The organism is Micromonospora sp. DT231 (genome assembly GCF_049847025.1).
Classification (GTDB): Bacteria; Actinomycetota; Actinomycetes; order Mycobacteriales; family Micromonosporaceae; genus Micromonospora.
Genome location: NZ_JBNCNO010000017.1, coordinates 110,808 through 154,786, shown reverse-complemented (window position 1 = coordinate 154,786; position 43,979 = coordinate 110,808). Strand labels below are relative to the sequence as shown.

Below are 43,979 nucleotides of genomic sequence, written 5' to 3'. Positions count from 1 at the left end.
CGTCGCGCAACGCCTCCTCGCGATGACCGCCGCGATCTGGCACAACCGGACCACCGGCCAACCCGTGACCAGGTCCCAGATCGCCTACGACCACTGACCAGACTTCGGACTTACTCGTCTAGGCGCCGCGAGCCTCGCCGGTGTCAGGCAGATCGAGGTACGCCAGCAGCCGCAAGAGCCCACTCAGGTGGCCGATGTCGTGCCACAGCGATACGACGTCCTCCGGATCTCGCTGAAGGAGACCGGACAACTCGGCGAGATCGTCGCTGCTCTGCCCACAGTCGATCGCCAGTTCCGGCTGCGCGGCCATCGTGTATGCCGCGCGAAGATCGACGTTCCAGTAGTAGTCGACGTCGAGCTGTGACAGCTGGATCTCAGGGCCGTACCGGCTCTCCGCCGCGTCCAACAGCATCGCGCACGCTCGGCGCACGTCCGCGATCCTCAGCACCTCGTCCGCACCGGTCACGCCTCATGATCCCCCGGGCGGTGTGACCTGACCAGTCGATTCAAGATCGACAGACAATCCTGGAGTCTCGGCGTAGGGCACACCTGCACGGACGGCCCGGCCGGGGAGCCCGCCCTCGCGCGGCTGGAGCCAGCCGAGCGGCAGCTCGGTGACGTGACGGGGCACCGTCGCGGCGACAGGTGTCTTGGAACCCGACGGGCCGTACCCGGTGCCGCACTGACCCCCGTTTACCGACAAGTGACAACGGGTGCGAACAACGCCGCTCTTGCGCGATCCGTTCGACCAGCTCAGCCCCGCCGCATGAGCGGCTCGCCGATGGATGGCGTTCTTCGGACGAGGTGTCAATCTCCGGCGCCCGACCGAGCTTGACACCCATCGGAGCATCGGGATGGCGACCGAGTTGCGGTGGCATGCTTCGATCGAGGGGCCCAATCGATCCGGCTTCCGCATGGGGTGCTTGTGGACAGTTCCAGGTACGAGAAGAGAATCGAAGAATTTTTGAACAACGAGGATGTCGATCGGGAAGACATGCGGATGTTCATCGGTCGACTTCTCGACATCGCCAACGGAATCGGTCGAAAAGCTTCTCGCTCTATTGGTCTTTCTGTGGCGCTTGTGGCCGCGTTCTTTCTCCTCTCGAACGCAAAGCTGACCGAAGCGGAGCTACTTGGGGTCAAAGTACAGGACTTCACGTTCTTCAGACTGGCCCTTCCTGTGGCAAGCCTATTCTTTCTCCTGCGCTACCTAAGCCTTATGAAAGCGTTCAACATCTATGAAAAACTGTATGATTTGATAATGGAGCGCTACTGGCCGCAGTGCAGCACGTCTGCCCTCGACACGCTCCTTCTCGACTGGGATGGCCCGGTGTCCGTGATGAGACGAGATGATTTTTACTTTGACGGGCAGTCCACCAAGTTAAGAACGGTAATAGGATCAGCTGAGGTGGCCAGCGGATTAGTGCTGCCATTGCTATTCGCAGTTTACGCTTACTGGACGCTCTTCTCCGATCCCGAGGTTCCCGGAGTCGCGACAAGCATCTCCCTCACACTGTCGGCAATCCTTTGCGTGATCAGCGCATTGCATCTACTGATCATAAACGGCTCGGATTGACTATCGACCCAGCGCCGGATCTGTTGCGCCGGCTTGTTTCGACGGCGATCCGGTGAGCGCCGTCTTGTCGCCGGTACGAGTTCCCGACACGACAGCCGGGCGGATTCCCCTGACTATGGAGCGGCCGCCTGCCACGCCGCGGTGACACACAACTCGTCGACAGTCCAACGGCCGGCGCGTTCGCCGTCGCGTAGGAGCCGCCACACCCGGGGCAGATCCACTGTCGGTGGAACATCGAGGACGACAAGCCCGAACATGCCCGCCCCACTCACCTGCAGCGGGGCGAAGTCAGCCAGGACACCCTTCTCGAACCGTTCGGGATCATTGTCGTCAGGGGCCCAGATGCGGATCGCGCAGTAACCCGATGCCGTGACCTTTTCCTTGACCCACCACTGGCCCTCGTGGTCGCGCTCGACCCGAAAGACGTCGTGCATCGCGGCGTCGAACGCTGCCCACGGCGCACTCGGCAGCCGTACCCGATCCGGCGCCACCGGTATCGCGCCCATCCCCATGCTCGTCGCATTGCTGCCGGGCGGCATGAGAAACCACACCTGAACCCACTCGTCCGGCAGTTCGGGCATCACGTTCCTCCTCTCTGGACGATCAGCGTTCTGCCGACGGACACCCTGAGCACGCGGGGGCCAACCGTCGCGAGGACCAGGACGCCGGGCGAACTTATTAATCATGGACGCTGCGCGCCTGCGACGATCGCAGCGTGAACAGTCATGACGGTGAGCCCTGTCCCGAGTGCGGGCACGCGCCGCAGGCGCACCCGAGGCCGGACTATCGCAACCTCTCTATCTGCGCGGCCTGCATCTGGGGGGAGGACGAGGGGCTACGTGATGTCGAGGCCATGTGCAGCAGGGCCTTCCCAGCGGTGCGGGCGGGTGACTAACCGGATGACGACGAGCGCGGGCAACGTGGACGGCCACGGACGCTGGGGCCCGATGGCTGGGTGCTACTCGTACCCGCTCGCCATGACGAGCACTTCGGCGAGGAGCTTCCAGGTGGCTTGCAACCGAGCCGCTGCGGGTCTAGCCGCCGAAGGCCTCGGCCAGCAGGGCAAGGCGGTCAGCCGGCGCTTCCAGGTGACGAGGGCCATGGTGGCCGAGGCAGACGGGCAGCCCCTTCTGCTCTGTCCAATCGCTGTCGCCCCAGAATCGACTGCTCCCGGCCAGCAGCTCTCCGGCAACCTCGTTCTGTCGCCGTTGAGCGCCTACAGCGGTGACGGCCGCCGCTACCATCTGGTTGGCTCCGCGCGGGATGGCGGCATCGCCCACAGCAGGAAGGAGCAGGAGGAGACGTTCCGCCTGACTGTGCTTCGGGTCCGGTTGACTCGCTGTCCTGACCAGCTCGGGCCAGGAGAGTGCCGGCCCGTGGAAACCGCCCTCCAGCGACGCGGCGGTGATCACGTCGTCAGATCCCGCTTGCTGAAGCAGGTAGTCCCATCCCGAATCGTCCTCGTAGTTGCGGAAGAGGATGTGTATGCGGTGGCCTTGGGCGAGGTTCAGAGAGATGACGGGCCAGATGCCGTGCTGGTGCATCTCCTCCGCGTAGACCTCGACATCTGCCGGATCGAGGTCGAAGGCCACCGCAGCCGTGTAGGAGCCGCCCACGGAGAGCAGGAACGCCGGCCAGAACAAGGGGTGAGTAAGCCACGGCGTCGCGTCGACAAGCACGGATGCATCAACCGGTGGGCGGAAGCGGTTGAGATAGCCGAGGAGGGGCATCTGCCGATCCTCGCAGACCCGTAGCCGCTTGCGCTGGTGCGGCTGACTGACCTTGGCTGGTGACGCCGGTTACGTTGGTGCGTTCTCCCTAGCTCTGATCTGGTGGGCGACGGACGAGTCGACCTGTACGCCGGATTCTGTGCGCGGCGCGTACCCCGAAGGGTTTGCGCCGGCGGCGGCCATCCATCTCGGCCTGCCGTTGCCGGCAGGCTCCAGCGGCCTACCCGCAGACATCGGGCGGGCAGCCCTCAAGCGTCTGCGCCGGGTCGTCATCTAGCGGTGACGGCCCTTGCTTGGCCTTGCTCCGGGTGGGGTTTACCGAGCCACCCCGGTCACCCGGGGTGCTGGTGGGCTCTTACCCCACCGTTTCACCCTTACCGTCCCCGTTGGGGTCGGCGGTCTGTTTTCTGTGGCACTGTCCCGCGGGTCGCCCCGGGTTGCCGTTAACAACCACCCTGCCCTGTGGAGTCCGGACGTTCCTCGGCGGCGGGCCGGAGCCCGCCGACGCGACCGCCCGGTCGACTCGTCCGTCGCGCCCTCATCCTAACGGCGTGGTGGGGACGCCCCGTTCCGCCCCGGCTCGGCTCGGCCGATGGCGATGGCGATGGCGATGGCGGGGCCGGCGGGCCGTGGGGATTACCCGAGGGCGCTCAGGCCCCCAGGTGCGCTGTCCACGACACCACGTCGGCGACCGTGGAGTTGCCGCCGCAGAGCACGAGACCCAACCGGGCATCGTCACCCACCCGCTCCCGTACCAGGCGGGCGGCCGGCAGCAGGCATCCGGCGGCCGGCTCGGCCCAGACCTTCCCATGCTCGGCCAACTCCACAGTCCCCCGCACCGCCTCGGCGTCGGAGACCACGAGCACGTCGCTGACCAGGGCAGTCACATGGTCGTAGGTGAGCCGCGAGACGGTCGGCGCGCTGAGCGTGGTGACGATCGACGACAGCGGCACCTCGACCGGCCCACCCTTGGCCAGGGCCTGCGACATCGCCTGCGCGCCCTCGGTCTCCACGCCCCAGACCCGTACCCCCGGCCGGCGTGCCCGCAGCGCGGCGGCCACCCCGGCGATCAGCGCCCCGCCGCCGACGCTGACCAGCACGTCGGTCACCTCACCGGCGTCGTCGGCGAACTCCAATCCGACAGTGCCCTGCCCGGCGAGCACCACCGGGTCGTCGAACGGGTGCAGCAGGGTCAGGCCGTCCTCCCGCAGCCGGGACATGAGCGCGAACGCGGCGGCCATGCCGTCGGTCAGATGGACGTCGGCACCGGCCGCGCGGGCCACCTCGATGGCACGCGCCGGCGCCGTCCGGGGCATCACCACGGTCGCCGCCACGCCCAGGGCGCCGGCCATCACCGCGACCGCGATGCCGTGGTTGCCGCCACTGACCGCCAGCACGCCCGCCGCCCGCTCGGCGTCGTCCAGGACGAGCAGCTTCGCCGCCGCGCCACGCGCCTTGAACGACCCGGTACGTTGCAGCAGCTCCAGCTTGGCGGTGACGGGCACGCCGAGCAGCTCGGACAGGCCGGGGCTGGGCACGGTTGGTGTGTGGACCACATGGTCGGCGATCCGGTCGGCGGCCGCCTCGATGTCCGCGAGCTCGATCATCACCGAAGCGTGCCACAGCAGCGGCAGAGGCCAGCCCGTGGATCAGGAGCAGACGACGTGATGCCCCATCAGCGGTAGCGGGTCAGCAGCTCCGCCCGAAGGTCGACGCCGGTGACGGTGGACACCGAATCGACGTCCCCGAGCCGCAACGCGGGGAAGTCTTCCAGCTGGTATTCGGAGATCAACCAGAACATGACCTTGCAATCCGGTATCCAATAATTCTCGAGGGAAGCCATATGCACCCGCCGGACGTGATAGATCTCCACGCCCGCGCTGACGAGCCGCTCGGCCACCTCCTCGAACGGCACCCGGGGCGGGAAGCTCCCGTACCGGCTGCCGATCGCATTGGGGACCATGTCGTCGAACTTGTGTAACTTCCAGGCGTGGACGACGACGGAATCACAGACCCACTCGCCCGACCCGTCCTGGAAGTTGGCGTTGACGAACCCGAACTGCCGCACCAGGTGGCGATCGTTCCACGATCCCTCATCGAAGTCTGACCCCAGTACGCCCGGCCAGTCGTCCGGTCGGGAGCCGAGACCGACGCCGAGGACCATGCCGCTGACCGCGAAGTCGGCGAAGAAATCCAGATGCGAGGACATTCCCCGACTCCACACTCAGCTTCCGGAGTGCGCCACCGCAAAACCTGGAGGAGACACCGGCATCGGCGAGGGTTCCACGCCGGGCTCCTCCGCCGTCGTGCTGGGGCTTCGCGTGACCTGGTCAGCGAGCCGGGGTCCGACGTGCTGTTACCAAAATGGTGCGGGGCACACCCAGGTCCGATGGCGCGTCCACTGCCCGAAGATGGGCGGATGAACGACCATGAGCTTGTTCGGTACCTCCGTCGATGCAACGAGGCGGACAACCACGCGTATGCCGTTATCGCCAAGCGTTTCGGCGAGGACGCGCTGATGGACAGCCACCTGCCGCTGTTGGATCTGGTCGACAAGCTCGCACGGGACTGGCAGGCCATGGACCCCGCCGACGATCGCTACGCCGGTCTCACGTACGCGCTGCGAACGATGGTCGAGGCCTATCTGCGTCACCCCGGCGACACCTGACCCAGCAGTCGTGCGGCGCGCGGAGGCAATCCGGCCGACTCCGCTCCGCCGGTATTGCCGCCCCGCCTGAGCAAGATCACGCAGCTCAACGTCGCTGGTCCGGCGGATCCGCTCCGGCGGGCAGACGCTAGCCTCGTGGGGCTATGGATCTCTCCCACGCCGCGCTGCTGCTCGCCGCGGGTCTCGCCGCGGGCACGGTGAACGCGGTGGCCGGCGGTGGTTCGTTGATCACCTTTCCGGCGATGATCGCGGTCGGGTTGCCCCCGGTCGCGGCGAACGTCAGCAACTCGATCGCGGTGTTCCCCGGTTACCTGGCCAGCGTGGCGGGCAGCCGGATGGACCTTCCGCGTACCCGTGCTCTGGCCACGCTGCTACCCACCACGATCGTCGGCACGATTCTCGGCGCGTTGCTGCTGCTGGCCACCCCGGCTCGTACGTTCGAGCTTGTCGTACCGTTCCTCGTCCTCGGCGCGACAGCGGTCCTGGCCTTCCAGGACCCGCTGCGCCGGCTGGTCGGTCACCCCCGGGACCTGTCGCCACGCCGGCGGACGGTCGCCGTACAGACGATGGTCGCGCTGGGTGCGGTGTACGGCGGGTACTTCGGGGCGGCCCTCGGGGTGATGCTTGTCGCCGGGTTGGCCCTGGTGCTGGACGCGACCCTGGCGCGGGTCAGCGCGATCAAGAATCTGCTCTCCGCGCTCGTGGGGTTGACCACGCTCGTGGTGTTCGCCGTGTTCGGCCCGGTGAACTGGACGGCCGTCGCGGTGGTCGCGCCGGCCACCCTGGTCGGTGGGTACGCGGGCGCCCGGCTGGTGCGCCGACTGCCGCCGGTGCTGCTCAAGACGCTGATCGTGGTGTTCGGCACGACGATCGGCCTGTACCTGCTCTGGCGCGCTCTGACCTGACCGGCCCGACCGGCGGGCTGTCCCGCCGCGCCGGGCGCCGGGTCAGTAGGCCTCGCCCACCGGCTCCTCGGCCGCGTGTTCGGCGTCGGCGGCGGCGCGGTTCCAGCGGGACCAGAGCACCCGTTCGCCGTAGCCGGCCGCCATCAGGTGCGCGAACGCCAGGTAGACGAGCACGCCCACGGCGAGGACCCCGAAGCCGACCCAGAACGGCAACGACAGCGAGTGTTCGGCGAGCTTGCCGGAGATAATCGGCGCGGGCGCGGCGGCACCCCAGCGGACCAGGTTGAACGCGCCGGTGGCGACCCGCCGGTCGCTGGAGCCCAGGCCGAGCGCCAGATCGGTGAGGTTGGCGTTGGCCAGGCCCATGCAGAGTCCGGCGAGCACCAGCACCACGAGCGCCTCGGCGGTGCTGCCGGAGGTGGCGAAGAGGACCATGCAGACCAGTAGCCCGGCGATGGCCACGCCGACGGTCTGCACGGCGCCGACGCGGTGGGCCAGCCGGTGGCCGATCACCATGATGCCGGCGGCCAGGCCCAGCCCCCAGCCGGTGAAGGCGAGCCCCAGCGGGATGACGTCCAGGCCGAGGAAGAGCGGCGTGTAGCCGAGCACCACGAAGAACACGAAGTTGTACGCGGCGGTCACCGCACAGAGGGCGATGAACGCCGGCCGGCGGTAGGTGGCGAAGATCTGGCCGACGCGTACCGGGGCCTGCCGGTTGGTGGGCTCGCGGAGTTTGCGGGAGGCCACGCCGAGGGCGAGGACCATGAAGACGCCGCAGACGAAGAACGGCAGCCGCCAGCTGACCTCGCCGAGCAGGCCGCCGATCAGTGGGCCGACGGCGAAGCCGAGGCCCAGGGCGGTTTCGAAGAGGCCGACCACCCATTCCCGGTCGACGGCCAGGTTGACGAGCACCACCATGGCGGTGGCGAAGAACATCGCGTTGCCCAGCCCCCAGACACCGCGCAGCACGGAGAGTTGCACGATGTTGTCGCTGAACGAGGCGAGGATCGCGGCGAGGCCGACCACGGAGACGCCGGTGATGAGCACCGGTTTGAAGCCGAACCGGCCGCTGGCCAGCGTCGCCGGGATCATGCCAAGAGCCATGACCGCGATGTACGCGGTGAACAGCAACTCGACCTGCCAGGCGCTGACTCCGATCGCCTCGCCGATGGCCGGCAGGATCGGGTCGACGACGGCGATGCCGGCGATGGCGAGGAAGGCCACCAGTGTGGTGGCGTAGATGGCACTGCGGTTCGGTTCGGTACGCCGATCCACTCCGACTCCTCAACTAGCTGTATCATACAGGTACTTATCCTGTATCATACAGCTATGAGTGACGACGACGAGAGCACCCTCGGCCAGATCGAGACCGAGGTGGCCCTGCTGATGCGCTTCGGCGAGGCCACCCGGCGGGCCACCGGCACCGCCGAGCACCGGGTGCTGGACCGCGCGGCGTACGTCATCCTGCGTCACCTGGCCGACGCCGGCCCGCAGAACGTCTCCGCGCTCGCCGCCCGACTCAACCTGGACGGCTCGACGGTGACCCGGCAGGTCTCCGCCCTGCAACGCGACGGCCTGATCACGCGGACCCCGGACCCGTCCGACGGCCGGGGCACGGTCATCTCCCCCACTACCGCCGGCCTGCAACGGATGGCCGCCGTGCAGGCCGCCCGCACTCGGCTCTACGGCGACATGCTGGCCGACTGGACGACCGAGGACCGCTCCGCCCTCGCAGTCCTCCTAGGCCGCCTCAACCAGGCCCTGATAAACCGCAACCGCCCCTAACCCCGAGCCCTGACCCCCACCCCACCCCACGCCGAATTCGCCGATCTTGCACTTTCTGTCGATACCTATGCCACAAATCCTGACTTTTCTACGACACAAAGTGCAAGATCGGCGCGGGAGGGGGCGGGAGGCGCGGGAGGGGGCGGGGGAGCGCGTACGTGCCTCGGATCAGGCGACTGGTTCGCGGGCCGAGTCGGCGTCGCGGTCGGTGCCCGGGGTGACCCGGGGGTCGCCCTCGTCGGCGAAGTAGTCGTCGGGCGTGGTGCCGTCGGCTCCTTCCTCGACCTTCGCGGCCCGCAGCGCCAGCGTCACGAGTGCCGCGACAGCCAGGTTGACCAGGACCGCCACGATGCCGACGTAGATCGTCTTGGTGGTGTCGAACCCGAACTCGGACAGCGGGAACGCCGAGCCGCCGAAGTGCTTCCGGGTCGGGCTGGCCACCTGGTAGAGCATCCACATGCCCAACCCCATGCCGACCGCCCAGCCGACGATCAGTCCGGTGCGGTGGAACCATCGGGTGTAGAGACCGAGCGCCACCGCCGGCAGCGTCTGCAGGATGATCACGCCGCCGATGAGCTGGAGGTCGATGGAGAACTGCGGGTCGAGGAAGACGATGCAGGCCACCGCACCGACCTTCACCACCAGCGAGGTGATCTTCGAGACGTTTGCCTCCTGGGCCGGGGAGGCGTCCCGCTTCAGGTACTCCTTGTAGATGTTGCGGGTGAACAGGTTCGCCGCCGCGATCGACATGATCGCCGCGGGCACCAGCGCGCCGATGCCGATGGCCGCGTACGCCACACCGGCGAACCAGTCCGGGAACTGCTGGTCGAACAGCACCGGCACGACCGTGTTCGCGTCCGCGGTGCCGGGCTTCGACCCCGGCAGCGGCTTCACCCCGGACGCGATGGCCATGTAGCCGAGCAGCGCGATCAATCCGAGGATCAGGCTGTACGCCGGCAGCGCCGACATGTTCCGCTTGATCACGTCGCGGTTCCGGCTGGCCAGCACACCGGTGATGCTGTGCGGGTAGAGGAAGAGCGCCAACGCCGAACCGAGTGCCAGCGTCACGTACTGAAGCTGGTTGTTGCCGTTGAGCAGGATCCCGTCGTTCGGGTTCTGTGCCGTGGCCTGGAACTTCGCCTCGGCGGCGTCGAAGATGCTGCCCCAGCCGCCCAGCTTCTGCGGCAGCCAGATCACCGCGACCAGGATCACCACGTAGATCAGGGCGTCCTTGACGAACGCGATCAGCGCCGGTGCGCGCAGCCCCGACTGGTACGTGTACGCGGCCAGGATCGCGAACGCGATGATGATCGGGAGGTGTCGGGCCAGCGCGCTCTCGCCGGTCACCCCCATCGTCTTGAGCACCGCCTCGATGCCGACCAGTTGCAGGGCGATGTACGGCATGGTGGCGACAATGCCGGTGATCGCGACGAGCAGGGCCAGCACCGGTGAGTCGAAGCGGCTGCGGACGAAGTCCGCCGGGGTGACGAAGCCGTGCCGGTGCGAGACCGACCAGAGCCGGCAGAGCACCAGGAACACCAATGGATAGATGACGATCGTGTACGGCACCGCGAAGAAGCCCATCGCGCCCGCGCCGAACACCAGCGCCGGCACCGCCACGAAGGTGTACGCGGTGTAGAGGTCACCGCCGACCAGGAACCAGGTGATCCAGCCGCCGAAGCTGCGCCCGCCCAATCCCCACTCGTCCAGGTGCGCCATGTCCTTCGGCGCCCGCCACCGGGCGGCCACGAAGCCCATCACGCTCACCAGCAGGAAGAGGAACGAGAAGACGATGATCTCGGTGAGATGGTCGCGCCACATCAGCGGCCTCCCCGCTTCTTCGTCATCTGGTACACGAGCGTCGTGGTGGAGACGCCGAGCAGGATGTACGCCAGTTGCAGCCAGTAGAAGCGCGGGAAGCCGAAGACCCGAGGCGAGTCGCCGTTGAAGAAGACCGGGATCAGCGGCACCACGATCGGGATGAAGAGCAACCAGTTCCAGGGGCTGTGGTCCTTCGCCCTGGTTGGCGCCGTGGTGGGCGCCTCCGGTTCCGGTGTAGCCATCTGACAGACCTCCGGGGAGTCGAGGCTCTCGATGTAACGGCCGGAGGCTACGACTCTGTGACGGCGGTCACCCGACCCTCGCGGAGGGTGCTGCGCCGAACGGCCGACCGGCTGCGCCGAACGGCGCGACCGGCCGGCTGGCCAGATCAGGTGGGGTGTGCCGGCTCAGAGGGCGGCGAGGTGGGCGGTGTCGTTGACCGTGCGGACGGCGACGCCGCCGTCCGGCCACATGTCGAGCAGCGAGATGCCGGCCGCGTCCAGGAAGAGCCGGTGCAGGAAGCCGTCGCCGGCCGCGAGGGCGTCGCGCAGCACCAGCTTGATCGGCGAGACGTGCGAGACGACCACCACGGTCTCCCCGGGGTACGCGGTGAGCAGCCCGGAGATGACACGGTGCGCGCGTTCGGCGACGTGGGTGAACGACTCCCCGCCCGGCGGGGCGATCCGGGGTGAGGCGAGCCAGGCGTCCATCTCCCCCGGCCACTGCTGGCGTACCTCGGCGAAGGTCCGCCCCTCCCACTGGCCGAAGTCGCACTCGATCAGGTCGTCCTCGGTACGCACCGGCACGTCGCCGTCGAGCGCCTCGGCGATCGCCGCCGCGGTGGCCGTACACCGGGAGAGCGGTGAGCTGAGCACGGCCGCGGCGGACGGGGCCAGCGCGGCCACCCGGGCGCCGGTGGCCAGGGCCTGGGCCCGGCCCTTCGCGGACAGCGGCACGTCGCCGCGGCCGGAGTAGCGCCGCTGCTCGGTGTACTCGGTCTCGCCGTGCCGGACCAGGATCAGCCGGGTGGCGGTGAAGGTCGGCCGCGGCTCCCAGGAGGCCGGGGCGGTCGCCGGGTCGCTGCCCGTCGTGGGCGTCGCCGGGGGTTGGCCCGTCGTCGGGGTCCGCGCCGGTCGACCGGCGGCGGCGTCCATGGCGGCGTTGGCGAGCGCGTCGGCGTGCCGGTTCTGCTCGCGGGGGATCCAGGCGAAGCGCACCGCGGTGAACCCGCCCACCAACCCGGCGGCCTCGGCCGCGAGGGGACGCAGGCCGGGGTGCTTGATCTGCCACCGGCCGCACATCTGCTCGACCACCAGCTTGGAGTCCATCCGGACGTCCACCTCGGCGGCGCCCAGCTCGGCGGCGGCGGTCAGGCCGGCGATCAACCCCTGGTACTCGGCGACGTTGTTCGTCGCCGTGCCGAGCGACTCGGAGCGCTCGGCGAGCACCTCGCCGGTTTCCGCGTCACGCACCACCGCGCCGTAGCCGGCGGGGCCGGGATTGCCCCGGGAACCGCCGTCGGCCTCGACGCTCACCACCCGCGGCGCCACGACCTACAGACCCGACTCGTTGGTGCGGACCATGATCCGCCGGCAGTCCTCGCAGCGGACCACGTCGTCCGGGGCGGCCTTGCGGATCCGGGCCAGGTCGGCACCGGACAGGTCCAGCCGGCAGCCGCCGCAGCGGCCCGCGGTGAGCAGCGCGGCGCCCAACCCGGTGTCCGCCCGGATCTTGTCGTAGAGGGTGACCAGGTCGGCCGGGAGGTCGGCGGCGAGCGGCTGACGGGCTCCCCGCTTGAACTCCTCCTCCTTGGTGATCTCGGCCAGCGCGTCGTCGCGGCGCTGCTCGGTCGCGGCCCGCTTGTCCCGGGTGTCGGCCAGCCGCTGCTCCACGCCGTCCAGGACGCCCTGCGCGGTTTCGCGCTGCTCCATCAGCTCCAGCTCGGCGTCCTCCAGGTCGCCCTGGCGCCGGTTCAGCGAGACCAGCTCGTGCTGGAGCGCCTCCAGCTCGCGGGCCGGGCCGGTGCCGGCGGCGAGCCGGTTCTCGTCCTTCTCCTTGCGGGCGCGGACCTGCTCGACGTCCTTCTCCAACCGGGCGATGTCCCGGTCCAGGTCGTCGACCGCCACCTGGGCGCGGACCCGCTCATCCTCCAACGACGACAACTCCCGGGCCAGCGACTCCAGCTCGGCCCGCTCCGCAAGCGTTCGCCTGCGGTGCGCGAGCTGGGCGAGGTTGGTGTCGATCGCCTGGAGGTCGAGCAGGCGGCGCTGCACCTGAGGGTCAGCCTTCACGGTCGGGCTCCTTGTCGTCCACAGCGGGTGCGGCGGCGTGCACGGTCCACGGGTCGGTGTCCAGGTCGGACACCAGCGTCTCGACGCCCAGCGCCTCCCGCAGGAGGGCGGCCAGGTCGTCCAGCCACGGTCGTTCGGTCGCCCAGTGGGCGGCGTCGATCAGGGCGGGACCATCGGCGGCGAGGTGCTCGCCGGCCGGGTGGTGCCGCAGGTCGGCGGTGAGGAACGCGTCCACCCCGGCGGCGGTCGCGGCGCCGAGGAAGCTGTCCCCCGACCCGCCGCTGACGGCGAGGGTACGAACCATACGCCCGGGATCCCCCGCCGCGCGAACTCCCCAGGACGTGACGGGGAGCACGGCGGCCGCGTGCCGGGTCAACTCGGCGAGAGTCATCGGCCGGGGCAGCTCCCCGACCCGGCCGAAGCCCCGGTCGTCGCCGTGGGCGGGCGAGCCGGGCGCGGGTCGCTGAAGCGGTCGCAGCCCGGTCAGCCCGAATCGGGCGGCGAGGGCGTCGGAGACGCCCGGGGCGGCCACGTCGGCGTTCGTGTGCGCCGCATAGAGCGCCACCCCGGCCCGGATGAGCTGGTGGATGATCCGGCCCTTGAAGGTCGTCGGCGCCACCGACGAGACCCCGCGCAGCAGCAGCGGGTGATGCGCGACGATCATGTCCACGTCGGCGGCGAGCGCCTCGGCGACCGTCTCGGGCACCACGTCGACCACGCAGAGCACCCGGCGGACCGGGGCGGCCGGCTCACCGAGCACCAGGCCCACCCGGTCCCATTCCTCGGCCCAGGCCGGTGGATAGCGCCGTTCCAGCTCGGCCACCACGTCGGTCACCGTGGGGGCGGATCTGCTAGTGCTCACGGCGGGCCAGCTTACCGGCGCGGAGGCGGTCCAGCGGTGACACCCGGCCCGGCCGCGTCGCGGGCGGGCTGCGCGGGTGAACGCGCTAGACGGCGCCCACGGAGACGGCGTGCAGCGCGGTCAGCGGCATCGCCCACGGGAAGGCGTGCAGGTGCTGCTCCCCCATGCCGGGCGGATGCAGGGCGATCACGTGGTCACCGAAGAGCACGGTGACGCCCCACTCGGCCAGCCGGGCCACCCCGGCGCGGAACGCGGGGTGGGCGGCCATCGCGGCGTTCGTGAACGGCACCGCGACGACGGGGACGCCCTTGCCCTGCGCCTCGACCAGCAGCCCGAGCGCCAGGGTGTCGGTGATCCCGGCCGCCCACTTGTTGACCGTGTTGACGGTGGCCGGGCAGACGATCATGGCGTCGGCGGGCGGCAGGACGTCCGGGTCACCGGGATTCTTGTAGTGCGTCCGCACCGGGTGGCCGGTCTGCCGGGCCAGTGCGGCCTGGTCGACGAACTTCGCCCCGTCGGGCGTGGCGACCACGCAGACGTCCCAACCATCCTGCTGGGCAAGGTCGACCAGACGGCCGACGTGCCGGGCCAGCGGTGAACCGCAGGCGATGACGTAGAGCACCTGACGGTGCCCGCTGTGACGTGGTGAACCGGCCATCACACCGGCTCCGCGCTCATACCCCTACTCCCATGTGCTCAGCCAACTCCGCTACCGGAGAAGGCGGCGCACCACGTGTGCGACGAAGGATGTCCGACATCACCTCGTGGGCGATCGGACGGCAGCGGACCTCCGACGGGGCGAGTCGGTCACCGAGCAACAGCATCTCGCCGGCGTTCGCCACGTCGCCCAGTTGGGCGTACCCGCGGGCGATGTCGAGCAGGTGATGGGCGCGGCGTTCGGGCAGCAGCGCGTTGAAGTCGGGCTCCGAGATGCGCAGTTGGTGCACCTCCACGGCCCGGCCCCCGTCGCCCAGCTCCACCGCGGCGGCGGCCCGGTGCAGCTCGACGTTCGTCGGGCCGAACGACGTCCAGTAGTGGTTGTGGTCGCCGCCGAGCAGTGTGGCGGCCTCCTGCGCGCAGTTGATCAGGTCGTCGACGCTTGCCGTGTCACCGATGCGCGACGCGGCCATCGCACCCTGGAGCAGCAGCATCCCGTAGACGGAGAGGCGGGCCGGGGTGACCTCGTTGCTCCCGCCCGGGGCCAGCCGGTTGGCGATCTGGACGTTCAGCTCCAGCGCGGGCCGGGCCCGGCCCATCGCGACGAGCGCGTTGCAGACCCGGGTGGTGGCGATGCCGGCCAGCAGAGGGTCGTCGGCCCGCTGGGCCACCGCCATCGACCGGTCCGCGGCCAACCAGGCGAGCTCGCACTCGCCGAGCTTGCGCAGCACCGAGGAGGCGATCTGGTAGACCTGCCCGAGCAGGTGGGCCGCCTCGGGGGCCCGGTCACCGCCGTAGGCGGCGTCGGCGGCCTGGGCGTCGCGCAGCAGCTTGGGCAGCGCCCGGATGAGCATGCCGTAGCGGCTGTACTGGTAGGTCAGCCAGGCGTGGTTGACGGCCTTGCGCAGGTCATCCAGCGGCGGCGGACACGGCACCGCGTCGAAGTACGCGCTCATCGAGTCGTAGCGTTCAAGTGCCGCCCGGATCTCCTGCACCTCGACCTGGTCGATGCAGTTCAGCGCGTCGGTGCGACGCTCCGGGTCCTTGCCCAGGAGGAGTTGCACGTCGACCTGGAGGATGTCGGCGATCTCGTAGAGGACGGAGAACTTGTCCAGTCGGCGGACGCCGCGTTCGACCTTGTCCACCCAACTCTTGGACTTTCCCAGCCGGTCGGCGAAGACCTGCTGCGACATCTTGCGGCGCCCCCGCCAGTAAGCCACTCGCCGTCCTATGGGTAGCTCGTCCATCTGCCCATCCTCCCCTGCCGCCGCCGACCGATCGAGCCGGGGCGATGTCCGCGGGTGCGGTGACTGTCGTTCGCTTTCAGGTTTTCGCTGGTCGCACACGATGTACGTCAGCCGTACAGCCAGTCCTCGTACTTTTCGTGCAAGTTGCACGAGCCGTTCGTCAACCTCAACGATCGTGGGTTACGGCAGTGACGGTGCTCGACATGCGACCTGGCGAACGCCGGGCCCGACGAGGGGAGATAGCACACATGTGGGGGAACGTCGGACCGCGCGTCGCCGAACTGTCGCCGCTGGAACGAGTCCGGCTGCGCCGGGTCGCCATGCGGTACGCCACACACGGGTGGGAGGTAACGCCGGGGGCCTGTCTCGCCCGCAGTCGCTTCGTCTGCGGCCGGGCCGGCTGTCCCACGGTGGGCTGTCACCCCGCGCTGGAGAACTGGGAGTTGGCCGCCAGCGCCGACCCGGCCCGGGTGGCCACCTGGTGGCGGAACCGTCCACACGGGGTGCTGCTGCCCACCGGCCGGGCCTTCGACGTGTTGGAGGTGCCCGCCCACCTGGGCCGGCACGTGCTCGACGCGGTGCGGATCCACCCGGCCGGCACCGGCGTACGCGGGCCGGTGCTTGTCACCCCGACCGGGCGGTGGATGTTCCTGGTCCGCCCCGGCGACCCGCTCCGGCCGGAGTTGGAACACTGTTTCCACGTGGTCCGGCACGGGCCGGGCTCGTGGGTGCCCGCCCCGCCCACCAGGCTGCCGGAGGGCACGGTCCGCTGGGCGGTCGCCCCCGAGCAGGCCCGCTGGCAACTTCCGGATTCGTACCTCGTGCAGAACACGTTGATCGGAGCGCTGCGCGCCGCCGGGGTGACCCTCGCCCCGGACCTGCTCCCCGGTCACCTGCCACTGCCCCGACGAGGCAGATGAGACGGGCCCGGTCGACGATTCGATCAGGTGCCCGACAGCGTCGCCGGGGCGCCGGTCCTCGTTGACAGGGAGACGGCGCGAACGCGCGCCACGAACGGGGGAACGATGTCCACGAACGACAGGGCGCCTCATCCCGACGGGACCGAACCGCCGCGCCGCAGCCACCCACGCCACAGGTGGGCCGGCACCCGACCGTCCGGCTCCCGCCCCGGCCGCCCACGCCCCACCGGCTCCCGCCCGGCCGGCACCCACCGCCCGGTCCGCTAAGGCCCGGCCCAGCCGCCCCAGCCGCCCAACCTCCGCGATCTTGCACTTTCTGCCCCGGCAATCTCCGCAAAACAGAACGAATGACAGACAGAAACTGCAAGATCGCGGGGGCGAGGGGCGGCGAGGGGCGGCGAGGGGCGGCGCGGGGGGGTTAGTCGGTCAACGGGAGGCCTGCGGAGTGGTACTGGCGGGCGTCGTCGGTCACCACCGCGTGGGTGTGACCGTCGAGGCCGTTCAACCAGCCGAGACCGGTGGCCCCCATGGCGAGGGCCGCGGTGGCGTACGCGTCGGCCACCCCGAGGTCGGTGCCGACAACCGTCACCGAACGCAACCCGCTGGCCGGGGCGCCCCGGCGCGGGTCCAGCACGTGCCGGCCGCGCTCGTAGACGCCGGACGTGGCCACCGCCAGGTCGGTGCCGGCGAGCACCAGGCAGGTGGCCATGGCGTCCCAGGGGTGCTGGATGCCGATCCGCCACGGTTCTCCGGCCGGGGACAATCCGCGTACCCGTAGGTCACCACCCGCGTTCACGCAGTGGTTCGGGGCGCCGGCGGCGAGCAGGCGATCCGAGGCGACCTGGGCCGCCCAGCCCTTGACGAAGCCGGACGGGTCGAGCCGCCCGGTGGCGTACGCGTCGAAGAACCCGTCGGTGGCGCCCCACAGGTCGGCGCAGGCCTCCAGCACGAACCGCAGCTCCGCGGACGCCTCGGAGAGCAGCACCTGGCCCCGGTCGAAGCGGCACACCTCGCTGTCCGGCTGGTACGTGCTGAACCTGGCGTCCACCTCGCGCATCCAGGCGAAGACGTCGTCGGCCAACTCGTGCAGGGCCGCCGGCGGCAGGTCGTCGGCCAGGTCCAGGGTGATCGCCGTACCCATGATCTGCTCGACCCGGCACAGCCCGGGTCGGATCATCGCGGCCGGCACGTCAGAACGCCTCCTCGATCGCGCCCCGCAACGACTGCTTGTAGGAGTTGCTGGTCTCGGTGGCGCCGGAGACGGTGTTGACGTTGGCGCTCTGCTTCTGCACGACCTCGCCGCCGCTGCCGTCGTACCTGTCGCTGACGTCGTCGCTGTGGATGTCGGACTCGCCGCCGCTGGGCAGCGACAGCGAGACGGCCTCGACGATCCGGTTGCCGGAGACGACGATCTGCACCTGCACGTACCCGTACTCGTTGTCCACGCCCGGCCCGGTCACCCGCCGGGTGGTCGGCTGCGGCGCCTTGGTGGTGGTCCGCGGCGCGGACGGAGCCTTCGTGGTGGGGCGGGCGGTGCCGGGCGGCCGGGCGGTGGTCTTGCCGGGTTTGGGCGACGACGGCGCGCTGGGCGCCACCGACGGCTTCGGTGCCCCGGCCACCGGTGCGGCGGCCGGATCGGCGGCCGGGTCGGCGCCCGGGTCGACATCCTGCGGGGTGGGGTTCACCGGCTGGGCGGTCGGCAGGTTCTGGGCGACCTGGGTGGCGCCCGGCGAGCCCTTGAACACCACAAGCGCTGTGGTGCTGGCGGCCAGGCCGGTGATCGCGAGCAACGCGCGACGCATGGGGATGCCTTCCTACAACTCGAACGTGGCCAGGTGGATCTGCCGTCGGGGCACGCCGGCGCGGCGCAGCGCGCGGACCGACTGCTCCACCAGGCCGGGTGGCCCACACAGGTAGACGTCGCGCCGGGCCACGTCGGGCACCAGTTGCCGCAACCCGTCCGGGCTCATCAGCTGCCGGGGGCCGGGGTCGTCGCGGGAGCCGATGACGTACCAGACCGAGGTGTCGCGCTCCTGCGCCAGCCAGTCCAGCTCACGGCTGAGCAGCACGTCGGCGGGCGTACGGGCCCGGTAGATCAGGGCCGCGCCCGGCGGCAGCTCCTCCAGCATCGCCCGGATCGGCGTGATGCCGCTGCCGCCCGCGATCAGCAGGGCCCGCTCGCGGACCCGGTGCGCGGCCGTGAACGTGCCCGACGGGCCCTCCGCCCAGACCCGGGTGCCCGGGGTCAGGTCGCGCAGGTCCGCGGTGTGCGCGCCGACGACCTTGACGGTGAGCCGCAACCAGCGACCGTTCGCGGCGGCGGAGACGGAGAACGGGTGCGACTGCCACCAGCAGCCCCGGGTGAGGAAGCGCCAGCGGAAGTACTGGCCGCCGAGCATCGTCAGCCGGCCGAGCCGTTCGCCGGTGAGATAGATGGAGATGGTGTCGGGGTTCTCGGCGACCACGTCCGCGACCCGCAGTCGGTAACGCAGGTTGAACGTCAACGGCGCGAGCACCCGACCCCAGAGCAGGGCGGCGACGACAAGCACGTAGAGCGCGATCCAGCCGGTGCGGACCGGACCGGGCTTGTACAACTGTGCGCCGTGGGTGAACTGGTGGCCGAAGCCGAGCAGCAGGATCACGTAGCTGGACAGGTGCAGCAGGTGCCACAGCTCGTAGGGCAGCGCCCGGCGGATCGCCCGGATGCTGCTGAGCCCGACGAGCATCATGATGCCCGCGGCGACGAACGCCGAGACCATGTCCTCGTAGTCGCCGAGCAGCGTGCCGACCTCGGCGAGGATCGACTGGTTCCGCAGGTCCGCGTATCCGACGAGGATCAGCGACAGGTGCGCCAGCACGGCGACCAGCAGGGTCGCGCCGACGTCGCGGTGCCAGCGGGCGATCTGCTCGCCGCCGATCCACCGCTCCAGCACCGGCAGCCGGCTCATCATCAGCACCTGCACCAGCAGCAGGTATCCGGCGATCAGGCCGGTGATCCGGCCGGCCGCGGTGATGGTGGCCGCCGTGCTGCGCAGCGAATTGGCGGGGGTGCCCAGCCACCACGGCAGCACGCTGGCGAGCAGGCCGACCAGGAGCAGCAGGGCCAGCAGTCGCCGGCCGCCGGGTCCGCGCCGGTCCGGGACCTGCGGGGGTACGGGCGCAGCCGACCGGCCGCCGTGCCGGGACGAGGTCCCGGTACGACGGCCGGCGGCGTGGGTGTGCGGGTACGTCACGCGTACAGCTTCATCGGGGCGTACTTCTGGCGGGGGAAGACCTTCTCGACCTCCGCGTTGGTGAGCCCGAACCGGCCCTGGGCCACCGCGCCGTACACGTTGAACATGTTGTTGTTCTCCGGCACGTCGCCGGAGTCCAGCTTGTCCAGGCCGTTCCAGGTGCCGAGCAGCGAACCGGCCAGCTTCTTGCCGGAGAGGATCGTGACCACGCCACCGTGCCCGTGGTCGGTGCCGCCGGTGTTGGAGCCGACCCGGCGACCGAACTCGCTGGACACCATGATCGTCACGTCGGCGGACTGCGGGCCGAGGTCGGTGAAGAAGGCCGCCATCGCGCTGGCCAGCTCGTTCAACCGGCGGTGCAGTTGGCCGCCCGGGGCGGTGCCCTGGTTCTCGTGGGTGTCGTAGCCGCCCATTCCGACGGTGGCGACCCGGACGTTCGCGCCGCCCTTGATGAGCTGGGCGAGTTGCTTGAACGCGTTGCCGACGCCCTCGTACTTGACGCCCTCGACGGGCTCGTACGGCTTGGCGGCCAACTGCTGGGCGGTGGCCAGCGCGCCCATGCCCTCCTGCACGGCCTCCTCCACGGGATGGTTGATCCCGGTGAAGAGCCCCTTGATGGCCGCCTCGGTGGCGGCCCGGTACTTCTGGTCGCCGTTGAGCCGCAGCGATCCCACGTTGTTCAGCGACAGCGCGCCGTTGGTGCCCACAAGTGAGCGGGGCAGCGTGCTGCCGATGCCGACGCTCCGGAACGCGGTGCCCTTGCCCAGGTGGTCGACGAGACCGTCGAGCCAGCCCCGGCCGCCGGTCTCGTTGGGCAGGCCACCCAGGTTGCAGGCGTCCGCGGCCTGGAAGTGGCTGCGCGACAGCCGCGGGTCCGAGGTCCCCGGGACGAAGCCCAGTTGACCGGCCGTGAGCCACTTCTCCAACGGCTTGAACGCGCTGGTCAGCTTGAAGCCGCGGTCCAGGGCGAGCGAGTCGTTGCCGAGCAGCAGGTCGGGGCGGGCCTTGGCGAGCACGGCGTCGTTGTCCGGTGCGACGAGGCTCAGCCCGTCCAGGCCGCCGTAGAGGAAGACGTGGATCAGGGTGCCGGTCGGGGTCGCCGCGAACGACGCCGACGTGGTGACGAACTGGGCGGTGGCCAGGGCGGTGGCGGTGGCCGCGGCACCCGCGACGAAGGTCCGGCGGGTGACGCCACGACCGTCCTGCTGCGCCTCCTCCAGGTTCTCCAGGGTGCGGTAGCGGTCCCGCTCGGCGGCGCTCTCGGCGGCGACGATGTCGGCCTCCGCGCGCAGCAACGCCTCGGCCGGGTTGTCGGCCAGCCGTCGCACGTCGGGGCATTCGGGGTGCAGGGGGAAAGAGTTGTACACAGTCTTCTCCATCGGGTGCCTCACCGGAGGTGGTGCTGGGGGGAAGCGAGGATCGCCCGCGCGACGGCGGTGATGGCCCCGTTGAACGTGGCGTCGACCTTGGCAGTCGCCGGCACACCGGCCACACCGAGGATCAGGTTCTTCTCCCGCGCGCTCAGCTTCTGACCCACCAGCCGCTGGGAGAGCGCGTCCACGTACGCCCCGGCGGTGGCCGGCGGCGCGGCGATGAGCTTCTCCGGCGCCGTGTACGTGAAGGCGGTGCGGTAGCCGGCGATGACCTCGCCCGCCTCGTTCCAGCCGTTGACCATGGTGCCGGCCGACGTCCAGGCGACGTAGACATCCGGGTAGCCGTCCGGGGTGGGCTGACCCATCGGATAGTGGCCCAGCTCGCGCAGCTTGTCGTGGATCTGCCGCAGGCCCCGCGCGTACGGGGTGCGCTTGTTGTCGCCGTTGTTGTGCTTCGGCGACGCGTCCGGCGAGACACCCAGGGTGCGGTACGTGGCGACCAGGTACTCCATCGGCCGGCGCACCTTCTGGCCCACACCGGCCCAGAACTCGGAGGAGCTGAACAGCGCCATCAGCACCGGCTTGATCAGGCCGTTGTTGGTGGTGTACGTCTTGGCCAGCCGGTCCACCAGGGACTTCGGCGGGGTGTCCGAGACGAACCGGGTCGCCAGGCTCTGCGCCACGTACTTCGCCGTCGACGGGTGCAGCGCGATGTAGGCGATGTACGCGTCGATCGCCGCGTCGGCCTTCTTCGCGTCGGCGGAGTCGTTGGCGTGGGTGAAGCCGAGGATCTTCACCTTGCCGACGTAGTGCTGCTCGGGCTTGAAGACGTACTTGCCGTCCCTGTCGATCCCGCGGCCGGTCTGCAGCATCGCCGCCTGCCGGACGTCCTGCTCCCCGTAACCACCGTCGACGCCGACCGAGTAGAGCTCGAGGTTCTCCCGGGCGAGGTTCTCGTTGATCGCGTCCTTGCGGGAGTCCTTCTGGTTCAGGTAGATCAGCAGCGCGGGGTGCTTGTTCGCGGCGACAAGCATCTCCGGGTAGCTGCTCAGCGCGTACTTGCGTACGACGTCCTGGTCGAACGAGTTGCGGTAGGGCTCGCCGCCGTCGAAGTCGGCGGCGACGTGCAGGAAGTCGTTCCAGAAGTCGACCATCACCTCGAACAGCTGGCGCTTGGACCAGATCTGCCGGGCGATCGTGGCGTCGACCATCTCGCGCTCCGGCTGGGCGCCCTGGTCGTTGAGCTGGTCCCGCTGGGCGCGCAACTGCTGGGGGTCGAGCTTCAGGGTGGGCAGCTCGGCGAGCTTGATCTCGGCCTTGCTCGGCTCGATCTTGTCCGGCTCCAACTGGGCGCGGATCCAGGCGTCGATGCCCTGGCTCTTGATGTCGGCGATCACCGCGGGCGTCGGCCCGAAGGTGGCGCGCCGGGCCAGGTGCAGGATCGGGTCCTTGTCCAGCACCGTCTTGACTGTCACCTTCGTCGCCGAAGCGGCGGCGGCGGGACCGGACAGGGTCCGTCCGGTGGTGGGCGCGTTCTTCTTCAGCGCCTCGCCGGCCCGGGAGCCCATGTAGCTCTCGTTCTGCTCGGTGTACGTACGCACCGTGCTGGGCTGCTGGCCGCTGGGCCGCGCCGCGGTGCCGTCGGTCACCGTGCTGCCGGTCGCGTCGCCGGCAGCCGCCGCCGACTCGTCGGCGAAGAGGCCACGGATCTGCGGGGTCATGGCGAGCGCCGCGCCACCGGCGACGACGGCGGCGGTGCCACCGAGGGCGACCATGGCCTTGCGCCGGCCGACCTTGCCACCCGAGGTGTCGTCATCGTCCAGGGCGGGCAGTCCGGCACCGGCCGGTCGTGCCGGCGCCGGCCGACCGAGACCCTCCGGGCCGACCCACTGTGGGCCGCGCGGGCCGGGGGCGGGCTGTCCGGCGTGGGCGTAACCGTCGCCGTACTGCCCGCGCGGGTCGGCCTGCGCGGGGTAGCCGCCCTGGTAGGGGTGGGGCGAGTCGTACCCGTAGGGCGCGGACGCGCTGGGGTCGCCGTAGCCGTCCGCGGTGTGGTGCTGGCGTCCGTCCCAACCGCGGTCGTCCCGCGGTCGACGTGGTGGCACATTCTGGTCGGCCATGTACCAATCCCGATTTCTGATGAGCGCCGGAAGCTGCGACCGGGCAGGTGCGGCAGGTACGGCGACTGTTGCCTGAGGGGGTTGCTACGGCAAGGTAACCAAGCGCTCAGGTGCCTTCAAGGTGGGCCGAACACCCTTGCGAGGGCACTTAAGACAGCGCTCAGTGCGATACCGCGGGCCGGCGGCGGGCGGCGGACGCGCGCGGACCTTCCCAGCAGGGCGTACGCGCGGCAGCCGGGTACAGACCGGACCGCGCGGCCACACGCGGCACGTTCCACTCCGTTCACCACCACAGACAAACTTAAGGTTTGGGTAAGCCGGACATGAGGTGACCTCGCGTGCCGGAAAAGTAGCAGCAGCGGGTGAGCGTGAGCCGCCGCAGCAGCGGGTATGCCGCCGAACCGCTGAACGCGTGAGGGGAAGGCAGCGCCATGCTCAGCAAAGAGGATCAGCGCAGGTTCGACCAGATCACCCGTCAGCTCCGGGAGAGTGACCCGGCCTTCTTCGCCCGGTTGGACCACCGGGCTCGGGCCCGCAGGGGCCGTTACCTGATGTTGTTGACGATCGTGCTGTGGGCGTCGCTGCCGGCGATAGCCGTGTTCGCCGGTCGGTTGACCGGCGCGATCTGCGCGGTGGTGCTGGTGGCCAACGCCGCGATCATGTGGCGGTTCCGCCGCCGGTGGACGTGACGGCTCACCGGTCGGCCGGGCCGAACGCCCGGTACGCGCGGCGCAACCGTTCGAGCAGTCCCGGCCCACCGATGGCCGGCGCTGGCGCGCCGAGCTGGCGCAGCAGGAGGTCGGGGCCGGTCGCCAGTCGCGGTGGCCGGTCGGGCAGCGGCACCGGCGGCATCCAGAACCGGTCCGCGGTTTCGGCGAGCGGGGTCGCCGGCAGCCCGGCCAACGCACGGGCCGCGCCGACGGGCGCCGGGACGTCCACCGTCGACTCCGGACCGTCCGGTTCGGAGGGTGGACCGGTCGGCGCGGGGGGCAGGACGGCTCCGGTGGCCTCGACCCGCCGGGCGCGCAGTTCGTCGAGCAACTCGGCACGGGACCGTCCGCGCCAGTGCAGCAGCTCGAACGGGTCCGCGTCGAACGCCTCGGCCAGCAGGTAGAACGTCGCCGCGAGGTGCTTGCACGGCACCGCGAAGTCGGGGCAGTTGCACCGCTGGGTCAGCTCGTCCACGCCGGCCGGGAAGAGCGGCGCGCCAGCGGCGACGAACAGCTCCTCCAACTCGTCGGGGAGGTCCCCGGCGAGCAGCCGGGCGCTGAAGAACGCCTGACCGGCCAGCTCCGCCTCGACGCGGGACCAGAGCGCGGCCGGGAACGGCTTCAGCCCGATGGACACCTGGTACGGCTGCGGCCGGGAGCCCTGCACCACCGCGCTGACCCGTCCGGGCGCGATGTCGAGGCTGAGCACCTGACCGGCCCGCGCGTACGACCGGCCACGGGTCAGCCGGGTGCCGAGCGCGAACGACTCCAGCACCTCCAGGAAACGCCGCGACCACCAGGAGCGGCCGATCGCACCCCGGGCGCTGCGCGCCCGCAGGCCCCCGTCGACCCGCCGGGGGCGCCCGTAGTCGGCGAAGTCGCTCACGCCGGCGCTCCGCTGCGCTGCGCGCCGACGTGAGGCACAACGCTGCTGTGCCTGATGGTTCGCTCGCTCCGCTCGCTCACGCCGGCGCTCCGCTCGCTCACTCCACCACCGCCCCGGCCTCCAGGGCGAACAGGTCCCGCAACTGGCCGGTGGACAGCTCGGTGATCCACTGCTCGCCGGTGCCGACCACCCGCTCGGCGAGGTTGCGCTTGTCCGCGATCATCGCGGCCACCTTCTCCTCCACGGTGCCGGCGCAGACGAACTTGCGGACCTGCACCCGTCGACGCTGCCCGATCCGGAACGCCCGGTCGGTGGCCTGGTCCTCGACCGCCGGGTTCCACCACCGGTCCACGTGCACCACGTGGTTGGCGGCGGTCAGGGTGAGCCCGGTGCCGCCGGCCTTGAGGGAGAGGACGAACAGCGGCGGGCCGTCCGCGGACTGGAAGCGCTGCACCATGGCGTCCCGTTCGGCCTTGCCGAGGCCGCCGTGCAGGAACAGCACCTCCCGGCCGAACCGTGCCGACAGGTGCCCGCGCAGCATCGCGCCGAACTCGGCGTACTGGGTGAACAGCAGCGCCCGCTCCCCCGCCGCCAACACCTCCTCCATGATCTCGGTCAGCCGGGCCAGCTTGCCGGAGCGGCCCTCCAGCGGCGAGCCGTCGCGCAGCAGTTGGGCCGGGTGGTTGCAGACCTGCTTGAGCCGGGTCATGGTGGCCAGCACCAGGCCGCGTCGCTCGATGCCGTCGCTCGTCTCGATCCGGGCCAGCATGTCGTCGACCACCACCCGGTACAGGGCGGCCTGCTCGGCGGTCAGGTTGCAGACCACCTCCATCTCGAGCTTCTCCGGCAGATCCGAGATGATCGACGAGTCGGTCTTGAGTCGGCGCAACACGAACGGCCCGGTGATCCGGCGCAGCCGCTCGGCGGCCTCGGCGTCGCCGTGCCGTTCGATCGGCTCGGCGAACCGCTTGCGGAACGTCGCCGCCGGCCCGAGCAGCCCCGGGTTGGCGAACTGCATGATCGACCACAGGTCGGCGAGGCGGTTCTCCACAGGCGTACCGGTCACCGCCACCCGCTGCCGGGCGGGCAACGCGCGGACCGCCTCGGCCTGCCGGGTCGACGCGTTCTTGATCGCCTGCGCCTCGTCCACCACCACCCGGTGCCAGTCGATGCCGGCCAGGTCGACGGCATCGCGGGCCGCCACCGAGTAGGTGGTCAGGACCAGGTCCGCGCCGTGCGCGGCCGCGGTGAACTCGGCCCCACGCGCCCGTTCCGCCCCATGGTGTACGTGCACCCGCAGCCCCGGGGTGAACCGTGCCGCCTCCCGCTGCCAGTTGCCGACCAGCGACATCGGACAGACCAGCAGCGTCGGCCCGGCCTCCGGCGGATCCCCGGCGAGCAGTGCGAGCAACTGCACGGTCTTGCCCAGCCCCATGTCGTCGGCGAGCACTCCACCCAGGCCGAGCGAGCGCAGGAACGCCAGCCAGGCAAGGCCGCGCTGTTGGTACGGCCGCAGCGTCCCCTGGAAACCCGGCGGCGGGTCCAGCGGGGTGAGCCGGCGCTCGACCGCCCCGGCGAGCAGGTCGCCGAGCGCCCCGTCGGCGCTCACCTCCAGCACCGGCAGCGCCCCGGCGGCCTCGCCGTCGGCCAGCCCGAGGCGGAGCAGGTCGGCGACGCTCAGCTCGCCCGTCGAGCGGAGCAGACGCAGACCGGCGGCGAGCCGTCCCGGGTCCAACTCGACCCACCGGCCGCGTAGCCGCACCAGCGGGGTCTTCATCTCGGCCAGCGCGGCCAACTCCTCGGCGGACAGCGGATGCTCACCGAGGGCGATCTCCCAGCGGTAGTCGACCAGGGCGTCCAGACCGACACCCGCCTCGGTGCCACCGACCGTGCCGGGCGCGGTACGGCTGCGCGCGCGCAGCCGGGCGCCGAGCCGCGCCGACCGGCGCTGCCACCAGGACGGCAACAGCACCCCGAACCCGGCCGCGTGCAGCACCGAGGCGCCCTCGCTGAGGAACCGGTGCGCCCCCTCCACGTCGAGGTCCATCGCCTCGGGGGCGGCGGTCCGCAGCGCGGCGTCCAGGTCCGGCCAGAGCCGGCTGGCCCGGCCCAGCTCCGCGAGCAGTGTCTCCTGCGGGCTGGTCGTCCGGCCGGCCAGGCCGCCGAGGGTCTGCGGCGCCCGCCAGACCTCCCCGGCGTCGACGTGCAGGCCGGGTTCGTCCGCCGCCTGCAACCCGAACTCCAGCCGCCAACGCCCGCCACCGACCGACTCGACCGGCACGATGTCGGCCGGTGCCGGTCGGGTGGCCAGGATCGGTTCGGTGACCTCGTCCGGAGCGGGCTCCACCAGCCGGAAACTGGCCCGCACCGGGCCGCCGGCGGCGTCCCGCTGCCAGGCGTCCAACTCGTCGCGCAGCGTGGTCAACGCCGTGGGGTCGACCGTGAAGTCCCGCTGCGGGCCGGCGAGCGCCGCCAACCAGGCCGGCGCCGGGCCACCCGGCCGCAGTCCCCGGGCCAGGGTGGTGGTCGCCAGAGCGGCGCGCGCGGCGGCGTCGGTCAGCGCGTCGAGCGCATCCGCCACCACCTCGGCCGCGGTCAGCTCACTCCCGCCCGAACCGCTGGCCACGGCACCGGCACCGGCGGGGTTGAACAGGGCGGGGTCCAGGGCGGCTCGGGCGGCTGGCGGCAGGGCCAACGCCAGCGACCGTGCCCAGGCGGCGTCGGTGCCGGTCAACAGCGGTCGCCAGATCGCACGCGCCGACACCTGCGCGGAAGCGCCCGACGAAGCCCCGACGGCAGTGCCACTGACCGCCGCCGCGCTCACCGCCGCCGTCCTGCCCGCCGGGGCGGCGCTCGGCGGCGTCCCGTTCGCCGCCGCTCCGCTCGCCGACGGGACAGCCGGCGCGGTCACGCTCGCCGACGGGACAGCCGGCGCGGTCACGCTCGCCGACGGGACAGCCGGCGCGGTCACGCTCGCCGGCGTGGTGCTCCCCGCCGTCGCGGCGACGCCGGGAAGCAACCGGCCCCGGGTGACCAGGTCAGCGGCGAAGTCGGCCAGTTCGGCGAGGTGGCGCAGGGTGCCTCCGGGCACCGCCGGCAGTTCGTCCAGGGCGCGTAGCAGCGGCAGCGCGTCGTCCGGGGCGTACACGAGGACGGGGACCCGCCACCCGGCCAGGGTGAGCCGGCTGCGGGCCGGGGGTGCGACGGCGGTCCGGATCAGCTCGGGTGAGTCGGTCGGCGCGCCAGCCCGGGTGGGCAGGGTGAGCAGCGCGGTGCCCGGGCGGGTCGGCTCGGCGGCGTCGCCGAGGACGGCGGCCAGGTCGGCGTGCCCGGCGGCGAAGGGGTGCGGGCGTTCCCGGGGTGGTCGGCCGGATCGGGTCGGCGCCTGTGGCGCGGCGCTGTCCTCGGCCCAGACGGCGAGACCGCCGGTCGAGCCGTCGCCGGGCAGCCACAGCCCGTGGATGACCAGCACCTGCTCCCCCTCGTCGCCGCCCGCGCCCAGGATAGGCGGCCCCGGCGCGGCCCCGGCGCACCCCGGCGCACCCGTCGCGCGATCTTGCACTTTCTGTCGACGATCTGCGCTGTATGCCCCTTATGCCGCGACAGAAAGTGCAAGATCGCGGGGCGGCGGGGTTCAGATCGCGCCGGACTCGCCGTCGGTCAGCTCGCGCAGGATGTCGGCGTGCCCGACGTGGCGGGCCGTCTCCTCGATCAGGTGCACCAGGATCCAGCGCAGCGACACCTCACCGAGCTGCGGGTGCGGCACCACGTGGTCGAGGTCGAAGCGGGCGGCGATCGCCCGCGACCGTGCGCAGGCCCGCTCGTACGCCTCGGTGAGCCCGGCGACGGTGTCCTGGTCGTCGAGGGTGAAGCTCGCCACCGCGTCTTCCTCCGAGGTGAGGTAGACGTCGCCCGGCTCGGGGGCCAGCAGGGTCGGGAACCAGTTCCGCTCGACCAGGGTCAGGTGCTTGACCAACCCGGCGAGAGTGGTCGCCGAGGGCACCAGCCGTCGGCCCGCGTCGGCATCGGAGAGACCGCGCAGTTTGCGCAGCAACACACCCCGGTGGAAGTCGAGGAACGAGTCCAGTACGGCGCGCTCGTCGCCGGTACGCGCGAGCACCGGGCCGAGCGTCGGATCGATCGTCTGCTCCATCCGCCGACCCTAGTCACGGGTCGGGTCGCCCCGCTGCCCCGCTATCCCCTGCGGCCGGGCGGCACGACGGGCAGGATGGGCGCATGGCTTCATCCGTGCGAATCCTTCTCGTCGGCGGCGCGGCGGACGGGCAGACCATCACCGTCGAACTGGACAGCAACGGCCGCCCGCCGCTGACCCACCACCACCTCGGCTCGGGTGGGCTGGCCCAGGCACAGATCTACGAGCTGGAGACCGCGCACGACGAGGCCGACGAGTGGCGCTACCGGTGGACCGGCCCCGCGGTGTGAACGCCCACTCAGACCCGGGTGAGAGCGTGGCTGCGCAGGCCCTCCAACACGCCGCGGGTGACCTCCGAGGTGCCCCGCGCCTGCTCGCACACCTCCGCCACCCGTCGCGCGGTGGCCTCCGCGCGTTGCTCCCGCTCGTCCCACAGCCGGTCGACCTCGGCCAGCAGCGGCCCCTCGACCTCCCGTTCCACGCCGCGTAGCGCCGGCACACCGAGCCGCTGGGCCAGGTCGAAGACCTTGCCGGCGTACGGCAGGGGCAGGAACGGTGTGCCGACCATCGCCGCGAAGATCAGGAAGTGCAGTCGCATGCCGACGGCCAGGTCGAAGTGGCGCATCAGTCCGAGCACCTGCTGCGGCGTGTAGGTGCCGTGCAGGATCCGACCGTGGTCGGCGGCGACCATGTGGGAGAGCACCCCGTGGGCGTGCCGGATGTCGTCGCGTTCCATCGGCACGAACAGCACGTACGCGTCGATCCGGTGCACCAGGAAGTCGCCGATCTGGGCGAGCAGCCGGTGGTAGCCGTCCACATCGAGCCGCTCGGCGGCCCGGCCCGGCTCCCGCACGCTGATCCCGACCAGCCGCTTACCGACCGGCACGCCCTCCTCGGCGAGCAGGTGGGCCGGGAAGTCCTCGGGTTGCAGGAGGAACGCCGGGTCGGCGGTGACCGTGATCGGGTTGAGCAGACCGGCCTCCTCCAGCACCATCCGGGACTCCTGGTCACGAACCGTCACCTGGGTCGCGCCGGAGAGCGTCTCCCGGACCATGCCGGTGTCCACCGCGTCGCTGAGCGGCCCGACCCCCACGGCGTACGTGATCAGGGGCAGGCCGCGCTCCTGGGCGACCCGGACCACCCGCAGGTAGCGGCGGGCCTCCCGGTCGTAGAGGATGCCGCCGCCGCCCAGGATGAGCAGGTCGAGCTGGGCCAGCACCAGGGCGGAGTCGGTGCGGCTGACGCCCTCCCAGGGCACCGCCTCGACGTCCGGGTGGGCGGCCCGCGTGTGCTCGGGGTTACGGGAGAACACGATGATCCGGGCGTTTGGTTCCTGCGTACGCAGATCGGTGAGCAGGCCGGTGAGGATCGCCTCGTCGCCGAGGTTTCGCCCACCGTACGAGCCCAGCACACCGATCGTCAGTCCGGCACCGTGCGTCATCCGTCGCTCCTCCCCAGGTGCGGTCCGCGCCGTTTTCCCGCTGGGCAGGTGAACAGTCCTGGCGGGGAGACCGTCCTGGGCCGGCGACGTCCGGTTCAGCCCGCCGGGGCGATCCGCTCAGCCCGCCGGGGCGATCCGCTTCGCCATCTGCTGGGAGGTCACCTCGAAGCCCAGACTCCGGTAGAGCCCGATCGCGACGGCGTTCGTACCGAAGACGTTCAGGCCCAGCTCGGGCACCTCGAGCTGGGCGAGTTCGGCCTCGATGAGTTGGATCATCCGACGTGCGTAGCCGCGTCCCCGGTACGCGGGGTGCACCTCGATGTTCTGGATCCAGGCGTGCCTCGGGGCGTCCGGCGTCGGCAGGGTCACCCAGATCCAACCGACCTCGGCGTCGTCGACCCGGCCCAGCCGCAGCAGCGTCCGCTCGGTCGTCGCGCCCGCCGGCAGCGACCCCTGGATCTGGCTGACCGACCGCTCGAAGGCCGCCTCCGGGGTCAACCCCCGGTGCGCGACCAGGTCATCGGCGTACTCCTCCTCCAGGGGCACCAGCAGCCGGGTCAGGTCCTGCTCCGTCATCGGTGTCAGCGTCAACTCCACCGAATCCTCCCCTCCGTCGTCGACGGTGCCGAGTGCAGCAGATCCGACCCGGTTACGCCACCGGGTTCACCGGTGGGCGAGCGCGCGGATATCGGACCTGAGGGTGGGAACGAGGGGTCCGATTGCCGCCAGACCGGAAGGTCGGCACGGCCACATGATCGTTGGCATGACGACACTCAACGACAAGGTCGCCCTGGTGACCGGTGGCTCCCGCGGCATCGGGGCCGGCATCGCCCTGCGCCTGGCGCAGGACGGCGCCGACGTGGCGCTCACCTACCGACAGGACGCGGAGCGGGCCGCGACAGTGGTGCGGCAGATCGAGGCGCTGGGCCGGCGGGCGCTGGCCGTCCGGGCCGACGGCGCCGACCCGGGCGCCGTGCGGGACGCGGTCGACCGGGCGGCCGCCGACCTGGGTCGGCTGGACATCCTGGTGAACAACGCGGCGGTCTTCCTGGTCGGCGCCGTGGACGAACTGGGCACAGCCGAGGTCGAGCAGACGATCGCGGTGAACATCCGGGCCCCGTACGTCGCCGTGCAGGCCGCGCTGCGACACCTGGGCGAGGGCGGACGGATCATCAGCATCGGCAGCAACGTCGGTGAACGGGCCGTCTTTCCCGGGTTGGCGCTCTACTCGATGAGCAAGACCGCGCTGGTCGGGTTGACCCGGGGCCTGGCCCGGGAGCTGGGCCCCCGGGACATCACCGTCAACCTGGTAAATCCCGGCCCGACGGACACGGACGCCAACCCGGCGGACGGACCGAACGCGGCGGCCATCAGCGGCTTCACCGCCGTCGGCCGCTACGCTCGCCCCGCCGACATCGCCGCCACCGTCGCGCACCTGGCCAGCCCCGAGGCCGGGTACGTGACCGGTGCGGTGATCAATGTGGACGGCGGCTTCACGAGCTGAGGATCCCGGGCGGCGTCCTCCGCACACCCGGGCGCCGCCCGACCTCAACCATTCTTCGGATGGGAGGCGTTTCTCCTGGGCGAGGGGGTGGGCATGGTCGAGTCGTTCCACGAGTTCGTGGTGCACCGTTCGCCGGCTCTGTCGCGGACCGCGTACCTGCTCACGGGTGACCACCAGCTCGCCGAGGACCTGGTGCAGACCGCCCTGGCCCGGACCTACCGGCACTGGCGGCGCGTTCGCGACGGCAACCCCGAGGCGTACGTGCGGCGGGTCATGTACCACCAGCAGGTCTCCTGGTGGCGGCGTCGGCGGCTCGCCGAGCGGTTGGAGGCGGAACCCGCCGAGCAGGCCGACGTGGACCACAGCGAGGCGACGACGCTGCGAGTGACGCTGAACGCGGCGTTGGGCCAGCTCAGCCCACGCCAACGGGCGGTGATCGTGCTGCGCTACTACGAGGATCTGACCGAGGCCCAGGTCGCCGAGGTGCTGGGCTGCTCGATCGGCACCGTGAAGCGGCACGGCCACGACGGCCTGCGGCGGCTGCGGGCGATCGCTCCCGAGCTTGTCGACGCCGCGGCGGAGAGGAGCACCCGATGACCGCCCGACTCCGCGCCGCCCTCCGGTCCACCGCCGAGGACGTGCCGGCCTACCAGGTGTACGAGCGGGCCCTCGCCACCGCCCGCCGCGACCGTCGGCGTCGGCTGGCCGCCGCCACCGGGGCGCTGCTCGTGCTCGTGGTGGCCGGTGTGGCGCTGCCGTTGACGCGTACCCAGGCACCCGAGCCGGCCGCCACCGCGGATGCCGCGCTGCCCGACCGGATCGCCCTGCCCCCGATCGGCACGCTGCACGTCACCGACCGCCCCCGGCTCGGTCCCGCCTCGGTCATCTTCGACGGCCCGGCACCGCGTCTGCACGGGTGGAACGACGTGAACACCGTCGGTGTGGTCGACGCGGACTCCGACAGCTACCGGATCATGCGGATGGGCGGGGAGTCGTTGGCGGGCGAGTCGGTCCACCTCTCCCCGGACGGCCGACACCTGGCCCGTCCGCATGGAGACCAGGACGATCCGGGCGTCGACGTCGTCGACCTGGTCACCGGCCGGACCCGGCGGCTGACGTCGCCGGTCGACCGCAGTGTGTGGAGCTCACCTGTCGGCTGGTCCGCCGACGGCCTGTCGCTCGTGGTCCGCGACGACGTGCCGGTCGCGTTCCCCGGGGCCACGTACACCACGGTGCTGAGCGCGGTGACGGTTGGCGACCGGCGATGGACCAGGCTGGCCGCCACCGCCGAGGAGGCGCACGTCGGCGCGGTCGTCGCCGCCGCGCCGGGCCGGCTCGCCTACCAGTACGGCCGCACGGTCGCGGTGACCGACCTGGACGGCCGGGAGCAGTCCTCGTTCGCCCTGCCCGCCGAGACCTGGCTGGCCGGCAAGGGCGCGTGGCGTCCCGACGGCGCCGCGCTGACCCTGGCCACCCGCCGTCCCGAGACCGACGAGTGGACCCTGCGCCAGGTCGATCCCACCACCGGCCGCGACGTCGGGCCACTTCGCCTGCCCGCGGTGTCCGGGGTCGTCGCCATCCGGCTGCTCGGCTGGGCGCCGGACGGGTCGGCGCTCGTGGCGGCCTACGAGCCGGAGCCCCTCGCCCCCGAGCCACCGCTGGAGGAGCAGACGAACCCGCCGGCCACGAGCGACCAACAGGTACGCACCGTGCGGGTGCTGGCCCTGACACCCGACGCCACCGCGCCACGAACCGTCCTGACCGCACCGGACCAGGTGGTCGCCGTCGACGTCGCCGACCAGGTGATCCGCGGCGGACGCATCCGGGAGGCGCGACCACCCGGCGGGGTGGGTGGCCGGTTCTGGCTCTGGTCCGGACTCCTCACGGCGCTTGTCACCGTGGGCGTGCTGTACGCGGGCCGCCAACGGATCGCGCTGTGGCGCGACGATCGGCGGGTCAGACGGGCGCGCCGATCTGGCAGGTGAGGCGCTTGACTGGACCGCCTACGGTGCCGACCATGCCCCTTCGCGCGGCGCGCCTGCTGGTCTGGCCCTTCGCCGTGGCCGCGTTCGCCCTGCGGGTCTGCGCCGAGCTGTGGTTCAAGCCCCTGACCTGGCAGATCGATCCGAAGGGCGTCGCCTTCCTGACGTGGGTGGTCGTCCTGTCCGGCACGCTCCTGGTGCCGTGGGTCGGCTACCGCCTGTTGACCAGGAGCTACCGGCGGCCCGCGACCTGGCAGGTGGACGCGGAGCGGAACCGCTTCGTCGCGCCGGCGAGCCCGCGGTGGATGGGCCCCTGGGCGATGGTCCTCGGCTGGGTCGCGGCGGCCTTCGTACAGACCGAGCGGATTGCCGGCGAGGATCGCGCACAACTCGTCCAGATACCGGGGGTGCTGGCGCTGGCCATCGCTGTCCCGGCCGTCGTCCTGGGCGGTATCGCGCTCACCCTGCTGCTGAACCGGCCACGCCTCACCCTGAACCCCGATGGCATCACGGCACAGGGCCTTGTCAGTCGGACCTTCCTACCGTGGGATCGCCTGGTTCCCGGCGGACCGCCTCCCCCGCCCCGGAAGGCCGCGAACATCCCCCTGCTGCGGGTGCACCCGGTGCCGGGCAAGCCGCCCTACCCGTATCCGCTGGCGGCCGGACGACTGCACGTGGACCCGGGGTTCCTCGCGAACACGATTCGGCAGTACGTGGAGCACCCCGAGCACCGCACGGCCATCGGCACCCCAGGCGAGCTGGATCGGCTGCACGCCGCACTGACGTGACATCGTCCGCACCCTCAGCGGGGCGGATCCTCGCCGGTGAGCCCGTCCACCGACTCCCGGATCAGGTCGGCGTGACCGACGTGCCGGGCGTACTCCTCGATGAGGTCGACGAGGACCCGGCGCAGGCTCGGCACGCGACCGTCCGGCCACTCGCCGCGAGCCAACTGCTCCGGCCCGGCGTCGGTCAGCAGGTCGGCGACGGTGGCGCGGGAACGGGCCACCGCCTCCCGCCAGAGTGTGTAGAGCTGCTCCGGGGTGTCCTCGGCGGCGGAGTGCCATTCCCAGCCGGGGTTCGCGGCCCAGTCGACAGTCTCCCAGGGTGGCCCGGGTGAGCGCCCGGCCAGCTTCAGCGAGAAGTAGAGGTCCTCGACGAAGGCCAGGTGCTTGAGCAGCCCACCCAGGGTGATCGACGACGGGCCGAGCGTCGCCCGCAGACCGTCGGCGTCGAGCCCACCTGTCTTCCAGGCGAGAGTCGCGCGCTGGCGGTCCAGGGAACCCAACAGGGTGGCGGTCTCATCGCCCGCGATCGGCGGCTCGGGGTGACCGTGCTCGTCCGCGTTGGTCATGGTGGTCGAGGCTAACGAGCCGACCAGGGCCGGTCCATCCCGCGTCGACGCCTTTAGGATTCCCGGTGTGAGGCCACGGGCGATGCCGGACGAGATCCTCGTCGGGCTGTGGGACAGCGGCCCGTATGACTACGGGGCGTTGGAGTCGAGCTGGGTGTGCCTCCGCAGTGACGGCACCGGCTGGAGCGCGTGGGCCAACGCCGCTGGTGGCGCTTCGGTGAGCCAGTTGAGCTGGAATTGCACAGGGGACGACGAGTTGGAGTTGCGGTACCGCTGGACCGCCTCCGGCAGCGGTCGACCAGGCACGCCTCCCGAGTTGGTGGACATCGACGAGGCGGGCCCGGACGACACGCTGGTGCGGACCCGCTTCGCGGTTCACCGTGACACCCCACCGCTGGCGGAGTCGCCCGTCACCAGCCTCCATCTGGCCGCAGCCGTCGAGTCCGCGCATCACTTCGCGCTCGTCGCTCGGGACGAGACCCCGGCCGGACGTCAGGGCAGTTCGTAACCGGCTTCCTCGACTGCGGCCCGTACCTCGGCGATGTCGAGAGGTCGGACGCTCGTCACCGTGGCGGTGTCGGATTCGACGTCCACCGACACGGCGGTGACACCGGGAATCCGTTCGATCTGCTCGGTGACGAAGCCCGCACAGTGCCCGCAGGCCATGCCGATCACGCGATAGCTGCTGACGGTCATGCCGGCAACTGCCCCGGGTCGCCGGCCGGGACGGGGACGGCGCGGGTGAGCATGTGCGCCCGGCGCATCCGCCCGTCGGCAGCGAACTGCCCGAAGAAGTAGACGTCCACACTGCCCTCCCGCTTGGAGGTCTGGAAGTGCAGGGTGTAGCGGGCGGCGATCCGGTCCCCGTCGGCGATCGCCTCGTGCACCTCCCACCGGGCGCCGGTCTGGTGCTTGCGGGCCGGGCGGGTGTGCGCGATGAGCTTGGCGCGGTCCATCAGGTGCCCGTCGGCGACCTGCACAATGTCGGGCGTGTGATAGCGGTCCACGACCGTCGCCGGGTCCTCGTCGCCGCGAACCAGCTCGCTCATGAAAGAGGTGAAGAAGTTCGCGATGAACTCCTTCGGGCTGATGCCATCGAGACCGCCCATGTCACCACCGTCAGCTCGTAAACCAGCGAACCTTTACGGCTTGTAAAATATCGATCTCCGAAAACTTTGGCAAGGTGTAAAAGATGAGTGGTTCACCGGACCACAGGCGACGCGCCGACGCCCGGCGCAACAGCAGTGCCATCCTCGACGCGGCGATCCGAGTGCTCGACGCGCAGCCGGACGCCAGCCTCGACGCCATCGCCGGCGCCGCCGGCGTCACCCGGCAGACCGTCTACGCCCACTTCCCTTCCCGCGAGCACCTGATGGCGGCCGTCGTCCGGCGGATCACCGACGAGGCCGTCGCCGCGATGGACGCCGCCGAGCCGGACAACGGATCCGCCACCGACGCGCTGTTCCGCGTCCTCGAAGCCGGTGCACAGACCGCCGGACGCTATCCGGTCCTGATCCAGCAGATCGCGTCACTGCCGGCAAGTCCGCAGGTCGACGAGGAACGCCACGCGCCGGTCGCCGATCGGATCAACCGAGTGATCCGGCGCGGACAGGCGAGCGGCGAGTTCGACAATGGACTCCCGGCCGGGTGGCTCACCGCGATCACCATCAAGATCGGCCATACCGTGGGCGAGGAGGTCGACGCCGGCCGGATGCCCCGGGCCGAGGCCGCCGACGCGCTGCGTACCGTCCTGACCAAGCTGTTGCGACCCGGCGGATGACCATGGGTAGGCGCTAATGTGACGCGCAACGGCCGACCCGGGGAGGCACGGTGACGCAGCACCAACGGGGCCGGTGCCCCGTCTGCAAACGCCTGGTAGCCCTCACCGCTGAGGGAGAAGTCGCGCGGCACAACGGCACCATCCGCGCCTACGCCCCGCCCGAGGAGTGCCCCGGGGGTGGACAGCGAGCGGAATCCACCTGATGCGCGACACCCCCGCACGCTGATAGCGGGGGGAGGCGATGTCTGCGTCGATCAGTAGAGCCACCGGTCGAGCACTCCGGGCCAGTAGTGGGTTGCGTGGTCGCCGTCCCCGAACGCGGGCGGGTCAAGGTCCCTGATGCGTGTCAACAGGTCGGCGATCTCGGCGAGCGCCTGCTCTTCGGCCTCTCTGTCCTCGTCCCAGCGGTCGATGACGGTCGAGCTGGTCAGCCAGGTACCAACCAGGTGCAGCGAACACAGCCAGTGGATGATCGTCGAGTTGACGAACCCGGCGCTGCCGTCCGGCGACCATATTCGCACCTCGCCGGTCCCCGGCGCGGCACGGTACACCCAGCGCGGGTCGTCGGAGTACGCCATCCGGTACGTCGTCGGCTCCGGGTGGAACGACACCGCGCCGACGAGGTCATCGATCAGCGGTACACCACTGGAGATCAGCGCGGCCTTCTGCGGCTCGGGAAGCAGCCACCTCGCCACGTCCCGCTCGGTAGCACGCACCACCCGCCCGGTACCAGCCCAGGCCGTGACCGCTTCGAAGGCGGGAGGCAACGGATGATCACTAACGGGCACACCGACGAGGGTAGCTTCCAAGCGCCCCATGCCAACCTCGACGCGATGCGACAGGCGCTCGGGACGCTCGGCAGGAAGCTCTCGTAGACGCCGTTGCTGTCACCGCCCCGAGGAACGATTCTCTCGGGGCGGTTTCCGCTTGTGGTGAAGGGTGGGCGCGGCAGGTTTCGAACCTGCGACCCCTCGCTTGTAAGGCGAGTGCTCTCCCACTGAGCTACGCGCCCGGATCGCCCGTGCGGCGGGCCGGTGGCTGGCAAGCTTACCTTGCTCGCCGCCGGGCCCGGCGCACGGCGTACTCCGGTCAGCCGGTGACGTCGGCGATGGCCTTGCGCCAGCCCTGCTGGTCGCGGGCCTCGCCCGGCCCGTTCATCTCGGCGAAGCGGACCACGCCGGCCTTGTCGATGACGAAGGTGCCCCGGTTGGCGATGCCGGCGACGTCGTTGAAGACCCCGTACGCCTGGGCGACGCCACCGTGCGGCCAGAAGTCGGCGAGCATGGGGAACTGGTAGCCCTCCCGGTCGGCCCAGATCTTGTGGCTGTAGACCGAGTCGACGCTGACCGTCAACACCTGGACGTCGTCGTTCACGTACGCGTCGAGGTTGTCCCGCACCTCGCACAGCTCACCCTGGCAGGTGCCGGTGAAGGCGAGCGGGTAGAAGACCAGCAGGACGGAGCGCCTGCCCCGGAAGTCCGAGAGTCGGACCTCCTGGTTGTTCTGGTCCTTCAGGACGAAGTCCGGTGCCTCGGCACCAACCTCGATGGGCATGCGTGATCTCCTCGGGGGTCGAGTCGGGGAAACGGCGCCAGCCTGCCACCCGACGGTGCGGACCGCCGGGCCGGCGAAGCTGCGCGGGCTACTTCTTGGCCTTGGCCCCTCGGCGCAGCACCAGACGTGCGCCGCTCCAGTCCCGGCCGGCGTTGACGGTCGAGGTCTGCTGAAGGCCGGCGGTGGGCGCGGACTCCGCGACCTCGCTCGGCTCGACGTGCCCGTCACGCCCCGCCTTCGGGGTGAGGAGCCACACGACCCCGTTGTCGGCCAGCGGGCCGAGGGCATCGACGAGAAGTTCGAAAAGGTCACCGTCGCCGTCGCGGTACCAAACCAGCACCGCGTCGACCACCTCGTCGGTGTCCTCGTCGACCAGCTCTCCACAGCGGTCGGTCAGGGCGTCCCGGAGATCCTGGTCGACGTCGTCGTCGTACCCCATCTCCATGACGACCATCCCCGGTTCGATCCCGAACCGGTCCGCCAGGCTGCGTACCCCGTCGGCGGCCTGACCAGCGGTCGCGCTCACTGTCGCGTGCCTCCTCATCTCGTCCCTGCTCGCGGCGTCGTCGCGACGCCGTCAGGCAAAGTCCACACACTTGTGCGTCCGCGCGCAAGTGGCGCACCGGGTGGAACGGAATTTACCGTGCCAGCAGCGTACGGGCACCGTCGGTAATGGCTTCCGCGGAGACCAGAACATGACGTGCTGCCGGACCTAATGGTACAAACGAGTCAACTCCCGCCACGCGCCGCGCGGCTCCGACGTATCCGGCGTCGACCAGGGCGGCGATGACCCCCTCACCCACCCCGCCGGAGCGGCGCGTCTCGTCCACCACGAGCACCCGGCCGGTCGCCGAGGACTCCCGGATGATGTCGGCCACCGGCAGCGGCGCCAGCCAGCGCAGGTCCACCACCCGGGTGCCCACCCCCTCCTCGGCGAGGACCGCCGCGGCCCGCAGCGACATCCGTACCCCGTTACCGAAGGTGATGATGGTCAGGTCGTCGGCCGAGCCGACCCCGTAGACCCGGGCCCGGCCGATCGGCACGTGCCCGGAAACCCACGCGCCCGGCTCCGGGTAGCCGGCCAGCCACCCCCCGTCACCATCGGCGTACAGATCGCGGGTGTGGTAGAGCGCGATCGGCTCCACGAACACGCAGACGCTGCCGTCCACCGCCGCGCTGGCCAGGCAGGTCCGCAGCATGGGCGCCGCGTCGTCCGGCCGTGCCGGCACCGCGACCACCAGACCAGGCACATCCCGGAGTACGGCCACCGAGTTGTCGTTGTGGAAGTGCCCGCCGAACCCCTCCTGGTACGCCAGCCCGGCGACCCGGACCACCATCGGGTTGCGGAACGCCCCCCGCGAGAAGAACTGCATGGTGGCCGCCTCGCCGCGCAGTTGGTCCTCCGCGTTGTGCAGGTACGCCAGGTACTGGATCTCCGGCACCGGCAGCATCCCGGCCAACCCGGCGCCGAGGCCCAGCCCGAGAACCGACGTCTCGTCGAGCAACGTGTCGAAGACCCGCGCCGCCCCGAAACGGTCCCGCAGGCCCTTCGTCACCCCGTACACGCCGCCCTTGGCGGCCACGTCCTCGCCGAAGATCGCCATCTGCGGGTGGTCGAGCATCCCGTCGGCGAGCGCCGCGTTGATGCTCTGCGCCAGGGTCATCGGTCCGGCCAGCTCCGGCGGCTTGCCCCCGAACGCCTCCGCCCGAGCGCCGGCGCCCGGCCCACCGGCCCGCGCCGCGGCGTCGGCCACGGCCCGCGCCACCCGCACCGGACGGCGGGGCGCCAGCGCCGACACCACGTCGGCCGCGGAGGCCAGCTTCGGCTCGCCCAACACCTCCTCCGCCAGCCGGCGGACCTGCCAGCCGGTCTCGTCGTACCGGGCCAGCAGCTCCTCGCCGCTGGCCACGCCGGCGTCGACGAGCAGCCGCGCGGTGGCGGCCACCGGGTCCCGGTCCAGGTCCTCGGCCAGCTCGGCCGCGCCACGGTACGCCGACTCCGCGTCCGCCCCGGCGTGTCCCATCAGCCGTACCGTGCGCAGGTGCAGCACCGCCGGCCGCCGGTTACGGCGCACCCAGGCCGCGGCCTCCGCCGCCACCGCGTACGTCCGCACCGGGTCGGCCCCGTCCGCGCTGAAGTAGCGGATGCCCGGCCTGGACCCCAGGGTCGCCTCGACCCAGCCCTCCGGTGAGCGGACGCTGATGCCCAGCCCGTTGTCCTCGCACACGAAGAGCACCGGAATGCGCAGCCCGGCGTGGTCGTACCAGCCGGCCGTGTTGAACGCGGCGGTGGCGCTGGCGTGGTTGACCGAGGCGTCGCCGAAGGAGCACACCACGATCGCGTCCGGGGGCCACGGGGCGGCCGCGGCGCCCGCGCCACTGCCGACCCGCACCCCGACCCCGGTACGCCGCCCGACGCTGTCCAGCCGGCGCAACCGCTCCACGGCAAGTCCCATCCCGACCGCGCGGGGCAGGTGCGAGGCGATGGTGGAGGTGGTCGGCACGATGGCCAGATCGGCCCGGCCGAACACCTTGTGCCGGCCGCCGGCGATCGGTTCCTGTCTGGAGGCGACCATCCCGCGCAACACGTCCCGGGCCGCGTCCGCGTACGGCGCGAACCCGCCGGTGGGCGGCTCGGACCCGGCGGGCTCGAGGTCGGTCGGCTCGGAGTCGGTCAGCTGCTCGGGATCGATCGGCCGGCCCGGGTCGGTCAAGCGCTCGGTGAGCCGCTCGGCCGGTCGGTCGCTCTGCCGCTCGGTCGGCCGCTCGGGGTCGGGCGGCACGGACCCCGGCGGGCCGGACCCCGGCGGCACGGACCCGGGCGGCACGGACCCCGGCGGCACGGACCCCGGCGGCACGGACCCGGGCGGCTGCGGGTCGGCGGTCGATGCGGGGTCGGCGGCAGCCTGCGCGGCGCGGACGCAGTAGAAGGCGCCGGAGCGGTAGTGCAGCAGCGCCGGATCGGTGGGGCGCAGCGCGGCGGCGACCGCGGCGTTGCCCTCGTGCCCGGCCGAGCCGATCGTGTAGAAGCCCTCCCCGAAGCCGCGCAGCCAACGGCCGGCCAGGTCGAGCTGCCGGCTGGTCACCTGCGCGTCGAACAGGTCCAGCACCTGCGCGCCGGTCAGTGGGGCATCGTCGCTGACCGGGTCGGCGGGGTCACGCCGCCGCCCCGCGGCGGGCAGCGCGGCCAGCGTCTCCCGGAACCGGTCGTCGAGATCTTGCGGGGTCGTCACGTGGGACAGCATTACCGACGAGACCCTTTGTCGCCCAGTGGGACACGGCTGGCGCCTGTCGACTCACTCCGGCACGCAGGGCTCCGAACGGTCACCGTCGGACATCTTCCGGACCAGGTCACGAAGGGTGCTCAGCTCCCGATCGGTCAGCCCGGACAGGAGTCGGGAGTCGGACATCACCTCGGTCACCCGGTCCCGTTCGACGCGTCCCCGCTCGGTCACCACCAACGTCTTCTGCCGACGGTCCGCCGGGTCGGTGTGACGCTCGACCAGCCCGGCCTGCTCCAGCTTGTCGACAAGCACCGTCACGTTCGACCGGTCGCAGCCCAGTCGACCGGCGAGGTCACGGGCGGGCAGCGGGTGGTCCGGGTCCAGTTCGCGCAACGCTCGGGCCGTCGCCGGGGTGAGCCCCAACTCGGCGAACGCGGAGCCCTGCCGGTGACGCAGGACGTCGCTCGCGTGGGCCATCCGGCGCAGCACATCGGCGGCGAGACCAGCGCGATCCACCGGTCCACCTGCTGCCGAACCCACCTCCTGCGGCACGGCCACATCGTACGCAGTGCGCCGGTCGGGCCGCTCAGCGATCAGGTCCGGGCACCCGGCCGGACGGGCATCGCCGGTCGAGGACCAGCCGGCCGGATCACCCGTCGGACGGCGGACCGTCGGACGGCCGATCGGTGCGTAGCGGGTCAGGACGAATCGACAGCGTCGTCGGTGTTCGACTGCCGGCGACGAGCAGGGCCACTCGCCGTCACCTGTCGGCCACCGCGGCTCGCGAGGCTCCCAGAGTCACACAGATCGGACTCTGGGGAGGATTCGTGTCACTGTCCCGACGTACCATCCTGCTGTCCGGCGCCGCAATCGGCGCCGCAGGCGCGGTCACCGGGCTGCCGGCGGCGGCCGGTGCGGCGGCGAGCCGGCCGCTGGCCTACCCGTTCACCCTCGGTGTGGCCTCCGGCGACCCCGACCATGACGGGTTCGTGTTGTGGACCCGCCTGGCCCCGCAGCCACTGGCCGAGGACGGCCTCGGCGGCATGCCGGCCCGCGACGTGCCGGTCCACTGGGAGCTGGCCGCCGACGAGCGGTTCCGGCATGTGGTGCGCCGCGGCGTCGCCGTCGCCCGCACCCGCTCGGCGCACAGCGTGCACGTGGAGTTGGCCGGCCTGCTGCCCGGGCGCGAGTACTTCTACCGGTTCCGTGCCGAGCGTCACGTCTCGCCGACCGGACGCACCCGCACCGCCCCGGCACCGTGGAGCATGCCGGCCGCCCTGGCAATGGGCTTCGCCTCCTGCTCCCAGTACGAGCACGGCTACTTCACCGCCTACCGGCGGTTGGCCGAGACCGAGCCGGAGCTGATCCTGCACCTGGGCGACTACCAGTACGAGTACGCCCCGGACACGTACAACGTCCCCGCTGGCAACCCGCGTGACCACGAGGGACCGGAGACCCGGACGCTGGCCAACTACCGGCAGCGGCACGCCCAGTACAAGACCGACGCCGACCTGCAGGCCGCGCACGCGGTGGCGCCGTGGGCGGTGGTGTTCGACGACCACGAGGTGGAGAACAACTGGGCCGACGAGGTGCCCGAGGCGCCGGACCCGGAGTTCCCCGCGCGGCGGGCGGCGGCGTTCCAGGCGTACTACGAGAACATGCCGCTGCGGCGCACCTCGATCCCCCACGGCATCGACATGCAGCTCTACCGGCGGGTGCGCTGGGGAAGGCTCGCCACGTTCCACATGCTCGACACCCGGCAGTACCGCGACGACCAGGCCTGCGGCGACGGCTACCAGAACTGCGCGGCGGCATCCGACCCGGCCCGGTCGATCACCGGCGCCGAGCAGGAGGCGTGGCTGCTGGACGGCTTCCGCCGCTCGGACGCCCAGTGGGACATCCTGGGCCAGCAGGTCTTCTTCGCCCAGCGGGACAACAACGCCGGCCCGCTCACCGTCACCAGCATGGACGCCTGGGACGGCTACGTGGCCTCCCGGGACCGGATCACCCGAGGCTGGCTCGCCGCGGGGGTCCGCAACCCGGTGGTGCTGACCGGCGACGTGCACGCGCACTGGGCCAGCGATCTCAAGCTGGACTACGCCGACCCGACCTCGCGCACCGTCGGCACCGAACTGGTCTGCTCCTCGATCACCTCGACCGGTGACGGCGCGGACTCGGCGTCCGGCTCGCACCCGTGGTTCGC

Annotated in this window: 44 protein-coding genes, 1 tRNA gene, 1 other RNA gene and 3 pseudogenes (1 of these 49 only partly in view); 15 read left to right on the top strand and 34 right to left on the bottom strand. The window is 71.4% G+C overall.

Going from position 1 to position 43,979, the window contains the following annotated elements; all coding sequences use genetic code 11:
• Nucleotides 1-97, top strand: a pseudogene (locus ACPXBU_RS31520) (IS982 family transposase); the annotation flags it as partial.
• A 21-nt stretch (nucleotides 98-118) separates the two neighbouring features.
• On the opposite strand, the gene ACPXBU_RS31515 reads toward ACPXBU_RS31520, so the two are convergent.
• Entirely contained in the window at nucleotides 119-466 is a 348-nt protein-coding gene (locus tag ACPXBU_RS31515) for a hypothetical protein (RefSeq protein ID WP_425760988.1), read from the bottom strand.
• 459 nt (nucleotides 467-925) lie between these two features.
• Here ACPXBU_RS31515 and ACPXBU_RS31510 point away from each other — a divergent pair, with 459 nt between their 5' ends.
• Entirely contained in the window at nucleotides 926-1,576 is a 651-nt protein-coding gene (locus tag ACPXBU_RS31510; protein WP_425760987.1) for a hypothetical protein, read from the top strand.
• A 113-nt stretch (nucleotides 1,577-1,689) separates the two neighbouring features.
• Here ACPXBU_RS31510 and ACPXBU_RS31505 read toward each other — a convergent pair whose 3' ends face one another.
• The 5 genes from ACPXBU_RS31505 to ACPXBU_RS31485 all read right to left on the bottom strand — a co-directional run bounded on the left by ACPXBU_RS31505 (nucleotide 1,690) and on the right by ACPXBU_RS31485 (nucleotide 5,515).
• Nucleotides 1,690-2,157: a DUF4265 domain-containing protein gene (locus tag ACPXBU_RS31505; protein WP_425760986.1), complete on the bottom strand. Its 468-nt coding sequence runs from the start codon at nucleotides 2,155-2,157 to the stop codon at nucleotides 1,690-1,692.
• Between the two features lie 453 nt (nucleotides 2,158-2,610).
• Entirely contained in the window at nucleotides 2,611-3,306 is a 696-nt protein-coding gene (locus ACPXBU_RS31500; RefSeq protein ID WP_425760985.1) for a hypothetical protein, read from the bottom strand.
• Between the two features lie 110 nt (nucleotides 3,307-3,416).
• Nucleotides 3,417-3,832: RNase P RNA component class A (gene rnpB / locus ACPXBU_RS31495), an RNA gene on the bottom strand.
• A gap of 124 nt (nucleotides 3,833-3,956) precedes the next feature.
• Nucleotides 3,957-4,913: a threonine/serine dehydratase gene (locus tag ACPXBU_RS31490; protein WP_425760984.1), complete on the bottom strand. Its 957-nt coding sequence runs from the start codon at nucleotides 4,911-4,913 to the stop codon at nucleotides 3,957-3,959.
• Between the two features lie 68 nt (nucleotides 4,914-4,981).
• Nucleotides 4,982-5,515, bottom strand: coding sequence for a hypothetical protein (locus ACPXBU_RS31485; protein WP_425760983.1), 534 nt, complete (start codon nucleotides 5,513-5,515; stop codon nucleotides 4,982-4,984).
• Between the two features lie 180 nt (nucleotides 5,516-5,695).
• Here ACPXBU_RS31485 and ACPXBU_RS31480 point away from each other — a divergent pair, with 180 nt between their 5' ends.
• Together ACPXBU_RS31480 and ACPXBU_RS31475 are read left to right on the top strand one after the other, a co-directional pair.
• Complete coding sequence (locus ACPXBU_RS31480; RefSeq protein ID WP_425760982.1) at nucleotides 5,696-5,974, top strand: hypothetical protein; 279 nt, start codon at nucleotides 5,696-5,698, stop codon at nucleotides 5,972-5,974.
• Nucleotides 5,975-6,117: 143 nt separating this feature from the next.
• Nucleotides 6,118-6,879, top strand: a complete 762-nt coding sequence (locus tag ACPXBU_RS31475; protein ID WP_425760981.1) for a sulfite exporter TauE/SafE family protein — start codon at nucleotides 6,118-6,120, stop codon at nucleotides 6,877-6,879.
• Nucleotides 6,880-6,921: 42 nt separating this feature from the next.
• On the opposite strand, the gene ACPXBU_RS31470 is transcribed toward ACPXBU_RS31475, so the two are convergent.
• Nucleotides 6,922-8,154 carry an MFS transporter gene (locus ACPXBU_RS31470; protein WP_425760980.1) on the bottom strand — a complete coding sequence of 411 codons (1,233 nt, stop codon included), beginning with the start codon at nucleotides 8,152-8,154 and terminating at the stop codon, nucleotides 6,922-6,924.
• A gap of 54 nt (nucleotides 8,155-8,208) precedes the next feature.
• Between ACPXBU_RS31470 and ACPXBU_RS31465 the strand changes: the two genes are divergently transcribed.
• Nucleotides 8,209-8,664 (top strand): MarR family winged helix-turn-helix transcriptional regulator, encoded by a 456-nt coding sequence (locus ACPXBU_RS31465; protein ID WP_425760979.1) that lies wholly within the window; start codon nucleotides 8,209-8,211, stop codon nucleotides 8,662-8,664.
• Between the two features lie 168 nt (nucleotides 8,665-8,832).
• On the opposite strand, the gene mctP is transcribed toward ACPXBU_RS31465, so the two are convergent.
• From mctP to ACPXBU_RS31430, 7 genes are all read right to left on the bottom strand, one after another.
• The gene (gene mctP / locus ACPXBU_RS31460; protein ID WP_393363911.1) at nucleotides 8,833-10,485 is read right to left on the bottom strand and encodes a monocarboxylate uptake permease MctP; all 1,653 of its coding nucleotides are present in this window, start codon (nucleotides 10,483-10,485) and stop codon (nucleotides 8,833-8,835) included.
• Entirely contained in the window at nucleotides 10,485-10,727 is a 243-nt protein-coding gene (locus ACPXBU_RS31455; RefSeq protein WP_425760978.1) for a DUF3311 domain-containing protein, read from the bottom strand. Before ACPXBU_RS31455 ends, mctP begins: the two co-directional genes overlap by 1 nt.
• A 165-nt stretch (nucleotides 10,728-10,892) precedes the next feature.
• Nucleotides 10,893-12,035: a bifunctional RNase H/acid phosphatase gene (locus tag ACPXBU_RS31450; protein WP_425760977.1), complete on the bottom strand. Its 1,143-nt coding sequence runs from the start codon at nucleotides 12,033-12,035 to the stop codon at nucleotides 10,893-10,895.
• 3 nt (nucleotides 12,036-12,038) lie between these two features.
• Nucleotides 12,039-12,776, bottom strand: a complete 738-nt coding sequence (locus tag ACPXBU_RS31445) for a zinc ribbon domain-containing protein (protein WP_393363920.1) — start codon at nucleotides 12,774-12,776, stop codon at nucleotides 12,039-12,041.
• A complete protein-coding gene (locus ACPXBU_RS31440; RefSeq protein WP_393364540.1) occupies nucleotides 12,766-13,602 on the bottom strand; it encodes a Nif3-like dinuclear metal center hexameric protein in 837 nt (278 codons plus the stop codon). The genes ACPXBU_RS31445 and ACPXBU_RS31440 overlap by 11 nt, the downstream gene beginning before the upstream one ends.
• Before the next feature lie 121 nt (nucleotides 13,603-13,723).
• On the bottom strand, nucleotides 13,724-14,296 hold the full coding sequence (locus tag ACPXBU_RS31435; RefSeq protein WP_425760976.1) for a flavoprotein: 573 nt from the start codon (nucleotides 14,294-14,296) through the stop codon (nucleotides 13,724-13,726).
• Nucleotides 14,297-14,312: 16 nt separating this feature from the next.
• Nucleotides 14,313-15,542 (bottom strand): helix-turn-helix domain-containing protein, encoded by a 1,230-nt coding sequence (locus ACPXBU_RS31430; protein ID WP_425760975.1) that lies wholly within the window; start codon nucleotides 15,540-15,542, stop codon nucleotides 14,313-14,315.
• Between the two features lie 248 nt (nucleotides 15,543-15,790).
• On the opposite strand from ACPXBU_RS31430, the gene ACPXBU_RS31425 reads away from it, so the two are divergent.
• The gene (locus tag ACPXBU_RS31425) at nucleotides 15,791-16,462 is read left to right on the top strand and encodes a bifunctional DNA primase/polymerase (RefSeq protein ID WP_393363929.1); all 672 of its coding nucleotides are present in this window, start codon (nucleotides 15,791-15,793) and stop codon (nucleotides 16,460-16,462) included.
• Nucleotides 16,463-16,880: 418 nt separating this feature from the next.
• On the opposite strand, the gene ACPXBU_RS31420 is transcribed toward ACPXBU_RS31425, so the two are convergent.
• Genes ACPXBU_RS31420 through ACPXBU_RS31400 form a run of 5 tightly spaced genes read right to left on the bottom strand, consistent with a single transcriptional unit; the run spans nucleotide 16,881 to nucleotide 23,188 of the window.
• A complete protein-coding gene (locus tag ACPXBU_RS31420; protein WP_425760991.1) occupies nucleotides 16,881-17,603 on the bottom strand; it encodes an FAD:protein FMN transferase in 723 nt (240 codons plus the stop codon).
• A gap of 49 nt (nucleotides 17,604-17,652) precedes the next feature.
• Nucleotides 17,653-18,264: an FMN-binding protein gene (locus ACPXBU_RS31415; protein ID WP_393363932.1), complete on the bottom strand. Its 612-nt coding sequence runs from the start codon at nucleotides 18,262-18,264 to the stop codon at nucleotides 17,653-17,655.
• Between the two features lie 12 nt (nucleotides 18,265-18,276).
• Nucleotides 18,277-19,695 carry a ferredoxin reductase family protein gene (locus ACPXBU_RS31410; protein ID WP_425760974.1) on the bottom strand — a complete coding sequence of 473 codons (1,419 nt, stop codon included), beginning with the start codon at nucleotides 19,693-19,695 and terminating at the stop codon, nucleotides 18,277-18,279.
• Nucleotides 19,692-21,074: a DUF1501 domain-containing protein gene (locus ACPXBU_RS31405; RefSeq protein WP_393363938.1), complete on the bottom strand. Its 1,383-nt coding sequence runs from the start codon at nucleotides 21,072-21,074 to the stop codon at nucleotides 19,692-19,694. Before ACPXBU_RS31405 ends, ACPXBU_RS31410 begins: the two co-directional genes overlap by 4 nt.
• Before the next feature lie 8 nt (nucleotides 21,075-21,082).
• Nucleotides 21,083-23,188, bottom strand: coding sequence for a DUF1800 domain-containing protein (locus ACPXBU_RS31400; RefSeq protein ID WP_425760973.1), 2,106 nt, complete (start codon nucleotides 23,186-23,188; stop codon nucleotides 21,083-21,085).
• Between the two features lie 431 nt (nucleotides 23,189-23,619).
• On the opposite strand from ACPXBU_RS31400, the gene ACPXBU_RS31395 reads away from it, so the two are divergent.
• The gene (locus ACPXBU_RS31395; protein WP_355028062.1) at nucleotides 23,620-23,877 is read left to right on the top strand and encodes a DUF3040 domain-containing protein; all 258 of its coding nucleotides are present in this window, start codon (nucleotides 23,620-23,622) and stop codon (nucleotides 23,875-23,877) included.
• A gap of 4 nt (nucleotides 23,878-23,881) precedes the next feature.
• Here the strand turns inward: ACPXBU_RS31395 and ACPXBU_RS31390 are convergent, their stop codons facing one another.
• The 4 genes and pseudogenes from ACPXBU_RS31390 to ACPXBU_RS31375 all read right to left on the bottom strand — a co-directional run bounded on the left by ACPXBU_RS31390 (nucleotide 23,882) and on the right by ACPXBU_RS31375 (nucleotide 28,937).
• Nucleotides 23,882-24,784: an SWIM zinc finger family protein gene (locus ACPXBU_RS31390; RefSeq protein ID WP_425760972.1), complete on the bottom strand. Its 903-nt coding sequence runs from the start codon at nucleotides 24,782-24,784 to the stop codon at nucleotides 23,882-23,884.
• Between the two features lie 97 nt (nucleotides 24,785-24,881).
• Nucleotides 24,882-27,365 (bottom strand): annotated as a pseudogene (locus tag ACPXBU_RS31385) (DEAD/DEAH box helicase); the annotation flags it as partial.
• Between the two features lie 408 nt (nucleotides 27,366-27,773).
• A pseudogene (locus ACPXBU_RS31380) lies at nucleotides 27,774-28,256 on the bottom strand (ATP-dependent helicase); the annotation flags it as partial.
• Between the two features lie 162 nt (nucleotides 28,257-28,418).
• Entirely contained in the window at nucleotides 28,419-28,937 is a 519-nt protein-coding gene (locus ACPXBU_RS31375) for a DinB family protein (protein WP_393363951.1), read from the bottom strand.
• An 83-nt stretch (nucleotides 28,938-29,020) separates the two neighbouring features.
• On the opposite strand from ACPXBU_RS31375, the gene ACPXBU_RS31370 reads away from it, so the two are divergent.
• Nucleotides 29,021-29,227 carry a hypothetical protein gene (locus tag ACPXBU_RS31370; RefSeq protein ID WP_393363954.1) on the top strand — a complete coding sequence of 69 codons (207 nt, stop codon included), beginning with the start codon at nucleotides 29,021-29,023 and terminating at the stop codon, nucleotides 29,225-29,227.
• A gap of 8 nt (nucleotides 29,228-29,235) precedes the next feature.
• On the opposite strand, the gene ACPXBU_RS31365 is transcribed toward ACPXBU_RS31370, so the two are convergent.
• On the bottom strand, nucleotides 29,236-30,378 hold the full coding sequence (locus tag ACPXBU_RS31365; RefSeq protein ID WP_425760971.1) for a polysaccharide pyruvyl transferase family protein: 1,143 nt from the start codon (nucleotides 30,376-30,378) through the stop codon (nucleotides 29,236-29,238).
• A gap of 117 nt (nucleotides 30,379-30,495) precedes the next feature.
• Nucleotides 30,496-30,954, bottom strand: a complete 459-nt coding sequence (locus tag ACPXBU_RS31360) for a GNAT family N-acetyltransferase (RefSeq protein ID WP_425760970.1) — start codon at nucleotides 30,952-30,954, stop codon at nucleotides 30,496-30,498.
• 187 nt (nucleotides 30,955-31,141) lie between these two features.
• On the opposite strand from ACPXBU_RS31360, the gene ACPXBU_RS31355 reads away from it, so the two are divergent.
• The 4 genes from ACPXBU_RS31355 (at nucleotide 31,142) to ACPXBU_RS31340 (ending at nucleotide 34,652) form a co-directional block, all read left to right on the top strand.
• A complete protein-coding gene (locus ACPXBU_RS31355) occupies nucleotides 31,142-31,882 on the top strand; it encodes an SDR family NAD(P)-dependent oxidoreductase (RefSeq protein ID WP_425760969.1) in 741 nt (246 codons plus the stop codon).
• A gap of 93 nt (nucleotides 31,883-31,975) precedes the next feature.
• On the top strand, nucleotides 31,976-32,479 hold the full coding sequence (locus ACPXBU_RS31350; RefSeq protein WP_425760968.1) for a SigE family RNA polymerase sigma factor: 504 nt from the start codon (nucleotides 31,976-31,978) through the stop codon (nucleotides 32,477-32,479).
• Nucleotides 32,476-33,867, top strand: coding sequence for a hypothetical protein (locus ACPXBU_RS31345; protein WP_425760967.1), 1,392 nt, complete (start codon nucleotides 32,476-32,478; stop codon nucleotides 33,865-33,867). The genes ACPXBU_RS31350 and ACPXBU_RS31345 overlap by 4 nt, the downstream gene beginning before the upstream one ends.
• 32 nt (nucleotides 33,868-33,899) lie before the next feature.
• Nucleotides 33,900-34,652 carry a hypothetical protein gene (locus tag ACPXBU_RS31340; protein WP_425760966.1) on the top strand — a complete coding sequence of 251 codons (753 nt, stop codon included), beginning with the start codon at nucleotides 33,900-33,902 and terminating at the stop codon, nucleotides 34,650-34,652.
• A 14-nt stretch (nucleotides 34,653-34,666) separates the two neighbouring features.
• On the opposite strand, the gene ACPXBU_RS31335 is transcribed toward ACPXBU_RS31340, so the two are convergent.
• Nucleotides 34,667-35,218, bottom strand: a complete 552-nt coding sequence (locus ACPXBU_RS31335) for a DinB family protein (RefSeq protein WP_393363975.1) — start codon at nucleotides 35,216-35,218, stop codon at nucleotides 34,667-34,669.
• 67 nt (nucleotides 35,219-35,285) lie between these two features.
• On the opposite strand from ACPXBU_RS31335, the gene ACPXBU_RS31330 reads away from it, so the two are divergent.
• Nucleotides 35,286-35,726 carry a hypothetical protein gene (locus ACPXBU_RS31330; RefSeq protein WP_425760965.1) on the top strand — a complete coding sequence of 147 codons (441 nt, stop codon included), beginning with the start codon at nucleotides 35,286-35,288 and terminating at the stop codon, nucleotides 35,724-35,726.
• On the opposite strand, the gene ACPXBU_RS31325 is transcribed toward ACPXBU_RS31330, so the two are convergent.
• Nucleotides 35,711-35,914: a heavy-metal-associated domain-containing protein gene (locus ACPXBU_RS31325; protein ID WP_425760964.1), complete on the bottom strand. Its 204-nt coding sequence runs from the start codon at nucleotides 35,912-35,914 to the stop codon at nucleotides 35,711-35,713. The genes ACPXBU_RS31330 and ACPXBU_RS31325 overlap by 16 nt on opposite strands.
• Entirely contained in the window at nucleotides 35,911-36,327 is a 417-nt protein-coding gene (locus ACPXBU_RS31320; RefSeq protein ID WP_425760963.1) for a nuclear transport factor 2 family protein, read from the bottom strand. Before ACPXBU_RS31320 ends, ACPXBU_RS31325 begins: the two co-directional genes overlap by 4 nt.
• A gap of 83 nt (nucleotides 36,328-36,410) precedes the next feature.
• On the opposite strand from ACPXBU_RS31320, the gene ACPXBU_RS31315 reads away from it, so the two are divergent.
• Nucleotides 36,411-36,998 (top strand): TetR/AcrR family transcriptional regulator, encoded by a 588-nt coding sequence (locus tag ACPXBU_RS31315; RefSeq protein ID WP_425760962.1) that lies wholly within the window; start codon nucleotides 36,411-36,413, stop codon nucleotides 36,996-36,998.
• 254 nt (nucleotides 36,999-37,252) lie between these two features.
• Here ACPXBU_RS31315 and ACPXBU_RS31310 read toward each other — a convergent pair whose 3' ends face one another.
• The 6 genes from ACPXBU_RS31310 to ACPXBU_RS31285 all read right to left on the bottom strand — a co-directional run bounded on the left by ACPXBU_RS31310 (nucleotide 37,253) and on the right by ACPXBU_RS31285 (nucleotide 42,253).
• Nucleotides 37,253-37,816, bottom strand: coding sequence for an SUKH-4 family immunity protein (locus ACPXBU_RS31310; protein ID WP_425760961.1), 564 nt, complete (start codon nucleotides 37,814-37,816; stop codon nucleotides 37,253-37,255).
• 122 nt (nucleotides 37,817-37,938) lie between these two features.
• A tRNA-Val gene (locus tag ACPXBU_RS31305) sits at nucleotides 37,939-38,010 on the bottom strand.
• A gap of 77 nt (nucleotides 38,011-38,087) precedes the next feature.
• The gene (locus ACPXBU_RS31300) at nucleotides 38,088-38,552 is read right to left on the bottom strand and encodes a peroxiredoxin (protein WP_393363986.1); all 465 of its coding nucleotides are present in this window, start codon (nucleotides 38,550-38,552) and stop codon (nucleotides 38,088-38,090) included.
• An 88-nt stretch (nucleotides 38,553-38,640) separates the two neighbouring features.
• The gene (locus tag ACPXBU_RS31295; protein ID WP_110565654.1) at nucleotides 38,641-39,078 is read right to left on the bottom strand and encodes a DUF3052 domain-containing protein; all 438 of its coding nucleotides are present in this window, start codon (nucleotides 39,076-39,078) and stop codon (nucleotides 38,641-38,643) included.
• 112 nt (nucleotides 39,079-39,190) lie between these two features.
• Nucleotides 39,191-41,797, bottom strand: coding sequence for a thiamine pyrophosphate-dependent enzyme (locus ACPXBU_RS31290; protein WP_425760960.1), 2,607 nt, complete (start codon nucleotides 41,795-41,797; stop codon nucleotides 39,191-39,193).
• 51 nt (nucleotides 41,798-41,848) lie between these two features.
• Nucleotides 41,849-42,253 carry a MarR family winged helix-turn-helix transcriptional regulator gene (locus ACPXBU_RS31285; protein ID WP_425760990.1) on the bottom strand — a complete coding sequence of 135 codons (405 nt, stop codon included), beginning with the start codon at nucleotides 42,251-42,253 and terminating at the stop codon, nucleotides 41,849-41,851.
• A gap of 350 nt (nucleotides 42,254-42,603) precedes the next feature.
• On the opposite strand from ACPXBU_RS31285, the gene ACPXBU_RS31280 reads away from it, so the two are divergent.
• On the top strand, nucleotides 42,604-43,979 hold the 5' portion of the coding sequence (locus tag ACPXBU_RS31280) for an alkaline phosphatase D family protein (RefSeq protein ID WP_425760959.1). It continues 271 nt past the right edge of the window; only the first 1,376 of its 1,647 coding nucleotides appear in the window; its start codon is at nucleotides 42,604-42,606; its stop codon lies beyond the right edge, outside the window.

What these genes read in the sequence shown, in the direction of transcription:
- ACPXBU_RS31505 (WP_425760986.1), bottom strand. Translation starts at nt 2,157, where the DNA reads ATGCCCGAACTGCCGGACGAGTGGGTTCAGGTGTGGTTTCTCATGCCG.
- ACPXBU_RS31500 (WP_425760985.1), bottom strand. Translation starts at nt 3,306, where the DNA reads ATGCCCCTCCTCGGCTATCTCAACCGCTTCCGCCCACCGGTTGATGCA.
- ACPXBU_RS31490 (WP_425760984.1), bottom strand. Translation starts at nt 4,913, where the DNA reads ATGATCGAGCTCGCGGACATCGAGGCGGCCGCCGACCGGATCGCCGAC.
- ACPXBU_RS31485 (WP_425760983.1), bottom strand. Translation starts at nt 5,515, where the DNA reads ATGTCCTCGCATCTGGATTTCTTCGCCGACTTCGCGGTCAGCGGCATG.
- ACPXBU_RS31480 (WP_425760982.1), top strand. Translation starts at nt 5,696, where the DNA reads ATGGCGCGTCCACTGCCCGAAGATGGGCGGATGAACGACCATGAGCTT.
- ACPXBU_RS31475 (WP_425760981.1), top strand. Translation starts at nt 6,118, where the DNA reads ATGGATCTCTCCCACGCCGCGCTGCTGCTCGCCGCGGGTCTCGCCGCG.
- ACPXBU_RS31465 (WP_425760979.1), top strand. Translation starts at nt 8,209, where the DNA reads ATGAGTGACGACGACGAGAGCACCCTCGGCCAGATCGAGACCGAGGTG.
- mctP (WP_393363911.1), bottom strand. Translation starts at nt 10,485, where the DNA reads ATGTGGCGCGACCATCTCACCGAGATCATCGTCTTCTCGTTCCTCTTC.
- ACPXBU_RS31455 (WP_425760978.1), bottom strand. Translation starts at nt 10,727, where the DNA reads ATGGCTACACCGGAACCGGAGGCGCCCACCACGGCGCCAACCAGGGCG.
- ACPXBU_RS31435 (WP_425760976.1), bottom strand. Translation starts at nt 14,296, where the DNA reads ATGGCCGGTTCACCACGTCACAGCGGGCACCGTCAGGTGCTCTACGTC.
- ACPXBU_RS31430 (WP_425760975.1), bottom strand. Translation starts at nt 15,542, where the DNA reads ATGGACGAGCTACCCATAGGACGGCGAGTGGCTTACTGGCGGGGGCGC.
- ACPXBU_RS31425 (WP_393363929.1), top strand. Translation starts at nt 15,791, where the DNA reads ATGTGGGGGAACGTCGGACCGCGCGTCGCCGAACTGTCGCCGCTGGAA.
- ACPXBU_RS31420 (WP_425760991.1), bottom strand. Translation starts at nt 17,603, where the DNA reads ATGGGTACGGCGATCACCCTGGACCTGGCCGACGACCTGCCGCCGGCG.
- ACPXBU_RS31415 (WP_393363932.1), bottom strand. Translation starts at nt 18,264, where the DNA reads ATGCGTCGCGCGTTGCTCGCGATCACCGGCCTGGCCGCCAGCACCACA.
- ACPXBU_RS31405 (WP_393363938.1), bottom strand. Translation starts at nt 21,074, where the DNA reads ATGGAGAAGACTGTGTACAACTCTTTCCCCCTGCACCCCGAATGCCCC.
- ACPXBU_RS31400 (WP_425760973.1), bottom strand. Translation starts at nt 23,188, where the DNA reads ATGGCCGACCAGAATGTGCCACCACGTCGACCGCGGGACGACCGCGGT.
- ACPXBU_RS31395 (WP_355028062.1), top strand. Translation starts at nt 23,620, where the DNA reads ATGCTCAGCAAAGAGGATCAGCGCAGGTTCGACCAGATCACCCGTCAG.
- ACPXBU_RS31375 (WP_393363951.1), bottom strand. Translation starts at nt 28,937, where the DNA reads ATGGAGCAGACGATCGATCCGACGCTCGGCCCGGTGCTCGCGCGTACC.
- ACPXBU_RS31370 (WP_393363954.1), top strand. Translation starts at nt 29,021, where the DNA reads ATGGCTTCATCCGTGCGAATCCTTCTCGTCGGCGGCGCGGCGGACGGG.
- ACPXBU_RS31365 (WP_425760971.1), bottom strand. Translation starts at nt 30,378, where the DNA reads ATGACGCACGGTGCCGGACTGACGATCGGTGTGCTGGGCTCGTACGGT.
- ACPXBU_RS31360 (WP_425760970.1), bottom strand. Translation starts at nt 30,954, where the DNA reads ATGACGGAGCAGGACCTGACCCGGCTGCTGGTGCCCCTGGAGGAGGAG.
- ACPXBU_RS31355 (WP_425760969.1), top strand. Translation starts at nt 31,142, where the DNA reads ATGACGACACTCAACGACAAGGTCGCCCTGGTGACCGGTGGCTCCCGC.
- ACPXBU_RS31350 (WP_425760968.1), top strand. Translation starts at nt 31,976, where the DNA reads ATGGTCGAGTCGTTCCACGAGTTCGTGGTGCACCGTTCGCCGGCTCTG.
- ACPXBU_RS31345 (WP_425760967.1), top strand. Translation starts at nt 32,476, where the DNA reads ATGACCGCCCGACTCCGCGCCGCCCTCCGGTCCACCGCCGAGGACGTG.
- ACPXBU_RS31340 (WP_425760966.1), top strand. Translation starts at nt 33,900, where the DNA reads ATGCCCCTTCGCGCGGCGCGCCTGCTGGTCTGGCCCTTCGCCGTGGCC.
- ACPXBU_RS31335 (WP_393363975.1), bottom strand. Translation starts at nt 35,218, where the DNA reads ATGACCAACGCGGACGAGCACGGTCACCCCGAGCCGCCGATCGCGGGC.
- ACPXBU_RS31325 (WP_425760964.1), bottom strand. Translation starts at nt 35,914, where the DNA reads ATGACCGTCAGCAGCTATCGCGTGATCGGCATGGCCTGCGGGCACTGT.
- ACPXBU_RS31320 (WP_425760963.1), bottom strand. Translation starts at nt 36,327, where the DNA reads ATGGGCGGTCTCGATGGCATCAGCCCGAAGGAGTTCATCGCGAACTTC.
- ACPXBU_RS31315 (WP_425760962.1), top strand. Translation starts at nt 36,411, where the DNA reads ATGAGTGGTTCACCGGACCACAGGCGACGCGCCGACGCCCGGCGCAAC.
- ACPXBU_RS31310 (WP_425760961.1), bottom strand. Translation starts at nt 37,816, where the DNA reads ATGGGGCGCTTGGAAGCTACCCTCGTCGGTGTGCCCGTTAGTGATCAT.
- ACPXBU_RS31300 (WP_393363986.1), bottom strand. Translation starts at nt 38,552, where the DNA reads ATGCCCATCGAGGTTGGTGCCGAGGCACCGGACTTCGTCCTGAAGGAC.
- ACPXBU_RS31290 (WP_425760960.1), bottom strand. Translation starts at nt 41,797, where the DNA reads ATGCTGTCCCACGTGACGACCCCGCAAGATCTCGACGACCGGTTCCGG.
- ACPXBU_RS31285 (WP_425760990.1), bottom strand. Translation starts at nt 42,253, where the DNA reads ATGGCCCACGCGAGCGACGTCCTGCGTCACCGGCAGGGCTCCGCGTTC.